The organism is Citrobacter amalonaticus (genome assembly GCF_018252635.1).
GTDB lineage: Bacteria > Pseudomonadota > Gammaproteobacteria > Enterobacterales > Enterobacteriaceae > Citrobacter_A > Citrobacter_A amalonaticus_E.
This window is the reverse complement of the sequence record NZ_JAGTXM010000003.1, coordinates 1-57,671: the sequence shown is the minus strand read 5'-3', so window position 1 is coordinate 57,671 and position 57,671 is coordinate 1. Positions and strand designations below refer to the sequence as shown.

The following is a 57,671-nucleotide window of genomic DNA, read 5'->3' as shown; positions in this document are numbered from 1 at the left end:
ATGTCGGTCAGCAAAAACGAAATGGTTAAGCTGCTGGAAGCCACTCAGTACCGTCAGGTCAGCAAGATGACACGTCCTGGCGAATTTACCGTTCAGGCCAACAGTATTGAGATGATCCGCCGTCCGTTTGATTTCCCGGACAGCAAAGAGGGTCAGGTGCGCGCACGTTTGACGTTCGATGGCGGCCGCCTGGATACCATTGTCAACATGGACAACAACCGCCAGTTCGGTTTCTTCCGTCTTGATCCGCGTTTGATCACCATGCTGTCGTCGCCAAACGGCGAACAGCGTCTGTTTGTTCCGCGCAGTGGTTTCCCGGATCTGCTGGTGGATACGCTGCTGGCGACCGAAGACCGTCATTTCTATGAACATGACGGGGTGAGTCTGTACTCCATCGGTCGCGCGGTGCTGGCGAACCTGACCGCCGGACGCACGGTACAGGGGGCAAGTACCCTGACGCAACAGCTGGTGAAAAACCTGTTCCTCTCCAGCGAGCGTTCGTACTGGCGTAAGGCTAACGAAGCCTATATGGCGCTGCTGATGGATGCACGCTACAGCAAAGATCGCATTCTTGAGCTGTATATGAACGAGGTGTATCTCGGTCAGAGCGGTGATAACGAAATCCGCGGCTTCCCGTTGGCGAGTCTGTACTACTTTGGCCGCCCGGTAGAAGAACTGAGCCTTGACCAGCAGGCGCTGCTGGTGGGGATGGTGAAAGGGGCTTCGATCTACAACCCGTGGCGCAACCCGAAACTGGCGCTTGAGCGTCGTAACCTGGTGCTGCGTCTGTTGCAACAACAACAGGTGATCGATCAGGAACTGTACGACATGCTGAGCGCACGTCCGTTAGGCGTACAGCCGCGCGGTGGGGTGATCTCTCCACAGCCCGCGTTTATGCAGATGGTGCGTCAGGAGTTGCAGGCGAAGCTGGGTGATAAAGTTAAAGATCTCTCCGGCGTGAAGATCTTCACCACCTTTGACTCTGTTGCCCAGGATGCCGCCGAGAAAGCCGCCGTTGACGGCATTCCGGAACTGAAGAAACAGCGCAAGCTGAGCGATCTGGAAACGGCGATTGTGGTGGTTGACCGCTTCAGTGGTGAAGTCCGCGCCATGGTCGGCGGCGCTGAGCCGCAGTTCGCTGGCTATAACCGCGCGATGCAGGCGCGTCGTTCGATTGGTTCACTGGCCAAACCGGCGACCTATCTGACCGCGCTGAGCCAGCCGAAAATCTATCGCCTGAACACCTGGATCGCCGATGCGCCGATTGCGCTGCGTCAGCCAAACGGGCAGGTGTGGTCGCCGCAGAACGATGACCGTCGCTACAGCGAAAGCGGAAAAGTGATGCTGGTCGATGCGTTGACGCGTTCTATGAACGTACCGACGGTCAATCTGGGGATGGCACTCGGCCTGCCGGCTGTTACCGACACCTGGCTGAAGCTGGGCGTACCGAAAGAGCAGTTGCATCCGGTTCCGGCTATGCTGCTGGGGGCGCTGAACCTGACGCCGATCGAAGTGGCACAGGCGTTCCAGACGATCGCCAGCGGCGGTAACCGTGCACCGCTTTCCGCGCTGCGTTCGGTTATTGCCGAAGATGGCACCGTGCTGTACCAGAGCTTCCCGCAGGCGGAACGAGCCGTTCCGGCTCAGGCTGCCTATATGACGCTGTGGACGATGCAGCAGGTTGTGCAGCGCGGCACCGGTCGTCAGTTGGGCGCGAAGTACCCGAATCTGCATCTGGCGGGTAAAACCGGGACCACGAACAACAACGTCGATACCTGGTTTGCCGGTATTGACGGCAGCCAGGTGACCATCACCTGGGTGGGTCGCGATAACAACCAGCCGACGAAGCTGTACGGTGCGAGTGGGGCGATGTCGATTTATCAGCGTTATCTGGCAAACCAGACGCCGACGCCGCTCACGCTGACGCCGCCGGAAGATATTGCGGAGATGGGCGTTGACTATGACGGCAACTTTGTCTGCAGTGGCGGTATGCGCACGTTGCCAGTCTGGACCTCCGATCCCGACTCGCTCTGCCAGCAGGGTGAAATGATGCAGCAGCCGACCGGGAACCCGTTCGATCAATCTTCTCAGCCACAGCAACCGCAGCAACAGCCGCCGAAGGAAGAGAAGAAAGACAGCGATGGCGTGGCGGGATGGATTAAGGATATGTTTGGCGGTAACTAACCGCCGTGCCGGATGGCACTTCGCTTATCCGGCCTACTGGGCTCATACAAGTATTGGGTTGGTAGGCCGGATAAGGCGTTTTCGCCGCCATCCGGTAATGACTTCGCAGAAACATTTCAGGCTACTTTCTTAACCCTTTCTTTTCATCTGGATATTTCTTAACCCCTTAGTTTTGGTGGGGACGCGTATCGCTTGCTATCGCGGCCGCGTTTCGAATATTATTCTGCCGTCATAATAATAATTCTCGTTTACGTTATCATTCACTTTCCATCAGAGATATACCAATGGCGCGTCAAAAAACTGCTCAGCCAAAACACTCGCTGCGTAAAATCGCAGTCGTAGTAGCCACAGCGGTTAGCGGCATGTCTGTCTATGCACAGGCGGCGGTTGAACCGAAAAAAGAAGACACTATCACCGTCACCGCTGCTCCTGCTCCGCAGGAAAGTGCGTGGGGGCCGGCTGCAACGATCGCGGCACGCCAGTCTGCCACCGCGACCAAAACAGATACCCCAATTCAAAAGGTTCCCCAGTCAATCTCTGTGGTGACGGCCGAAGAGATGGCGCTGCACCAGCCGAAATCCGTGAAAGAGGCGCTTAGCTACACCCCCGGCGTTGCCGTGGGAACGCGTGGCGCATCGAACACCTATGACTACCTGATCATTCGCGGTTTCGCTGCCGACGGCCAAAGTCAGAATAACTATCTGAATGGCCTGAAGATGCAGGGGAACTTTTACAACGATGCGGTGATTGACCCTTATATGCTGGAACGCGCGGAAGTGATGCGTGGGCCGGTTTCTGTTCTGTACGGTAAGAGCAACCCCGGCGGTTTGTTGAACATGGTCAGTAAGCGTCCAACCACAGAACCGCTGAAAGAAGTGCAGTTTAAAATGGGCACTGACAGCCTGTTTCAGACCGGTTTTGACTTCAGCGATGCGCTGGATGATGACGGCGTTTACTCTTATCGTTTAACGGGCCTGGCTCGTTCGGCGAATGCGCAGCAGCAAGGGGCGGAAGAACAGCGTTATGCCATCGCGCCGTCCTTTAGCTGGCGTCCGGATGACAAGACCAACTTCACGTTCCTGTCTTACTTCCAGAACGAACCCGAGACCGGTTATTACGGTTGGCTGCCGAAAGAGGGGACTGTCAGCACACTGCCGAACGGTAAGCGTCTGTCGACCGACTTCAACGAAGGCGCGAACAACAATACATACTCTCGTAATGAGAAGATGGTCGGTTACAGCTTCGACCACGAATTCAACGATACTTTTACCGTGCGTCAGAACCTGCGTTACGCGGAAAACAAAGTGTCGCAGAACAGCGTCTACGGTTACGGCATGTGCTCCGATCCGCTCTATTCGAGCAATCCGGGCAGCAGTCCTTGCGCTGGCGTGCCGCAGTCGCAATGGGGCCATACGCTGACCCGTCAGTACGTGATTGATAATGAAAAACTGCAGAACTTCTCGGTCGATACGCAACTGCAAAGCAAATTTGCGACCGGTTCGATGGATCATACCCTGCTGACCGGCGTTGACTTTATGCGTATGCGTAACGACATCGATTCCTGGTTTGGCTATGCCGGCTCTGTCGCGCCATCCGACATCTACAATCTTGACCGCAGCGACTTTGATTTCGGTTCACACCCTGAGCCGTCGGGCGCATATCAGGTGCTGAACAAACAGAAGCAAACGGGTCTGTATGTGCAGGATCAGATGCAATGGGACAAGGTGCTGGTGACGCTGGGCGGTCGTTACGACTGGGCGAAGCAGGACTCGCTGAACCGCGTTTCAGGTGTTCAGGACACGCGTGATGATAACGAGTTTACCTGGCGTGGCGGCGTCAACTATCTGTTCGATAACGGAGTAACACCGTATTTCAGCTACAGCGAGTCGTTTGAACCGGCTTCGCAAACGGGCGCAAGTGGGAATATCTTTGCTCCATCCAAAGGCAAGCAGTACGAAGCGGGCGTGAAATATGTCCCGAACGATCGTCCGATCGTGATCACCGGTGCGGTCTACCAGTTGACCAAAACCAACAACCTGATGGCGGATCCTAACGGTTCCTTCTTCTCGGTTGAAGGCGGTGAAATTCGTTCACGCGGCGTTGAAGTTGAAGCGAAAGCGGCGCTGTCTGCCAGCGTTAACGTGGTCGGTTCCTACACTTATACGGATGCAGAATACACCACCGACACCAACTACAAAGGCAACACCCCGGCACAGGTGCCAAAACACATGGCATCACTGTGGGGCGATTACACGATGTTTGACGGCCCGCTCTCCGGTCTGACCCTGGGTACCGGCGTTCGCTATACCAGCTCCAGCTATGGCGATCCGGCGAACTCCTTTAAAGTCGGCAGCTATACCCTGGTGGATGCGCTGGTTCGCTACGATCTGGCACGCCTTGGCATGGCGGGTTCCAACGTCGCGCTGCACGTCAACAACCTGTTCGACCGCGAATACGTCGCCAGCTGCTTTAACACCTATGGCTGCTTCTGGGGCGCGGAACGTCAGGTCGTTGCTACCGCAACCTTCCGTTTCTAATTTTTCTTTGGGCACGCATCGCGTGCCCGCTTTACAAGTTGGCCGCTATGCAGGAACAGACTCATCATCCCGATACCACGTTTGCACTGCGTGATGTCTCCTTTCGCGTGCCTGGTCGCACGCTTCTGCATCCTCTGTCGTTAACCTTTCCCGTCGGTAAAGTGACTGGTCTTATCGGCCACAACGGTTCAGGCAAATCCACGTTGTTGAAAATGTTGGGTCGCCATCAGCCGCCGTCAGAAGGGGAAATTCTGCTCGATGCTCAACCGCTAAACACCTGGAACAGCAAAGCGTTTGCCCGTAAGGTGGCGTATTTACCACAGCAGTTGCCGCAGGCAGAAGGGATGACCGTACGTGAACTGGTGGCGATTGGCCGCTATCCGTGGCACGGAGCGCTGGGTCGTTTTGGCATTGCGGACAGAGAAAAAGTAGAAGAGGCGATCGCGCTGGTCGGGCTAAAACCACTGGCACATCGTCTGGTCGACAGCCTTTCCGGCGGTGAGCGTCAGCGCGCGTGGATAGCGATGCTGGTGGCGCAGGACAGCCGTTGTCTGCTGCTGGACGAACCTACCTCGGCGCTGGATATTGCCCATCAGGTTGATGTGCTGGCACTGGTTCATCGTCTCAGCCAGGAGCGTGGCCTGACGGTGATTGCCGTGCTGCATGATATCAACATGGCTGCCCGCTACTGTGACTACTTAGTGGCACTGCGCGGCGGTGAAATGATTGCTCAGGGTACGCCCGCCGACCTGATGCGAAGCGAAACGCTGGAACGAATTTATGGCATTCCGATGGGGATCCTGCCGCATCCGGCAGGCGCTGCACCCGTGAGTTTTGTGTATTGATGAGCGGCTTACACCACATAACGCGTCGTCGTTTATTAACGGCGATAGCACTTTCCCCGTTGCTCTGGAAGATGAAACCGGCGCGCGCGGCCTCGGTCGATCCGCATCGCATCGTGGCGCTGGAGTGGCTGCCGGTCGAGTTGTTGCTGGCGCTTGGCGTAACGCCCTATGGTGTGGCAGATATTCCAAACTATCGCATGTGGGTGAATGAGCCACCGCTGCCTGCGTCAGTGATTGATGTCGGATTACGCACCGAGCCGAATCTTGAACTGCTGACCGAAATGAAACCTTCATATATGTTCTGGTCGACAGGTTACGGTCCTTCTCCCGAGACGCTGGCGCGAATTGCGCCCGGACGCGGCTTCAACTTCAGCGATGGTAAACGCCCCTTAGCGGTGGCGCGTCGCTCTCTGATCGACATGGCGCAGATGCTGGATCTGGAGCCTGAAGCTGAGCGACATCTGGCGGAATACGATCAGTTTATCGCCAGCCGGAAACCGCGCTTTGTGCAACGTGGGGCACGGCCTCTTCTGCTGATCACCCTCCTCGATCCTCGCCATATGCTGGTTTTCGGCCCGAACTGCCTGTTTCAGGAAGTGCTGGAGGCGTACGGCATTCACAATGCCTGGCAGGGCGAAACTAACTTCTGGGGCAGTACGGTGGTGGGGATCGATCGCCTTGCGGCCTACAAAGATGCCGATGTGCTCTGCTTTGATCATGGTAATAACAAAGAGATGGCTACGCTGATGGCAACGCCGCTCTGGCAGGCGATGCCGTTTGTGCGCCAGGGGCGTTTCCAGCGCGTACCGCCCGTGTGGTTTTATGGCGCCACACTGTCGACCATGAACTTCGTACGCATTCTGGATAATGCGCTGGGGGGCAAAGCGTGAGTCAACGTATTGCACGCTTCCCGGCGTTATTGCTGGCGCTGTTGTTTATCGTCGCCGTAGGGTTAACCTGGACGAATTTCTCCGTTGCGCTGCCGCATGTTCAGTGGCAGCAGGCGCTATGGTCACCCAATGTCGACGTCATCGAGCAGATGATTTTTCATTACAGCCTTCTTCCTCGTCTGGTCATCTCTTTGCTGGTTGGGGCCGGGCTGGGGCTGGTTGGTGTACTCTTTCAGCAGGTATTGCGTAACCCGCTGGCGGAACCGACCACGCTGGGCGTGGCGACCGGTGCACAGTTAGGGATGACGGTCACGACGCTGTGGGCGGTTCCTGGCGTACTGGCAGGGCAGTTTGCCGCCCTGGCCGGGGCCTGTATTGTCGGGGCGCTGGTGTTTGGCGTCGCCTGGGGGAAACGACTTTCTCCCGTCACGCTGATCCTCGCCGGTCTGGTGGTCAGTCTGTACTGCGGAGCCATCAACCAACTGTTAGTTATCTTCCACCACGACCAGTTGCAAAGCATGTTCCTGTGGAGTACCGGAACGCTGACGCAAACTGACTGGGGCGGTGTGCAGCGTCTGTGGCCGCAACTGCTGGGCGGCGTGATGCTTACTCTGTTGTTGTTGCGCCCGCTAACTCTGATGGGGCTGGATGATGGCGTGGCGCGCAACCTGGGGCTGGCGCTGTCGCTGGCTCGCCTGGCGGCGCTGACGCTGGCGATAGTGCTCAGCGCGCTGTTGGTCAATGCGGTGGGGATTATCGGTTTTATCGGCCTCTTTGCGCCGCTGCTGGCGAAAATGCTGGGCGCGCGTCGTCTGCTGGCGCGTCTGATGCTGGCTCCGCTGATCGGGGCGCTGATTCTGTGGCTGTCCGATCAGGTTATTCTCTGGCTGACTCGCATATGGATGGAAGTGTCCACCGGTTCCGTAACGGCGCTGATCGGCGCACCGCTGCTGCTGTGGCTGTTGCCGCGCCTGCGAAGCATGAGCGCGCCGGATATGAACGTCAGCGATCGGGTGGCGACGGAACGCCAGCATGTGTTGGGTTATGCGCTGATCGGCGGCGTGCTGTTGTTGATCGGGGCATATATCGCGTTGTCGCTGGGGCGCGACGCGCAGGGCTGGAGCTGGGCCAGCGGCGTGCAACTGGACGAACTGATGCCCTGGCGCTGGCCGCGCATTCTGGCGGCGACGATCGCCGGGGTGATGCTGGCCGTGGCGGGGTGTATTATCCAGCGGCTAACCGGGAATCCGATGGCGAGTCCTGAGGTGCTGGGGATCAGCTCCGGTGCGGCGTTCGGTGTTGTGCTGATGCTGTTTCTGGTGCCGGGCAATGCGTTTGGCTGGCTGCTGCCTGCGGGGAGTCTCGGCGCTGCCGCCACGCTGTTAATCATTATGATCGCCGCTGGCCGGGGAGGATTCTCCCCCCACCGTATGCTGCTGGCCGGGATGGCGCTCAGCACGGCCTTCACCATGCTGTTGATGATGCTACAGGCAAGCGGCGATCCGCGTATGGCCGGGGTACTGACCTGGATCTCCGGTTCGACCTATAACGCAACGGGCGAGCAGGTGCTGAATACCGGGGGGGTGATGGTGATTCTGCTGGCGATCACGCCGCTGTGCCGTCGCTGGTTGACGATTTTGCCGCTGGGCGGTGATACCGCCCGCGCAGTCGGTATCGCGCTGACGCCGTCGCGGGTTGGCCTGCTGCTGCTGGCCGCCAGTCTGACCGCTGCCGCCACAATGACAATCGGCCCGCTGAGTTTTGTCGGGCTGATGGCGCCGCATATCGCACGAATGTTAGGTTTTCGTCGAACGATGCCGCATATTGTGATGTCGGCGCTGGCGGGGGGCTTATTGCTGATCTTTGCTGACTGGTGTGGACGGATGCTGCTGTTTCCATATCAGATCCCGGCGGGGATACTCTCGACGTTTATCGGTGCGCCGTACTTTATTTATCTGCTGCGCAAGCAGAGTCGTTGATTCGGACGTTTTTCGCGTAGGCCGGATAAGACGCTTCGCGTCGCCATCCGCTAATAAAAAAGCCGGGTGGCGGCTTCGCCTTCCCCGGCCTACGGTTTAAACGTACTCTGTTACAGCTTCGCAAACACCCGACGCGCCGCGTCAATGGTGTTATTGATATCGTCCATGCTGTGCGCCACGGACATAAAGCCCGCTTCAAATGCAGACGGGGCAAGGTAAATCCCCTCGTCCAGCATCATGTGGAAAAAGCGCTTAAAGCGTTCCACATCACAGGCCATCACGTCCTGATAGCAGGTGACGGTTTTCGCCTTGGTGAAGAAAATCCCGAACATGCCGCCCACGTGGTTAACGACCAGCGGGATCCCGGTTTCCTGTGCCGCTTCCAGCAGACCTTCCGCCAGGCGCGTCGTCAGTTCATCCAGTGTTTCGTGGATACCCGGCTGCGCCACTTCGGTCAGGCAGGCAAAACCGGCTGCCATTGCAATCGGGTTACCGGACAGGGTTCCCGCCTGATAAACCGGACCCGTTGGCGCCAGCGCGTCCATCACGTCACGACGACCACCAAACGCGCCGACAGGCATACCGCCGCCGATGATTTTGCCCAGACAGGTCAGATCCGGTACCACATTGTAGTAATCCTGTGCGCCAGCAAGCGCCACGCGGAAGCCGGTCATCACTTCGTCGATAATCAGCAGCGCGCCGAACTCATCGCACAGCGCGCGCAGACCCGGCAGGAATTCCGGCAGCGGCGGGATGCAGTTCATATTACCTGCCACCGGCTCAACGATGATACAGGCGATCTCCTGCGGGAACTGCTCGAACGCGGCACGCACCGAGTTGAGATCGTTATAGGTACAGGTCAGGGTGTGTTTTGCGAAATCAGCCGGCACGCCCGGAGAGTTCGGCTGGCCCAGGGTCAGCGCGCCAGAACCGGCTTTTACCAACAGACAGTCCGCGTGGCCGTGGTAGCAGCCTTCAAATTTGATGATCTTATCGCGGCCGGTGAAACCACGCGCCAGACGTATGGCACTCATGGTCGCTTCGGTACCGGAGTTGACCATTCGCACCATGTCCATCGTCGGTACCAGTTCGGTCACAAGCTCCGCCATTTTAACTTCCATCTCGGTCGGCGCGCCGAAGCTCAGGCCACACTCAGCCGCTTCGATCACCGCGTTGCGGATCGCCGGATGGTTGTGTCCCAGTACCATCGGTCCCCAGGAGCCGACGTAATCGATATAGGCTTTGCCATCGACATCGTACAGATACGCGCCGTCAGCTTTTTCGATAAACAGCGGCGTACCACCCACGCCAGTAAAGGCGCGAACAGGGGAGTTAACGCCGCCGGGGATTAGCTCGCGTGCTGCGCTGTAGAGGTTTTCAGACTTACTCATGGATGGAGTCCTGGTTCGTAGAAAAAATGAATGCCCGCTATTCTAGTTATTCAGAGAAGGTTATGAAAGTTTTGCGCATTTGAAACATGACGATTTGCAGGGGATTTTCGGGGAAGAGGCGAGTACAATGCCGCCTCTGCATTTGTATTACCAATTAATGATCATCTGATGAAGACAGAAACTCCCTCTTTTGAAGCACAGCAAATTGTGCGCTTACGGCGCAGGGACCAAATCCGTCGACTGCTGGAGCGGGATAAAACGCCGCTGGCGATCTTAATGATGGCGGCAGTGGTGGGGACCCTTACCGGTCTGGCGGGCGTGGCGTTCGAAAAAGCGGTGGGCTGGGTGCAAAAGCTGCGTATCAGTGCGTTGGTGAATGTGGCTGACCATCCGCTTCTGCTCTGGCCGCTGGCGTTCATCCTCTCTGCATTACTGGCGATGGTCGGTTATTTTCTGGTGCGTAAATTTGCGCCGGAAGCCGGCGGGTCGGGGATCCCGGAGATCGAAGGGGCGCTGGAAGAACTTCGCCCCGTTCGCTGGTGGCGTGTATTGCCGGTCAAGTTTATCGGCGGGATGGGCACGCTGGGCGCGGGAATGGTGCTGGGACGTGAAGGGCCGACGGTACAAATTGGCGGTAACATTGGCCGCATGGTGCTGGATATTTTCCGCATGCGTAGCGCCGAGGCGCGCCATACCCTGTTAGCCACCGGGGCTGCGGCAGGGCTTTCCGCCGCCTTCAACGCTCCGCTGGCGGGCATTCTGTTTATCATCGAGGAGATGCGCCCTCAGTTTCGCTATAACCTTATCTCAATTAAAGCCGTCTTTACCGGCGTGATCATGTCGAGCATCGTTTTCCGCATTTTTAACGGTGAATCGCCGATCATTGAGGTGGGAAAACTGGCCAATGCGCCGGTCAATACGCTGTGGCTGTATCTGGTGCTCGGGATGATTTTTGGCTGTGTAGGGCCGGTTTTCAATAAACTGGTGCTGCGTACTCAGGATATGTTCCAGCGTTTTCACCATGGAAACATCACTAAATGGGTGCTGATGGGCGGGGCGATTGGCGGCCTGTGTGGCATTCTTGGGCTGATTGAACCCGCGGCGGCTGGCGGCGGTTTTAACCTTATCCCGATTGCGGCAGCAGGGAATTTTAGCGTCGGGCTGCTGTTGTTTATTTTTATCGCACGAGTCATCACCACGCTGCTTTGTTTCTCTTCTGGTGCGCCCGGCGGGATCTTTGCACCGATGCTGGCGTTGGGGACATTGTTGGGCACCGCATTTGGCATGGCGGCAGCAGCAGGTTTTCCGCATTACCAGCTTGAGGCCGGAACGTTCGCCATCGCCGGAATGGGAGCGCTGCTGGCAGCTTCCGTGCGGGCACCATTGACCGGGATTGTGCTGGTACTGGAGATGACCGATAACTATCAGCTCATTTTGCCAATGATTATTACCTGTCTTGGCGCAACACTATTGGCCCAATTCCTGGGCGGAAAACCGCTATACTCCACTATCCTTGCCCGCACGCTGGCGAAGCAGGAAGCGGAGCAGGCGGCAAAAAGTCAGACGAGCGCCGCTGGCGAGAATACTTGAATGAAATACCAGGGTATTAGATAATGGCATTAATATTGGGTCAGAATTTGCCCAATTGCCGATGTCGTTTGGAGCAAAAATATGAGTGATGACGTAGCGCTGCCACTGCAATTTACTGAAGCAGCAGCCAATAAAGTAAAAAGCCTGATCGCTGACGAAGAAAACCCGAACCTGAAGCTGCGTGTCTATATCACCGGTGGGGGATGCAGCGGTTTCCAGTATGGTTTTACCTTTGATGACCAGGTCAACGAAGGCGATATGACCATTGAGAAACAGGGCGTTGGCCTGGTGGTTGACCCTATGAGCCTGCAGTATCTGGTCGGCGGTTCCGTTGACTACACCGAAGGTCTGGAAGGTTCCCGCTTCGTAGTCACCAACCCGAATGCGAAAAGCACCTGCGGGTGTGGTTCTTCTTTCAGCATCTGATTGTTATCTGTCATGCCGGATGGCGACATAAATGCCTTATCCGGCCTACGGCGTTGTTCTGTTGTAGGCCCGATAAGCGTAGCGCCATCTGGCAAAGTCAAGTCACCGCCCATTCTCATCCAGCGCAAACGTCGGCAGCTTCAAATGCCAGCGGATCGCCGCGAGGCGAATGACCAGCGTCACAACCATCCCCAACATACTGGCCGCTTCTAACGGCATCAAGAAGGTGTAATGTGCGGTTGCATGAACGATCCCGCCGATAATACAGGCCGTAGCGTAGATTTCCGTACGCAGGATCATCGGGATTTCTCGCGCCAGCACATCGCGAATAATACCGCCGCCCACGCCAGTGATGACGCCCATACAGATAGCCACCAGTGGCCCCGTTCCTGCGATAAACGCTTTGTTGACGCCGATCCCCACAAACACAGCCAGGCCGACGGCGTCCAGTACCGGCAGCATCCATTTGGGTAAGCGTCTGGGCTGGCGAACCAACAGGATCGTCAACATGCTGGTGACCATCGCCACCACCAGATCGGTAGGATCTTTTACCCAGAAAACAGGACCGTTATCTAATGCCATATCGCGGATCGTCCCGCCGCCCACGGCAGTAACCACGCCGAGCACCAGCACACCAAACGGGTCCATGCGAAGTTTTCCGGCCAGCAACACGCCAGAGATAGCAAATACCGCTGTACCTACAATATCCAGCCAATAGACGAGCATTCTTAAATCCTCACAACAAACCGGGTGGGGCAGACGCTAATTCACCTGGGAAAGCGCATTACAGAGTTGTTTCGCGGCGAGGATAATACGCGGGCTTGCGCGTTCAAACCAGTCACTGGTGAGGGGAATTACCGGAATTTGTAGCTGATCGCCCCAGTATTGCTTGATTTTGAGAATTTCACTCACATCTCCGGCGACAACGATCGCTTGCGGTGCGCGCGCCAGCACCTGTTCGCGACTGACCTGCGGCCAGGGAACCCGACTGCCAGCAAAGATGTTTTCTCCACCGCAGAGCTCAATAACTTCGTTTTGAATCGACCCTTTTCCGCTGGTAAAGGGCGGATTAATGCCAAACTGCAAAAACACGCGTTTTTTCGCTTTGCCTGCATACTGAGATTTTAGCTGCGAATAGTCGTCCAGCAAGGTTTGCGCCGCGTGCTTTGCCATTTCGGGATGTGGGCTAAAGGCAGCCAGTTTCTGCAACGTGTCGGCTATCTGCTCGATGGTGACGGCATCGATCCACATGACCTTTATACCCAACGATGTGAGTTGGTTCACCTGCCTTTCGGCATTGCCGCCGCGCCAGGCGAGGACCAGATCCGGCTTTAGCGCCACAATCCGTTCCAGATTCATCCCTTGCCAGGTCGAGACCTGTTCAATGCGTTGCGCCTGCGGCGGATAGTCTGAATAGCTGCTGACGCCAACGGGGGTGATCCCGGCGGCAAAGGCGAGTTCCGTGTTAGCAGGTGAGAGTGAAATGACGCGAGGTGCGGCATGCAGCCACAGCGGAAGGGCTAACAGCAGGGCGGCAAGCGCCCTGGAGAGGGATTTAACCATGCGCCAGTTTCTGTACCAGCGATTCAACCATCAGCGTGGATTGTTTCGCGGCAACGGCCAGGAACTCATCAAAGCTAAGATGGGACTGCTGATCGGCGACATCAGAGATTGCACGGACCACCACAAACGGCACCTTGAAGTTATGGCAAACGTGGGCAATCGCGGTGGCTTCCATTTCAACGGCAATCGCCTGTGGGAAGTTATGCTGGATTTTTGCCAGTCCCACGGAACCGTTGATAAACGCATCGCCGCTGACGATCAGACCGCGTACCGCGTTCAGGTTCAGCTTCGCGATGCAGGATTCCGCTGCGGCAATCAGTTTTTCGTCGGCTTTAAAACCGGCCGGGCAGCCCGGCAGTTGGCCGAACTCATAACCAAATGCGGTGACGTCAGCGTCGTGATAGCGCGCTTCATCAGAAACCACAATATCGCCCACTTTCAGCGTCGGTGCGAGACCACCCGCAGAACCGGTGTTAATAACAACGTCCGGCTTGCAGTGTTCGAGCAGCAGCGTAGCGCCCAGCGCCGCCGCCACTTTACCAATACCGGATTTCAGCAGCGCAACGTCGGTTCCGTTAAGCTGACCGGTGTAAATTTCACAACCGCCCAGGGTGAGAGTGTGACGGTTTTCGATTTTGTCACGCAGCAGCGTAACCTCTTCTTCCATTGCACCAATGATGCCGATTTTCATAGATTTACTCGCGCCAGGTGAGATTTAAAGGCATAGTCTATCATGCGCTTAAGGTGAAGTGCATTCTCACGCGGGAGAGGACATGTCACAGATTGATTTCCGGAAAAAAATAAACTGGCACCGTCGTTTTCGTTCGCCTCAAGGGGTAAAAACCGAGCATGAGATCCTGCGTATTTTTGAAAGCGACCGCGGGCGCATCATTAACTCTCCGGCGATCCGTCGCCTGCAGCAAAAAACCCAGGTGTTTCCCCTTGAGCGTAATGCCGCCGTGCGTACGCGTCTGACCCATTCTATGGAAGTGCAGCAAGTTGGACGCTATATCGCCAAAGAGATCTTAAGCCGCCTCAAAGAACAGAAACTGCTGGAACAATACGGCCTTGATGAGTTAACGGGACCGTTTGAGAGCATCGTCGAAATGTCCTGCCTGATGCATGACATTGGCAACCCACCGTTTGGTCATTTTGGCGAGGCGGCGATCAACGACTGGTTTCGCCAGCGCTTACATCCGGCTGATGCTGAAAGCCAACCCTTAACGGAAGATCGCTGCATCGTGGCGACGTTGCGCCTGCGCGAAGGCGAAGAATCGCTGAACGATATCCGCCGTAAGGTGCGCCAGGATCTGTGTCATTTCGAAGGGAATGCCCAGGGGATTCGGCTGGTACATACCTTGATGCGGATGAATCTGACATGGGCCCAGGTCGGCGGGATCTTAAAATATACCCGCCCGGCGTGGTGGCGGGGAGAAACGCCTGCGACGCACAACTATTTAATGAAAAAACCAGGCTATTACCTGTCTGAAGAACCGTATATTGCGAGGTTACGTAAAGAACTCGATCTCGCCCTTTACAGTCGTTTTCCGTTAACGTGGATAATGGAAGCCGCCGACGATATCTCTTATTGCGTTGCCGATCTGGAAGACGCGGTAGAGAAAAGAATCTTCAGCGTTGATCAGCTCTATCATCATTTACATGAGGCCTGGGGGGAGCATGAGAAAGGTTCGCTCTTTGCGCAGGTTGTCGAAAATGCCTGGGATAAATCACGTGCGAATTATCTGAGTCGCAGTACTGAAGATCAATTTTTCATGTATTTGCGGGTCAATACGCTTAATAAACTGGTGCCCTACGCCGCACAACGTTTTATTGATAACCTGGATCAAATCTTTGACGGGCGATTTAATCAGGCGCTTCTGGAAGACGGCAGCAGCTTTAGCCGCCTGCTGAAGATTTATAAAAATGTTGCTATGAAACATGTCTTTAGCCACCCCGATGTAGAGCAGCTCGAATTACAGGGCTATCGGGTGATCAGCGGCTTACTCGATATCTACCGTCCTTTATTAAGCCTGCCGCTTGCTGATTTCGGTGAGCTGGTGGAAAAAGAGCGGTTGCAGCGTTTTCCAATTGAATCGCGCTTATTTCAGAAGCTGTCAACGCGTCACCGGCTGGCCTACGTGGAGGCCGTGGGTAAATTAACGTCAGATTCACCTGAGTATCCTGTGCTGGAATATTATTACCGTTGCCGGTTGATTCAGGATTATATCAGCGGCATGACCGATCTCTACGCCTGGGATGAATATCGTCGCCTGATGGCGGTTGAACAATAAGCTGAGTTTTGTAAAGACGAACAATAAATTTTTACCTTTTCCATAAACTTCTGCCCGGAACTTAGCGCTATAAAATGAATCTGACGTACACAGCAATTTTGCGTTATCTGTTAATTGAGATTGAGACACATGAAAAAAACCACATTAGCAATGAGTGCACTGGCTCTGAGTTTAGGTTTGGCGTTATCCCCGCTTTCTGCAACGGCGGCTGAAACTGCATCAGCGACAACCGCACAGCAGATGCCAAGTCTGGCACCGATGCTCGAAAAAGTGATGCCATCGGTGGTCAGCATTAACGTGGAAGGTAGCACAACCGTCAATACGCCGCGGATGCCGCGGAATTTCCAGCAGTTCTTTGGTGATGATTCCCCGTTCTGCCAGGAAGGGTCACCGTTCCAGAGCTCGCCATTCTGTCAGGGCGGCGCGCAGGGCGGTAACGGCGGCCAGCAGCAGAAGTTCATGGCGTTGGGTTCCGGTGTCATCATTGATGCTGCGAAAGGCTATGTCGTCACCAATAACCATGTGGTGGATAACGCCACGGTGATTAAGGTTCAACTGAGCGATGGCCGCAAATTCGACGCTAAGATTGTCGGCAAAGACCCGCGTTCGGATATTGCGCTGATCCAGATTCAGGATCCGAAAAACCTGACGGCGATTAAGCTGGCTGACTCCGACACGCTGCGCGTGGGGGATTACACCGTTGCCATCGGTAACCCGTTCGGTCTGGGCGAGACCGTCACTTCCGGTATCGTCTCGGCACTGGGCCGTAGCGGCCTGAATGCGCAGAACTATGAAAACTTCATCCAGACCGATGCGGCGATTAACCGGGGTAACTCCGGCGGCGCGTTGGTTAACCTGAACGGTGAACTGATCGGTATTAACACAGCGATCCTCGCGCCGGACGGCGGCAACATCGGTATCGGTTTTGCGATCCCGAGCAATATGGTGAAAAACCTGACTTCCCAGATGGTGGAATTCGGCCAGGTGAAACGCGGTGAGCTGGGGATCATGGGTACTGAACTGAGCTCTGAGCTGGCGAAAGCGATGAAAGTCGACGCGCAACGCGGCGCGTTTGTCAGCCAGGTCATGCCGAACTCGTCCGCTTCGAAGGCCGGAATTAAAGCCGGAGATGTGATCACGTCGCTGAACGGTAAGCCGATCAGCAGCTTCGCCGCACTGCGTGCGCAGGTTGGCACCATGCCGGTGGGCAGCAAAATTACCCTGGGCCTGTTGCGCGACGGTAAGCCGGTTACCGTGAATCTGGAACTGCAGCAGAGCAGCCAGACTCAGGTGGACTCCAGCTCTATTTTCAGCGGTATTGAAGGGGCTGAAATGAGTAACAAAGGTCAGGATAAAGGCGTCGTGGTGAACAACGTGAAAGCGAACACCCCGGCGGCGCAGATTGGCCTCAAGAAAGGGGATGTAATCGTTGGCGCAAACCAGCAGCCGGTGAAAAACATCGCTGAACTGCGTAAAATCCTCGACAGCAAACCGTCTGTCCTGGCGCTGAACATTCAGCGTGGCGACAGCAATATCTACCTGTTGATGCAGTAATCCCTCCCAATACCCCTTCCTGTGACAGGAAGGGGTTTCTTTTTGTGATATTTCCCACAACTCCATACTTCTTCCCTTTGCTTTGTGCATATGCACAATGTCAGCGTTTACTCTCTTCTTTATGCTGGAGCTCTGCTCACAGGAGGGCTTTATGGCTGGTTGGCATCTTGATACCAAAATGGCGCAGGATATCGTGGCACGCACGATGCGCATTATTGATACCAATATCAACGTGATGGATGCCCGTGGGCGGATCATCGGCAGCGGCGATCGCGAGCGTATTGGGGAATTGCACGAAGGCGCGCTGTTAGTCCTCTCTCAGGGCCGCGTGGTGGATATCGATGACGCCGTTGCGCGTCATCTGCACGGCGTTCGTCAGGGGATCAACCTGCCGCTGCGCCTGGAAGGCGAAGTTGTGGGCGTGATCGGCCTGACCGGCGAACCGGAACATCTGCGCAAATATGGCGAACTGGTGTGCATGACGGCGGAGATGATGCTGGAGCAGTCGCGCCTGATGCATCTGCTGGCACAGGACAGTCGTCTGCGGGAAGAGCTGGTGATGAACCTGATTCAGGCAGAAGAGAACACGCCGGCATTGACCGAATGGGCGCAACGTTTAGGCATCGACCTCAACCAGCCGCGCGTGGTGGCGGTAGTCGAAGTGGACAGCGGACAACTCGGCGTGGACAGCGCCATGGCGGAGTTGCAGCAGTTACAGAACGCGCTGACCACACCAGAGCGTAACAACCTCATTGCCATCGTTTCGCTGACCGAAATGGTGGTGCTTAAGCCCGCGCTCAATTCGTTTGGTCGCTGGGATGCCGAAGATCATCGCAAGCGCGTTGAGCAGCTTATTGCGCGCATGAAAGAGAACGGGCAGCTCCGTTTTCGCGTCGCGCTGGGCAACTATTTTACCGGGCCCGGCAGTATCGCCCGTTCATACCGCACGGCGCGCACCACGATGATGGTGGGTAAACAGCGGATGCCGGAAAGTCGCAGCTATTTTTATCAGGATCTGATGCTGCCCGTGTTGCTCGACAGTCTGCGCGGCGGCTGGCAGGCCAATGAGCTGGCCCGCCCGCTGGTGCGGCTGAAGGCGATGGACAATAACGGTTTGCTGCGTCGCACGCTGGCTGCGTGGTTTCGCCACAACGTGCAGCCGCTGGCGACCTCGAAGGCGCTGTTTATTCATCGCAATACGCTGGAGTACCGACTGAATCGCATTGCGGAATTGACCGGGCTGGATTTGGGGAATTTCGATGACAGGCTGTTGCTGTATGTGGCGTTGCAACTGGACGAGCAACGATAGTGCTGAAGGGGGATGTAGGCCTGACAAGCGTCGCGCCATCAGGCAAAAAAATGCCGGGTGACGGCTTTGCCTTACCCGGCCTGTGAGTGATGCGACACGATGTTATTTACGCGTCAGTTTTTCCAGATCGGCTTCGATTTCAGTGATCTTATTCGCCACTACGCTTTCCAGATGACGTAAGTCATCAAGGATCTTACGTTTCAGATCCACTTCAGTGCGATCGCGCTGGCAGATCTGATCGAGCTCGTCGATCACATAGCGCAGGTTGGGACTGATCTCCTGCACCTCTTTGTATCCCTGACCCACCCCATCGGCGACCACGGTTTTGCGCTGGCGGGGGTATTTAAACTTCACGCTTTTGGCAAAAAACTCACCTTTATCCTTCTGGAAATAGATTTTCAGGATATCGTTGTTGGCTTCTTGCCGCAGGCTGTAACGATCGATTTCTTCAGGATTAGTAATGCCCAGACTTTTCAGATTGTCATACATAGCGGTACCCTTAAGCTCACTATAACTATTGAATAATTAACGAAAAGCCCTGTTTCTGCCACTCGCAGATGTAAAAAAAGCGGGCTTAGCCCGCTTTTTCAAATCGCCGTTAGTCGATGGTACGCAATAACTCGTTGATGCCGACCTTGCCGCGGGTTTTGGCGTCGACCTTTTTCACAATCACCGCGCAGTACAGACTGTACTTGCCATCTTTCGACGGCAGGTTGCCGGATACGACAACGGAGCCTGCCGGAACGCGGCCATAATGGACCTCACCGGTTTCACGGTCGTAGATACGGGTGCTCTGACCAATATAAACGCCCATCGAAATCACCGAGCCTTCTTCGACAATCACGCCCTCTACGACTTCAGAACGTGCGCCGATGAAGCAGTTGTCTTCGATGATGGTCGGGTTCGCCTGCAGCGGCTCCAGTACGCCACCGATGCCGACGCCGCCGGACAGGTGAACGTTCTTACCGATCTGAGCGCAGGAGCCGACGGTAGCCCAGGTATCGACCATCGTGCCTTCATCAACGTAAGCGCCAATGTTGACATAGGACGGCATCAGCACGGTGTTACGGGCGATAAATGCACCCTGACGCACCGCTGCAGGCGGAACCACACGGAAGCCTTCTTTTTGGAAGCGCGCCTCGTCGTAGTCGGCGAATTTCATCGGCACTTTATCGAAATAGCGGCTTTCCGCGCCGTCGATCACCTGGTTATCGTTGATACGGAAAGAGAGCAGAACCGCTTTCTTCAACCACTGGTGAGTCACCCACTGACCGTCTACCTTTTCTGCCACGCGCAGTACGCCGGAATCCAGCAGGGAAATCACCTGATTCACCGCTTCACGGGTCACGGTATCCACATTGGCCGGAGTGATGTCGGCACGGCGCTCAAAAGCGGTCTCAATAACGTTCTGTAACTGCTGCATTGTTAAACTCTTTCCCTATAAATAAACACACTACCCTTTATCGTTTGGATTGAGGGCCTCTGTCAACCGTTGATGCACTTCCTGCTGAAGCTCATTATTAAGCGCACGCCGGTCTGCTGTGGCGATTATGAATAAATCTTCTACTCGCTCGCCAATGGTTGTAATTCGGGCGCCATGAAGCGAAATTCCGAGATCGGCAAAAATTTGCCCGACCCGCGCCAGCAGCCCTGGCTGATCGAGTGCGATAAGCTCGAGGAATGATTTGCGGTCGGTGTGCGTGGGCAGGAACGTGACCTCGGTATCGACGGTAAAATGGCGCAATTTTGCCGGCTGTCGACGCGGCTGCGGCGGCTGCCAACTGTGCTGGGTGATCGCCTGTTCCAGCCCAAAGCGGATGGCTTCATGTCGGTCTGACGACAGCGGGCTGCCGTCCGGTTCCAGCACGATAAACGTATCCATCGCCATGCCATCTCGGGTTGTGAAGATCTGCGCATCGTGGACGCTCAGGTTACGCCGGTCCAACTCTGCGCAGACAGCGGCAAACAGATACGGGCGGTCCGGACTCCAGATGAAAATTTCCGTACCGCCGCGCGTTGCCTGCGGGCTGAGCAGAATGAGCGGTTTGCTGAGATCGTGCTGCAACAGATGACGCGCATGCCAGGCCAGTTGGTTCGGGCTGTGGCGCACGAAGTAGTTAGCGCGACAGCGCGACCAGATATGGTGCAGCGCTTCTTCATCAATATTATCCATTCGCAGCAACGCCAGCGCCTGCAACTGGTGATGACGCACGCGCTCGCGCATGTCCGGCGTGTTTTGCATCCCCCGGCGCAGCTGTTTTTCCGTGGCGAAATACAGTTCGCGCAGCAAACTTTGCTTCCAGCTGTTCCACAGCGTTTCGTTGGTGGCGCATATATCCGCCACCGTCAGGCAGACCAGGAAGCGCAGGCGATGTTCTGTCTGTACCTCTTCGGCGAACTGTTTGATCACTTCAGGATCCTGAATATCACGACGCTGTGCGGTCACCGACATCAGCAGGTGCTGGCGAACCAGCCAGGCAATCAGCTGCGTTTCGCGCGAGTTCAGACCGTGCAGTTCCGCAAACTTGAGCACGTCCTGCGCGCCCAGCACCGAGTGGTCGCCGCCGCGCCCTTTGGCGATATCATGGAACAGCGCGGCGATGAAAATCAGTTCGGGCTGCCGCAGACGCGGCCAGAGATCCACGCACAGCGGGTGGCGCTGACGGGTCTCTTCTTTGGCAAAACTTTCCAGCTTCAGCATCACGCGGATGGTGTGCTCATCTACCGTATAGGCGTGGAACAGGTCAAACTGCATCTGGCCGACAATGTGCGACCACTGCGGCATATAGGCCCCCAGTACGCTATGGCGATGCATTGGCAACAGTCCGCGGCTGACGGCGCCTGGATGGCGCAACATACTGAGAAACAGCGATCGCGCCTCCGGGATATAGCACAGTGGCTGATTCAGATGGCGACGCGCATGGCGCAGATGACGCAGGGTGGTGGAATAGATCCCGGTGATCGCACTGTTGCGCACCATGGTGTAAAACATCCGCAGGATCGCTTCCGGCTCGCGGATGAACAGATCGTCCTGACGCAGATCGATCAGCGTGCCGCGCAGTTGAAAATCGTCATCAATAGGACGCGGCTTTTCGTCGGCAGACAGCGCGAGGATCGCTTCGTCAAACAGCTGTAGCAGCATCTGGTTGAGTTCAGTGACGCGGCGGGTGACGCGGAAATAATCCTTCATCATCTGCTCAACCGGTTCGTTGCCTTCGCCGCTGTAGTTCAGGCGCTGAGCGACGCTCAGCTGACGATCGAACAGCAGGCGGTTATCGTAACGACTGACCACTAAATGCAGAGCAAAGCGAATACGCCACAGAATGTGCAGGCACTCGTTGAGTTCAGCGCGCTCTGCCTGGGTCAAAAAGCCGAAGCCGACCATCTCGTCGAGTGAGGTGGCGCCAAAATGGCGACGAGCGACCCACTGTAACGTGTGGATATCGCGCAGACCGCCGGGGCTACTTTTGATATCCGGCTCGAGGTTATAGCTGGTGCCGTGATAGCGCTGGTGACGCTGATGCTGCTCTTCCACTTTGGCGGCATAGAACTTGTCGGACGGCCAGAAGCCTTCGCTGAAGATATGTTTTTGCAGTTCCAGAAAAAGAGCAACATCGCCAATCAGCAGACGAGTTTCAATCAGATTGGTGGCAACGGTCAGGTCTGATAGCCCTTCCAGCAGGCACTCTTCCAGCGTACGCACGCTGTGCCCGACCTCCAGTTTGACGTCCCATAACAGCGTCAACAGTTCGCCGACCTTTTGCGCCTGTTCATCCGGTAATTTTTTACGACTCAGGATGAGCAGGTCAATGTCGGAAAGCGGGTGCAGTTCACCGCGTCCGTATCCGCCAACGGCGACCAGCGCCAGATCGGCAATCTGCCCAAAACCGGCGTCGATCCACAGACGTTGTAGCAACTGGTCGATAAATTCAGTACGCGCTTCAATCAGCTGTTCGGCGGAAATTCCGCTGTCGAAGGCATCGCCAAGCCACTGCTGGAAAGCATCGATGTGGGTCTTGATACCGGTGACAGTGAGGTCGCCACGAGACCAGGCCCCCGGGTTCTGCGGCTGGCCGGGAAGGGTGGGGAGAGCGGTATTTGCGTGCTGTTCAGGAAGTGTATTCATTTTGCGCCACCCATTAAAAAAGCCGGATACGGCGAAAGTGCCTTATCCGGCCTACGGAATAGTGCCATTTGTAGGCCTGATAAGCGAGAGCGCCATCAGGCAAAAAAGTTATGCGTCGTGCGTGAGTACCGCCGGGATGGTGTCATCCTTGCGTAACGTCAGGATTTCGCAGCCGTTTTCGGTCACTACAATAGTATGCTCGTATTGCGCAGACAAGCTCCGGTCTTTGGTTTTTACCGTCCAGCCGTCTTTCATGGTACGGATGCGGTAATCACCGGCATTGAGCATCGGTTCGATAGTAAAGGTCATGCCCGGTTGCAGCACTACACCGCCGTCGTCCGCATCATAGTGCAGCACCTGCGGTTCTTCGTGGAAGCCGCGACCAATACCGTGTCCGCAGTATTCACGTACCACGGAGAAACCTTCGCCTTCCGCATATTTCTGGATTGCCGCGCCGAGGGTGCGCAGACGGATGCCTGGTTTTACCATTCGTAACGCCAGATACAGGCTCTCCTGCGTGACGCGGCACAGACGCTCGCCCAGTATGGTCGGTTTGCCGACGATAAACATTTTGGAGGTATCGCCGTGGTACTCATCTTTAATGACGGTTACGTCAATATTGACGATATCGCCATCTTTCAAATGCTTGGCATCGTCCGGAATACCGTGACACACCACTTCATTAATAGAGATGCAGACGGATTTCGGATAACCGTGATAGCCGAGGCAGGCAGAGATCGCATGCTGCTCGTTAACGATATAGTCGTTACAGATACGATCCAGTTCACCCGTGCTGACACCTGGTTTGATATACGGTTCGATCATCTCCAGCACTTCCGCGGCCAGACGGCCCGCGACGCGCATCTTTTCAATTTCTTCAGGGGTCTTAATTGAGATAGCCATGAATTCTGTCCATCAGTGTCGGTAATTTCGACAATAATTGTGTAAGTGCTGCCAATGGTATCAGCCAGGGGTATACCCTGCCAAATTGAGAATCATTCTGAACTTCGCCTTTCGTGCCACAAGCGTGTTGGTTGCATTTTCCCACCCCAGTTACTTACCATGGGTAAGCGCCAGGGATTCAAAAATTTGCCGCCTTCTTGTAACACGAAATTCATTGTTCAATTCAGCATAGACCGCCAACAATTATTGGTGTCCGCGGCGTATTTGTGGTATAAAGCGCGCCGGACTTCCGATCTCATTTCGTATACACAGAATGGACGGAAGCGACAAATCTCACATTGTGTAACAACACACACGTATCGGCACATATTCCGGGGTGCCCTTTGGGGTCGGTAATATGGGATACGTGGAGGCATAACCCCAACTTTATCTATAGAGGTTTTAATCATGGCAACTGTTTCCATGCGCGACATGCTCAAGGCTGGTGTTCACTTCGGTCACCAGACCCGTTACTGGAACCCGAAAATGAAGCCGTTCATCTTCGGTGCGCGTAACAAAGTTCACATCATCAACCTTGAGAAAACCGTACCGATGTTCAACGAAGCGCTGGCTGAACTGAACAAGATTGCTTCTCGTAAAGGTAAAATCCTTTTCGTTGGTACTAAACGCGCTGCAAGCGAAGCGGTGAAAGACGCTGCTAACAGCTGCGATCAGTTCTTCGTGAACCATCGCTGGCTGGGCGGTATGCTGACTAACTGGAAAACCGTTCGTCAGTCCATCAAACGTCTGAAAGACCTGGAAACTCAGTCTCAGGACGGTACTTTCGAAAAGCTGACCAAGAAAGAAGCGCTGATGCGTACGCGTGAGCTTGAGAAACTGGAAAACAGCCTGGGCGGTATCAAAGACATGGGCGGTCTGCCGGACGCTCTGTTCGTAATCGATGCTGACCACGAGCACATTGCTATCAAAGAAGCAAACAACCTGGGTATTCCGGTATTTGCGATCGTTGATACCAACTCTGATCCGGACGGTGTTGACTTCGTTATCCCGGGTAACGACGACGCAATCCGTGCTGTTAGCCTGTACCTGGGCGCTGTCGCTGCAACCGTTCGTGAAGGCCGTTCTCAGGATCTGGCTTCCCAGGCGGAAGAAAGCTTCGTAGAAGCTGAATAATAAGGCTTGATAACTTCCCTGAGATAGTTCGAATTGCAGGAAGGCGGCAAGCTCGAGAATTCCCGGGAGCTTACATGAGTAAGTGACCGGGATGAGCGAGCGAAGACAACGCACCTGCGGCTCGGAATATGAAGGGGAAGAGCCCTTATAAACCAGGTAGTATCATGTTTGGTTAGGGGGCCTGTATATGGCCCCCTTTTTCACTTTTAAATCTGTGCGGTTTGACGCCGGGCAGATCAAATCTTCCGAGGATTTTAGAATGGCTGAAATTACCGCATCCCTGGTAAAAGAGCTGCGTGAGCGTACTGGCGCAGGCATGATGGATTGCAAAAAAGCACTGACTGAAGCTAATGGCGACATCGAGCTGGCAATCGAAAACATGCGTAAGTCCGGCGCTATCAAAGCGGCGAAAAAAGCAGGCAACGTTGCTGCTGACGGCGTAATCAAAACCAAAATCGACGGCAACATCGCTTTCATTCTGGAAGTTAACTGCCAGACTGACTTCGTGGCTAAAGACGGTGGTTTCCAGGCTTTTGCTGATAAAGTGCTGGACGCTGCGGTTGCTGGCAAAATCACTGACGTTGAAGTGCTGAAAGCGCAGTTCGAAGAAGAGCGCGTTGCGCTGGTTGCGAAAATCGGTGAGAACATCAACATCCGCCGTATCGCTTCCCTGGAAGGCGACGTTCTGGGTAGCTACCAGCACGGTGCGCGCATCGGTGTTCTGGTTGCCGCTAAAGGCGCTGACGAAGAGCTGGTTAAACAGCTGGCAATGCACGTTGCTGCAAGCAAACCTGAATTCGTTAAGCCGGAAGACGTGTCTGCTGAAGTGGTAGAAAAAGAATACCAGGTTCAGCTGGACATCGCGATGCAGTCTGGTAAGCCGAAAGAAATCGCAGAGAAAATGGTTGAAGGCCGCATGAAGAAATTCACCGGCGAAGTTTCTCTGACGGGTCAGCCTTTCGTTATGGAGCCGAGCAAGTCTGTTGGTCAGCTGCTGAAAGAACACAACGCTGACGTGACTGGCTTCATCCGCTTCGAAGTGGGTGAAGGCATCGAGAAAGTTGAGACTGACTTTGCAGCAGAAGTTGCTGCGATGTCCAAGCAGTCTTAATTGTTGAAAAGGAGCCGCCTGAGGGCGGCTTCTTTTTGTCACCCGTCACGCAAAAATCAGTATGGCGCTTATTTCGTTGTACTGAGTAGCGACATATCATTGTCGCCAGAATTTACCCCCATTTTTAATCGTTGACAGTCTCAGGAAAGAAACATGGCTACCAATGCAAAACCCGTCTATAAACGCATTCTGCTTAAGTTAAGTGGCGAAGCTCTGCAGGGTTCGGAAGGCTTCGGTATTGACGCAAGCATACTGGATCGTATGGCTCAGGAAATCAAAGAACTGGTTGAACTGGGTATTCAGGTTGGTGTGGTGATTGGTGGCGGTAACTTGTTCCGTGGTGCTGGTCTGGCGAAAGCGGGTATGAACCGCGTTGTGGGCGACCACATGGGCATGCTGGCCACCGTGATGAACGGCCTGGCAATGCGCGATGCGCTTCACCGCGCCTATGTGAACGCCCGCCTGATGTCCGCTATCCCACTGAATGGCGTATGCGACAACTACAGCTGGGCAGAGGCGATCAGCCTGCTGCGTAATAACCGCGTGGTTATCCTCTCTGCGGGTACCGGTAATCCTTTCTTCACCACTGACTCTGCGGCGTGCCTGCGTGGCATTGAAATCGAAGCCGACGTGGTGCTGAAAGCGACGAAAGTCGATGGCGTCTTTACCGCCGATCCGGCGAAAGATCCTACGGCTACCATGTACGAGCAGCTGACATACAACGAAGTGCTGGATAAAGAACTGAAAGTGATGGATCTGGCCGCGTTTACGCTGGCGCGTGATCATAAGTTGCCGATTCGTGTCTTTAACATGAACAAGCCAGGCGCACTGCGTCGCGTGGTTATGGGTGAAAAAGAAGGCACGTTAATTACGGAATAATTCCCGTAATGGCTAAATAGAGGTAAGATTCCGCGTTAATATCGCGGGCTTACCCGTAATATTTTAATCAGGGCTATACTAAGCACACCTCTACAGGTGTACTGTCTGGTCTGACTGAGACAAGTTTTCAAGGATTCGTAACGTGATTAGCGATATCAGAAAAGATGCTGAAGTACGCATGGAAAAATGCGTAGAAGCGTTCAAAAACCAAATCAGCAAAATACGCACGGGTCGTGCTTCTCCCAGCCTGCTGGATGGCATTGTCGTGGAATATTACGGCACGCCTACGCCGCTGCGTCAGCTGGCAAGCGTAACGGTAGAAGATTCCCGTACCCTGAAAATCAACGTGTTTGACCGCTCCATGAGCCCGGCCGTTGAGAAAGCGATTATGGCTTCTGACCTCGGTCTGAACCCGAGCTCAGCGGGCAGCGATATTCGCGTTCCGCTGCCTCCTCTGACGGAAGAGCGTCGTAAAGATCTGACGAAAATCGTTCGTGGCGAAGCTGAACAGGCGCGTGTTGCCGTACGTAACGTCCGCCGTGATGCGAACGACAAAGTGAAAGCACTGCTGAAAGACAAAGAGATCAGCGAAGATGACGATCGCCGTTCTCAGGACGACGTACAGAAAATGACGGATGCTGCCATCAAGAAGGTGGATGCGGCGCTGGCAGATAAAGAAGCAGAACTGATGCAGTTCTGATTCCGCTGTACGCTCAAAACGCCGCGCAGAAGATCGCTTAGGATCGGCTGGCGGCGTTTTGCTTTTTATCCTGTCTATTTTTCGGATGTTTGATGAAGCAATTAACCATTCTGGGCTCGACCGGCTCTATCGGTTGCAGCACGCTGGACGTGGTGCGCCATAACCCTGATCACTTTCGCGTTATCGCGCTAGTGGCAGGTAAAAATGTCAGCCGTATGGTGGAGCAGTGCCTGGAATTCTCCCCGCGTTATGCCGTAATGGACGATGACGCCAGCGCGCGCTTTCTCAATGACGCGCTGAAGCAGCAGGGTAGCCAGACGGAGGTTCTGAGCGGTCAACAGGCGGCGTGTGATATGGCGGCGCTTGATGAGGTCGATCAGGTTATGGCGGCCATCGTTGGCGCGGCGGGCCTGCTGCCCACGCTTGCCGCGATTCGCGCAGGAAAAACCATTCTGCTGGCAAACAAAGAATCTCTGGTGACCTGCGGACGCCTGTTCATGGACGCCGTGAAGCACAGTAAAGCCCGACTTTTACCGGTAGACAGCGAGCATAACGCGATTTTTCAGAGTATGCCCCAACCCATTCAACACAATCTGGGATACGCTGACCTGGAGCAGAATGGCGTGATGTCCGTTTTGCTTACCGGGTCTGGTGGCCCATTCCGGGAAACGCCGCTGCATGAACTGGTGTCAATGACGCCCGATCAGGCATGCCGTCATCCGAACTGGTCGATGGGACGTAAAATCTCCGTCGATTCTGCCACCATGATGAATAAAGGTCTGGAATACATTGAAGCGCGTTGGTTGTTTAACGCCAGTGCCCGCCAGATGGAAGTGCTGATTCACCCGCAGTCGGTGATTCACTCGATGGTGCGTTATCAGGACGGCAGCGTTCTGGCGCAACTGGGTGAGCCAGACATGCGTACGCCTATCGCACATACGATGGCCTGGCCGAATCGCGTCGCCTCCGGCGTTGCGCCGCTCGATTTCTGCAAACTCAGTGCGTTGACGTTCAGCGCGCCGGATTACCAACGCTATCCGTGTCTGAAGCTGGCAATGGAGGCGTTTGAGCAGGGGCAAGCTGCTACAACCGCGCTAAATGCAGCGAATGAAATTGTCGTTGCTGCATTTCTTGCTGAAGAAATACGCTTTACCGATATTGCCGATCTCAATTTAGCCGTGCTGGAGCAGATGGATCTACACGAACCGCAGAGCGTCGATGACGTACTGAGGGTCGATGCGATTGCGCGAGAAGTCGCCAGAAAACAAGTGATGCGACTCGCAAGCTGAGGATAATCCTCCTGGAGGAGATTGTGCTATTTGTTAGCGTTGTGCTTCAGTGATATAGTCTGCGCCACCTGATCGCAGGTATTTGGCTTTTTTCGGTCAGGTAAGCCGTGGTTTGACACGGCTTTTTTGTGTTAAGGCTTCAGTATTCCTGAGTACCGCTAAATCCTTTCAGGGACTATAAACGCGTTATGTTGTCTGCAACTCAACCAGTAAGCGAAAATTTGCCAGCACATGGCTGTCGTCATGTCGCGATCATAATGGATGGCAATGGTCGCTGGGCGAAAAAGCAAGGGAAGATTCGCGCATTTGGGCATAAGGCCGGAGCGAAATCCGTCCGCCGTGCCGTTTCTTTTGCTGCCAACAATGGTATTGATGCGTTAACGCTGTATGCCTTTAGTAGTGAAAACTGGAACCGACCGGCGCAGGAAGTCAGTGCGTTAATGGAGTTATTTGTGTGGGCGCTTGATAGTGAAGTGAAAAGCCTGCATCGCCATAACGTCCGCCTGCGCATTATTGGCGACACCAGTCGATTTAACTCGCGTTTGCAAGAACGTATTCGTAAGTCTGAAGCGCTTACCGCCCAGAATACCGGGTTGACGCTGAATATTGCGGCGAATTACGGCGGACGTTGGGACATTGTCCAGGGAGTCAGACAACTGGCAGAACAGGTGCAGGAAGGTTTACTGCGTCCTGATCAGATTGATGAAGACATGCTCAACCAACAAATCTGTATGCATGAGCTGGCTCCGGTGGATTTAGTAATTAGGACTGGGGGAGAGCATCGAATAAGTAACTTTTTGCTTTGGCAAATTGCCTATGCCGAACTTTACTTTACAGATGTTCTTTGGCCCGATTTCGATGAACAAGACTTTGAAGGTGCGCTGCATGCCTTTGCTAATCGAGAGCGTCGTTTCGGCGGCACCGAGCCCGGTGATGACAAAGCCTGATGGGGGTCGCTTTTGCTGAAGTATCGCCTGATTTCTGCTTTCGTTTTAATACCCGTGGTCATCGCGGCGCTGTTTTTGCTGCCGCCGGTGGGGTTCGCCATTGTGACGTTGGTTGTTTGTATGCTGGCCGCGTGGGAATGGGGACAGTTAAGCGGTTTTGCCACGCGCACACAACGCGTCTGGCTGGCGGTGCTGTGTGGGCTATTGCTCGCGCTGATGCTGTTTCTGTTGCCGGAATATCATCATAACATTCACCAGCCGTTGGTCGAAGCCTCGTTGTGGGCATCGTTGGGCTGGTGGGTCGTTGCGTTAGTGCTGGTGTTTTTTTACCCCGGCTCGGCGACGATCTGGCGTAATTCGAAGACATTACGCATAATTTTTGGCGTGCTCACGATCGTTCCCTTCTTTTGGGGAATGTTGGCGCTGCGTGCCTGGCACTACGACGAGAATCATTACAGTGGCGCAATATGGTTGCTCTATGTCATGATCCTGGTCTGGGGTGCGGATTCCGGGGCGTACATGTTTGGCAAACTGTTTGGCAAACATAAACTGGCGCCGAAAGTGTCACCAGGGAAAACCTGGCAGGGCTTTTTTGGTGGCCTTGCCACAGCGGCTGTGATCTCCTGGGGTTACGGTATGTGGGCGAATCTGGATGTTGCGCCTGTCACCTTATTAATTTGTTCTATTGTCGCTGCGCTGGCCTCCGTGCTGGGCGATCTGACCGAGAGCATGTTTAAGCGTGAAGCAGGAATTAAAGACAGCGGTCATTTGATTCCAGGACACGGTGGTATTCTGGACCGTATTGATAGCCTGACGGCGGCAGTACCGGTCTTTGCTTGTCTGTTGTTACTGGTATTCAAGACGCTTTAACGGAAGGTTTTATGCTGAGTATTCTCTGGAATCTGGCTGCATTCATTGTCGCACTGGGTGTGCTGATCACCGTGCATGAATTTGGTCATTTCTGGGTTGCCCGGCGCTGCGGTGTCCGTGTTGAGCGCTTTTCCATTGGATTTGGTAAAGCGCTCTGGCGCCGTACCGATCGGTCTGGAACCGAATATGTCATCGCCCTAATCCCACTGGGCGGCTATGTCAAAATGCTGGATGAGCGCGCTGAACCGGTGATCCCGGAGCTGCGGCACCACGCTTTCAACAATAAAACTGTCGGTCAGCGCGCAGCGATCATTGCCGCCGGTCCGGTTGCTAATTTCCTTTTTGCCATCTTCGCTTACTGGCTGGTGTTTATCATCGGTGTCCCCGGTGTTCGTCCGGTTGTTGGCGAAATAACACCCAACTCGATTGCCGCCCAGGCGCAAATTATTCCAGGCACGGAACTTAAAGCCGTTGATGGTATCGAAACCCCTGATTGGGACGCAGTGCGTTTACAGTTGGTCGCAAAAATTGGTGATGAACAGACAACACTCAGCGTGGCGCCTTTCGGCAGCAACCAGCGACAGGAAAAAACGCTGGATTTGCGGCAGTGGGCATTTGAGCCTGATAAGGAAGATCCTGTATCTTCTTTAGGGATTCGACCGCGCGGGCCACAGATTGAACCGGTGCTGTCAGAAGTTCAGGCGCAGTCCGCCGCAAGTAAGGCGGGTTTGCAAGCTGGCGACAGGATCGTTAAAGTCGATGGTCAACCGCTAACACAATGGATGACGTTTGTGACCCTGGTGCGCGATAATCCGGGTCAGCCGTTAGCGCTGGAAATTGAAAGACAGGGCAGTGCCTTGTCTTTAACATTAATTCCGGATTCGAAATCGGGTAATGGGAAGGCAGAAGGGTTTGCTGGCGTTGTGCCGAAAATCATTCCTCTGCCGGATGAGTACAAGACAGTACGCCAGTATGGGCCGTTCAGCGCCATCGCACAGGCCACGGATAAAACGTGGCAGTTGATGAAACTGACGGTCAGTATGCTGGGAAAATTGATAACCGGTGATGTGAAACTGAACAACCTCAGTGGGCCGATTTCTATCGCTCAGGGGGCTGGGATGTCAGCGGAGTTCGGGGTGATTTATTATCTGATGTTCCTTGCGCTGATTAGCGTGAACTTAGGGATAATCAACCTGTTTCCGTTGCCCGTTCTTGACGGGGGGCATCTGCTGTTCCTGGCGATTGAAAAGCTTAAGGGCGGACCGGTATCCGAGCGGGTTCAAGACTTTAGTTATCGCATTGGCTCGATATTGCTGGTGCTGTTAATGGGGCTTGCACTTTTCAATGATTTCTCTCGGTTGTAAGAGAGTTAGTTAGGAAGAACGCATAATAACGATGGCGATGAAAAAGTTGCTCATAGCGTCGCTGCTGTTTAGCAGCGCGACCGTATACGGTGCTGAAGGGTTCGTAGTGAAGGACATTCATTTCGAAGGCTTGCAGCGTGTCGCCGTTGGTGCGGCCCTCCTCAGTATGCCGGTGCGCACAGGCGACACGGTTAATGATGAAGATATCAGTAATACCATTCGCGCTCTGTTTGCCACCGGCAACTTTGAGGATGTTCGTGTCCTTCGCGATGGCGATACCCTTCTCGTTCAGGTAAAAGAACGTCCGACTATTGCCAGCATTACCTTCTCCGGTAACAAATCGGTGAAAGATGACATGCTGAAGCAAAACCTCGAAGCTTCTGGCGTGCGTGTTGGCGAATCTTTGGATCGCACCACTATTGCCGATATCGAGAAAGGTCTGGAAGACTTCTACTACAGCGTCGGTAAATACAGTGCCAGTGTGAAAGCTGTGGTCACGCCTCTGCCGCGCAACCGTGTTGACCTTAAACTGGTTTTCCAGGAAGGGGTATCGGCGAAGATCCAGCAGATCAATATCGTCGGTAATCATGCCTTCAGCACGGATGAACTGATCTCTCACTTCCAGTTGCGTGATGAAGTTCCGTGGTGGAACGTCGTCGGCGATCGCAAGTACCAGAAGCAGAAACTGGCGGGTGACCTTGAAACCCTGCGCAGCTACTATCTGGATCGCGGTTATGCGCGTTTCAACATCGACTCAACGCAGGTCAGTCTGACCCCGGATAAGAAAGGGATCTACATTACCGTGAACATCACGGAAGGCGAGCAGTATAAGCTTTCTGGCGTTCAGGTAACGGGTAACCTGGCGGGGCATTCTGCGGAGATCGAAAGCCTGACCAAAATTGAGCCGGGTGAACTCTATAACGGCACCAAAGTGACCAAAATGGAAGATGATATTAAGAAGCTTCTGGGTCGCTATGGCTACGCCTATCCGCGCGTTCAGTCTCAACCTGAAATTAACGATGCCGATAAAACGGTTAAGCTGCGCGTAAACGTGGATGCGGGTAACCGTTTCTACGTGCGTAAGATCCGTTTTGAAGGTAACGATACGTCCAAAGATGCCGTCCTGCGTCGCGAAATGCGCCAGATGGAAGGGGCATGGCTGGGCAGCGATATGGTTGATCAGGGTAAAGAGCGTCTGAACCGTCTGGGTTACTTTGAAACGGTCGACACCGACACGCAGCGTGTTCCGGGCAGCCCGGACCAGGTTGATGTGGTCTATAAGGTGAAAGAGCGTAATACCGGTAGCTTCAACTTCGGTGTTGGTTACGGTACGGAAAGCGGCGTAAGCTTCCAGGCGGGTGTTCAGCAGGATAACTGGCTGGGCACAGGTTACGCGGTAGGGATTAACGGTACCAAGAACGATTACCAGACCTACAGCGAACTGTCCGTCACCAACCCGTACTTCACCGTTGATGGTGTGAGCTTGGGTGGTCGTATTTTCTATAACGACTTCGATGCGAACGATGCGGATCTGTCTGACTATACCAACAAAAGTTACGGTACAGACGTTACGCTGGGCTTCCCAGTCAACGAATACAACACCTTGCGTGCGGGTTTAGGGTATGTGCATAACTCCCTGTCCAACATGCAGCCGCAGGTCGCGATGTGGCGTTACTTGAACTCCGTTGGTGAATACCCGGATAACTCAAATGACCGCAACTCCTACAGTGCCAACGACTTCACCTTCAACTATGGTTGGACTTACAACAAGCTTGACCGTGGCTTCTTCCCGACGGAAGGGACGCGTATCAACCTGAACGGTAAGGTGACGATCCCGGGCTCTGATAACGAGTTCTACAAAGCGACGCTGGATACCGCGACCTACGTGCCGATCGATGACGATCACAAATGGGTAGTTCTTGGTCGTACCCGTTGGGGTTACGGCGATGGATTCGGCGGCAAAGAGATGCCGTTCTATGAGAACTTCTATGCCGGTGGCTCCAGCACCGTGCGTGGCTTCCAGTCCAACACTATTGGTCCGAAAGCGGTTTATTACCCGTCCAGCAGTCGTCATGATGGTGATAACGACTACGATAACGAATGTGAGAGCACTCAGTCAGCACCGTGTAAATCGGATGACGCAGTGGGCGGTAACGCGATGGCTGTCGCCAGCCTGGAATTCATTACCCCTACGCCGTTCATTAGCGATAAGTATGCGAACTCGGTCCGTACCTCGTTCTTCTGGGATATGGGTACCGTCTGGGATACTAACTGGGATTCAAGTGCATATTCCGGTTATCCAGACTACAGTGATCCGAGTAATATCCGTATGTCTGCTGGTATCGCATTACAATGGATGTCCCCATTGGGGCCGTTGGTCTTCTCCTACGCCCAGCCGTTTAAGGATTACGATGGAGACAAAAAAGAGCAGTTCCAGTTTAACATTGGTAAAACCTGGTAATTGTTCTTCGCAAAGGAATGTAATGGTAGTGTAGCGATGACTTTAGGCGATCTTGCATGGGATCGCCTGGCCACGCAAAGAACTGTACCTTCGGGTGCAAATGGGATGGTAAGGAGTTTATTGTGAAAAAGTGGTTATTAGCGGCAGGTCTCGGTTTAGCAATGGTTACGTCTGCACAGGCTGCTGACAAAATTGCAATCGTCAACATGGGTAGCCTGTTCCAGCAGGTTGCGCAGAAGACCGGTGTTTCCAATACGTTGGAAAATGAGTTTAAAGGCCGCGCGAGCGAACTGCAGCGTATGGAATCTGACCTGCAATCTAAAATGCAGCGTCTGCAGTCCATGAAAGCGGGTAGCGATCGTACTAAGCTGGAAAAAGACGTAATGGCTCAGCGTCAAACCTTCTCTCAGAAAGCGCAGGCTTTTGAGCAGGATCGTGCGCGTCGTTCCAACGAAGAACGTGGCAAACTGGTTACGCGTATCCAGACTGCTGTGAAATCTGTTGCCAGCAGCCAGAGCATCGATCTGGTCGTTGACGCGAACACCGTTGCTTACAACAGCAGCGATGTAAAAGACATCACCGCTGACGTACTGAAACAGGTTAAATAAGTAATGCCTTCAATTCGACTGGCTGATTTAGCAGAGCAGTTGGATGCAGAATTACACGGTGATGGCGATCTCGTCATCACCGGCGTTGCGTCCATGCAATCTGCGCAAACAGGTCACATTACGTTCATGGTGAATCCGAAATACCGTGAGCACCTGGCCTTATGCCAGGCGTCTGCCGTTGTCATGACGCAAGACGATCTTCCTTTTGCTAAGAGTGCTGCGCTGGTAGTGAAGAATCCCTACCTGACGTACGCGCGAATGGCGCAAATTTTAGATACCACGCCGCAGCCGGCACAGAACATTGCACCGAGTGCAGTGGTTGATGCGACGGCAACGCTGGGTAGCAACATTTCAATTGGCGCGAATGCGGTAATTGAATCTGGCGTGGAGCTTGGCGATAACGTGGTTATCGGCGCGGGCTGCTTCGTCGGAAAAAATACGAAAATTGGGGCCGGTTCGCGCCTGTGGGCGAATGTATCGGTTTACCACGACATTCAGATCGGTGAAAATTGCCTGATTCAGTCCAGTACGGTCATAGGTGCCGACGGTTTTGGCTATGCCAACGATCGCGGTAACTGGGTGAAGATCCCGCAGTTAGGTCGCGTCATTATTGGCGATCGCGTGGAGATCGGCGCTTGTACCACCATCGACCGTGGTGCGCTGGATGATACGGTGATCGGCAATGGCGTTATCATTGATAACCAGTGTCAGATTGCACATAACGTTGTGATTGGCGACAATACCGCGGTTGCCGGGGGCGTCATCATGGCGGGCAGCCTGAAGATTGGCCGTTACTGCATGATCGGCGGTGCCAGCGTAATCAATGGGCATATGGAAATATGCGACAAGGTTACCGTCACAGGAATGGGGATGGTGATGCGTCCCATCACTGAACCTGGTGTTTATTCCTCAGGCATTCCGCTGCAACCTAACAAAGTATGGCGTAAGACAGCCGCACTGGTGATGAACATTGATGATATGAGCAAGCGCCTCAAAGCCATTGAGCGCAAGGTTAATCAACAAGACTAAACTCTCACCCGGTCACACATACTTTACGGCCTGTCGGCATTCATACGATTGCGGCAGGCCGTGTTATTATTGGCTTTTAGCATATTTGGACAGGAAGAGTATTTTGACTACTAACACTCATACTCTGCATATTGAAGAGATTTTAGAACTTCTGCCGCACCGCTTTCCGTTTTTACTGGTTGACCGCGTGCTGGACTTTGAAGAAGGTCGTTTTCTGCGCGCAGTGAAAAATGTCTCCGTTAACGAGCCGTTTTTCCAGGGGCATTTCCCGGGTAAACCGATTTTCCCAGGCGTGCTGATTCTGGAAGCCATGGCACAGGCTACCGGTATTCTTGCGTTTAAAAGCGTTGGGAAACTGGAGCCGGGAGAACTCTACTATTTCGCAGGTATTGATGAAGCACGCTTTAAGCGTCCCGTCGTGCCTGGCGATCAGATGATTATGGAAGTCACTTTCGAGAAAACGCGCCGTGGCCTGACCCGCTTTAAAGGGGTCGCGCTGGTTGACGGTAAAGTAGTTTGCGAAGCAACGATGATGTGCGCTCGTAGCCGGGAGGCCTGATACGTGATTGATAAATCCGCCTTTATTCATCCAACCGCCATTGTGGAAGAGGGTGCCTCACTTGGCGCTAACGTTCACATTGGTCCTTTTTGCCTTGTTGGACCCCATGTTGAAATTGGTGAGGGTACCGTACTGAAGTCTCACGTTGTCGTGAATGGCCATACTAAAATTGGCCGTGATAACGAGATATATCAGTTTGCCTCCATCGGTGAAGTGAACCAGGATCTGAAATATGCTGGTGAACCGACCCGTGTGGAAATTGGCGATCGTAACCGCATTCGCGAAAGCGTTACCATTCATCGTGGCACAGTGCAGGGCGGTGGATTGACGAAGGTGGGCAGCGATAACTTACTGATGATCAATGCCCATGTGGCGCATGATTGCACAATAGGGGATCGCTGTATTCTGGCAAATAACGCCACGCTTGCCGGTCACGTCTCGCTGGATGATTACGTTATCATCGGTGGCATGACCGCCGTGCACCAGTTCTGCATTATTGGTGCACACGTGATGGTCGGCGGCTGTTCTGGCGTTGCTCAGGACGTTCCGCCGTACGTTATTGCGCAGGGCAACCACGCGACGCCGTTTGGCGTCAACATCGAAGGGTTGAAGCGCCGCGGTTTTACCCGCGAAGCGATCACCGCCATCCGCAATGCTTACAAAGCGTTGTACCGCAGTGGCAAAACGCTGGAAGAAGTGAAACCGGAAATCGCCGAACTGGCGACGCAGTATCCGGAAGTACAGGCGTTCAGCGATTTCTTTGCCCGCTCAACGCGCGGTCTGATTCGTTAATGGCAGAGCAGCGCCCCTTAACGATTGCCCTGGTCGCCGGAGAAACCTCCGGCGATATTCTTGGTGCTGGCTTAATCCGGGCGCTAAAAGCGCGCGTACCTGACGCGCGTTTTGTCGGCGTCGCGGGGCCGCGCATGCAGGCCGAAGGCTGCGAAGCCTGGTATGAAATGGAAGAACTGGCGGTGATGGGGATTGTGGAAGTGCTTGGGCGCCTGCGTCGTCTGCTGCATATCCGTGCCGATCTGACCCGTCGATTCACCGAACTGCAGCCCGATGTTTTTGTCGGTATTGATGCACCCGATTTCAATATCACTCTCGAAGGGAATCTGAAAAAACAGGGTATCAAAACGATTCATTACGTCAGTCCGTCCGTCTGGGCATGGCGACAGAAACGCGTTTTCAAAATAGGCAGATCCACCAATATGGTTCTGGCTTTTCTGCCTTTCGAAAAAGCGTTTTACGACAAGTACAATGTGCCGTGCCGTTTTATCGGTCACACGATGGCGGACGCGATGCCGCTGGATCCAGATAAAAATGCGGCGCGCGATGTGCTGGGAATCCCCCATGATGCGCACTGCCTGGCGCTATTACCCGGCAGCCGTGGCGCTGAAGTGGAAATGCTTAGCGCAGACTTCCTGAAAACCGCGCAACGGTTGCGCCAGACGTATCCCGATCTTGAAGTGGTGGTGCCGCTGGTCAACGCGAAACGCCGTGAGCAGTTCGAGAAGATCAAAGCGGAAGTTGCGCCAGAACTTTCTGTTCATCTGCTGGACGGGATGGGGCGTGAAGCAATGGTTGCCAGCGATGCCGCGCTGCTGGCGTCGGGTACTGCTGCGCTTGAATGTATGCTGGCGAAATGTCCGATGGTGGTCGGATATCGCATGAAGCCCTTCACCTTCTGGCTGGCAAAACGGCTGGTAAAAACCGATTATGTCTCGCTGCCAAACCTGCTGGCGGGAAGGGAACTGGTGAAAGAGCTGTTACAGGAAGAGTGCGAGCCGCAAAAGCTGGCTGAGGCGCTTCTCCCCTTGCTGGCTAACGGTAAAACCAGCCATGCGATGCACGATACTTTCCGCGAACTGCATCAGCAGATCCGCTGTAATGCTGATGAGCAGGCAGCGGATGCGGTCCTGGAGTTAGCACGATGATTGAATTTGTTTATCCGCACACGCATTTAGTGGCGGGTGTGGATGAAGTCGGGCGCGGTCCGTTGGTCGGCGCGGTCGTCACCGCAGCCGTGATCCTCGACCCGGCGCGCCCGATAGCGGGTCTTAACGATTCCAAAAAATTATCTGAAAAGCGTCGTCTGGCGCTGTATGACGAAATCAAAGAAAAAGCGTTGAGCTGGAGCCTTGGCCGTGCAGAACCGCACGAGATCGATGCGCTGAATATTCTCCACGCCACGATGCTGGCCATGCAGCGAGCGGTGGCGGGGTTACATATTGCGCCGGAATATGTATTGATCGATGGCAATCGTTGCCCGGCATTGCCTGTGCCGTCTCTGGCGGTGGTGAAGGGCGACAGTCAGGTGGCGGAAATCAGTGCCGCGTCGATTCTTGCAAAAGTCACGCGTGACGCCGAAATGGCTGCGTTGGATAGCGTTTTCCCGCAATATGGTTTTGCCCAGCACAAAGGGTATCCAACCGCTTTCCATCTGGAAAAACTGGCTGAACATGGCGCAACGGAACATCACCGACGTAGTTTTGCTCCCGTTAAACGCGCACTGGGACTCGCGTCCTGATTCTTGTGTCGAAGGAATCTGAAGATGTCTGAACCTCGTTTCGTCCACCTGCGGGTGCACAGCGACTACTCCATGATCGATGGGCTGGCGAAAACCGGGCCGCTGGTGAAAAAGGTGGCCGCGTTAGGCATGCCTGCGCTGGCGATCACCGATTTTACGAATCTCTGTGGTCTGGTGAAGTTCTACGGAGCGGGTCATGGGGCAGGGATTAAACCCATTGTTGGCGCTGATTTCCATGTCCAGAGCGAGCTGATGGGTGATGAACTCACGCATCTGACGGTGCTCGCCGCGAATAATACCGGTTATCAAAATCTCACCCTGCTGATCTCCAAAGCTTATCAGCGTGGCTACGGCGCGGCGGGACCGATCATTGACCGTGACTGGCTGATCGAACTGAAAGAAGGGTTGATCCTGCTGTCTGGTGGGCGTATGGGTGACGTCGGGCGTAGTCTACTGCGCGGCAACAGCGCGCTGGTCGAAGAGTGTGTCGCTTTCTACGAAGAACATTTCCCGGATCGTTACTTCCTTGAGCTGATCCGGACCGGCAGACCCGATGAAGAGAATTATCTGCATGCTGCCGTTGAACTGGCGGAAGCACGCGGTTTGCCAGTGGTCGCGACCAACGACGTACGCTTTATCAATAGCGAAGACTTTGACGCGCATGAAATCCGCGTCGCTATTCACGATGGCTTCACCCTCGACGATCCCAAACGTCCGCGTAACTACTCGCCGCAGCAATATATGCGCTCGGAAGAGGAGATGTGCGAACTCTTCTCCGACATTCCGGAAGCGCTGGAAAACACCGTCGAAATAGCAAAACGCTGTAACGTCACGGTGCGTCTGGGGGAGTACTTCCTGCCGCAGTTCCCGACCGGCGATATGACCACGGAAGATTATCTGGTCAAAAAATCGAAAGAGGGGCTGGAAGAACGTCTGGCTTTCCTGTTCCCGGATGAAGCCGTACGTCAGGAAAAACGTCCGCCTTACGATGAGCGTCTGGATATCGAGTTACAGGTGATTAACCAGATGGGGTTCCCGGGCTACTTCCTCATCGTGATGGAATTTATCCAGTGGTCGAAAGATAACGGCGTACCGGTAGGTCCGGGCCGTGGGTCCGGTGCGGGATCGCTTGTGGCCTATGCGCTGAAAATTACCGATCTCGATCCGCTGGAATTTGACCTGCTGTTCGAACGTTTCCTCAACCCGGAACGTGTCTCCATGCCTGACTTCGACGTTGACTTCTGTATGGAGAAACGCGACCAGGTCATTGAGCATGTGGCGGATATGTACGGCCGTGATGCGGTATCGCAGATCATTACCTTTGGTACGATGGCGGCGAAAGCGGTTATTCGCGACGTGGGGCGTGTGCTGGGCCATCCGTATGGCTTTGTCGATCGTATTTCGAAACTGGTCCCGCCCGACCCGGGGATGACGCTGGCGAAAGCTTTCGAGGCCGAACCACAACTGCCTGAGATTTACGAGGCGGATGAGGAAGTTAAAGCGCTGATCGACATGGCGCGTAAGCTGGAAGGCGTGACCCGTAACGCTGGTAAACACGCCGGTGGTGTGGTTATCGCCCCGACGAAAATTACCGATTTCGCGCCGCTGTACTGTGATGAACAAGGGCTGCATCCGGTTACTCAGTTTGATAAAAACGACGTCGAATATGCCGGCCTCGTGAAGTTCGACTTCCTCGGCCTGCGTACGCTCACTATCATCAACTGGGCGCTGGAAATGATTAACGCCCGTCGTGAGAAGAACGGCGAGCCGCCGCTGGATATTGCCGCTATTCCGCTTGACGACAAGAAAAGCTTCGACATGCTGCAACGCTCGGAGACCACGGCGGTCTTCCAGCTTGAATCCCGCGGCATGAAAGACCTGATTAAACGTCTGCAGCCTGACTGCTTCGAAGATATGATCGCCCTGGTGGCGCTGTTCCGACCGGGGCCGTTACAGTCCGGGATGGTAGATAACTTCATCGACCGTAAGCATGGGCGCGAAGAGATCTCCTATCCGGATGTGCAGTGGCAACATGAAAGCCTGAAACCAGTACTGGAGCCGACCTACGGCATCATTCTGTATCAGGAACAGGTCATGCAGATTGCCCAGGTGCTCTCAGGTTATACCCTTGGCGGCGCGGACATGCTGCGTCGTGCGATGGGTAAGAAAAAGCCGGAAGAGATGGCCAAACAGCGCGGCACCTTCGAAGAAGGGGCAAAAAAGAACGGCGTTGACGGCGAACTGGCGATGAAAATCTTCGACCTGGTGGAAAAATTCGCCGGCTACGGATTTAACAAATCGCACTCTGCTGCCTACGCGCTGGTCTCTTATCAAACGCTGTGGCTGAAAGCGCACTATCCTGCTGAGTTTATGGCGGCGGTAATGACTGCTGATATGGACAACACCGAGAAGGTCGTGGGGCTGGTGGACGAATGCTGGCGGATGGGGCTGAAAATTCTGCCGCCGGATATCAACTCCGGGCTTTACCATTTCCACGTCAACGATGACGGGGAGATTGTTTACGGTATCGGCGCGATTAAAGGTGTAGGCGAGGGGCCGATTGAGGCGATCATCGAGGCACGTAACAACGGCGGTTACTTCCGTGAGCTGTTCGATCTCTGTGCGCGCACTGATACTAAAAAACTGAACCGCCGCGTACTGGAAAAACTGATCATGTCCGGGGCGTTCGACAGGCTGGGGCCGCATCGCGCCGCGCTGATGAATTCGCTGGGCGATGCGCTAAAAGCCGCTGACCAGCACGCAAAAGCGGAAGCGATCGGTCAGGCGGATATGTTCGGCGTACTGGCGGAAGAGCCGGAGCAAATTGAACAGTCCTACGCCAGCTGTCAGCCATGGCCGGAGCAGGTGGTGTTAGATGGGGAACGCGAAACGTTGGGGCTGTACCTGACGGGACACCCTATCAACCAGTATTTGAAAGAAATTGAGCGCTATGTCGGAGGCTACCGGCTGAAAGACATGCATCCGACAGAACGTGGTAAAGTGACCACGGCTGCAGGGCTCGTCATTGCCGCAAGGGTTATGGTCACCAAGCGCGGCAATCGTATCGGCATCTGTACGCTGGATGACCGTTCCGGACGTCTGGAGGTAATGTTATTTACCGACGCCCTGGATAAATACCAGCAATTGCTGGAAAAAGACCGCATACTTATCGTCAGCGGACAGGTCAGCTTTGATGACTTCAGTGGGGGGCTTAAAATGACCGCCCGCGAAGTGATGGATATTGACGAAGCCCGGGAAAAATATGCTCGCGGGCTTGCTATCTCGCTGACGGACAGGCAAATTGATGACCAGCTTTTAAACCGACTCCGTCAGTCTCTGGAACCCCACCGCTCGGGGACAATTCCAGTACATCTCTACTATCAGAGGGCGGATGCACGTGCGCGGTTGCGTTTTGGCGCGACGTGGCGTGTCTCTCCGAGCGATCGTTTGCTAAACGATCTCCGTGGCCTCATTGGTTCGGAGCAGGTGGAACTGGAGTTTGACTAATACAGGAATACTATGAGTCTGAATTTCCTTGATTTTGAACAGCCGATTGCAGAGCTGGAAGCAAAAATCGATTCTCTGACTGCGGTGAGCCGTCAGGACGAGAAACTGGATATTAACATCGATGAAGAAGTGCATCGCCTGCGTGAAAAAAGCGTAGAGCTGACGCGCAAAATCTTCGCCGATCTTGGCGCATGGCAGGTTGCCCAACTGGCACGCCATCCGCAGCGTCCTTACACCCTGGATTATGTTCGCCTGGCGTTTGATGAATTTGACGAACTGGCGGGCGATCGCGCCTATGCGGACGATAAAGCGATCGTCGGCGGCATTGCGCGTCTGGACGGTCGTCCGGTGATGATCATTGGTCATCAGAAAGGCCGTGAGACCAAAGAGAAAATCCGTCGTAACTTCGGGATGCCGGCGCCAGAAGGCTATCGTAAAGCCCTGCGTCTGATGGAAATGGCCGAGCGTTTCAACATGCCGATCATTACCTTTATTGACACCCCGGGCGCCTACCCTGGCGTGGGCGCTGAAGAGCGCGGTCAGTCCGAAGCTATCGCCCGTAACCTGCGTGAGATGTCGCGCCTGAGTGTGCCGGTTATCTGCACCGTGATCGGGGAGGGGGGGTCTGGCGGCGCGCTGGCGATCGGTGTGGGTGACAAAGTGAACATGCTGCAATACAGCACCTATTCTGTTATCTCCCCGGAAGGTTGCGCCTCCATTCTGTGGAAAAGCGCGGACAAAGCCCCGCTGGCCGCAGAAGCGATGGGCATTATCGCTCCGCGTCTGAAAGAGCTGAAGCTGATTGACTCCATCATCCAGGAACCGCTGGGTGGCGCGCATCGTAACCCGGAAGCGATGGCGGCCTCGCTGAAAGCGCAACTGTTGGCCGATCTTGCCGATCTCGATGTGCTGAGCACTGAAGATTTGAAAAACCGTCGCTATCAACGCCTGATGAGCTACGGCTACGCGTAAGCGTTGACCATTCCGAAAAGGGCCACAAATTGTGGCCCTTTTTTTTACCTGTGGGTTGAACACGCTATGATTAGCGTAGGTTTTTCCAGGAGGAACGCATGAATATCATCGCCATCATGGGGCCGCACGGGGTTTTTTATAAAGACGAGCCCATCAAGGAGCTTGAGCGTGCGTTGCAATCACAGGGATTTCAGATTATCTGGCCACAGAACAGCGTCGACCTGCTGAAATTCATCGAACACAACCCGCGCATCTGCGGGGTAATTTTTGACTGGGATGAGTACAGTCTCGATCTGTGCAGCGATATTAATCAACTCAACGAGTACTTACCGCTGTATGCGTTTATCAACACACATTCGACAATGGATGTCAGCGTTCACGATATGCGCATGGCGTTATGGTTTTTTGAGTATGCGTTGGGGCAGGCAGAAGATATCGCGACGCGCATTCGCCAGTACACCGACGAGTACCTCGACAATATCACGCCGCCTTTTACCAGGGCGCTGTTCACCTATGTGAAAGAGGGGAAATACACCTTCTGTACACCGGGACACATGGCCGGAACGGCCTATCAAAAAAGTCCAGTTGGCTGCTTATTCTATGATTTTTTCGGTGGCAACACGCTGAAAGCAGATGTGTCGATTTCAGTCACCGAGCTGGGATCGTTACTCGACCACACCGGACCGCATCTGGAGGCCGAAGAGTATATCGCGCGAACCTTCGGCGCAGAGCAGAGCTATATGGTGACTAACGGCACCTCCACCTCAAACAAAATTGTGGGGATGTATGCCGCGCCGACCGGCAGTACACTGTTGATTGACCGCAACTGCCACAAGTCGCTGGCGCATTTGTTAATGATGAGCGACGTCGTTCCGATCTGGCTGAAACCGACACGTAATGCGCTCGGCATTCTGGGCGGCATTCCTAAGCGCGAATTCACGCGTGAGAGTATTGCGTGCAAGGTTGCCGCCACGGCGCAGGCGCAGTGGCCGGTTCATGCCGTGATCACCAACTCAACCTATGATGGTCTGTTGTATAACACCAACTGGATCAAGCAGACGCTGGACGTTCCTTCAATCCACTTCGATTCCGCCTGGGTGCCCTATACCCACTTTCATCCCATTTATCAGGGTAAGAGCGGGATGAGCGGTGAACGGGTACCTGGCAAGGTGATCTTCGAAACGCAATCCACCCATAAAATGCTGGCGGCATTATCGCAGGCGTCGCTTATTCATATTAAAGGGGACTATGACGAAGAAACCTTTAACGAAGCCTTTATGATGCACACCTCCACCTCACCGAGCTATCCCATTGTCGCCTCCATCGAGACGGCGGCGGCGATGCTGCGGGGAAATTCCGGCAGGCGTTTGATCAACCGCTCAGTGGAACGCGCACTGCATTTTCGCAAAGAGGTACAGCGGTTGCGTGAGGAGTCTGACGGTTGGTTCTTTGATATCTGGCAGCCAGAAGAGGTTGATGAAGCGGAATGCTGGCCGGTGGCGCCAGGTGAAGACTGGCACGGATTTACCGATGCCGACCACGACCATATGTTCCTCGACCCGGTAAAAGTGACTATCCTGACTCCCGGTATGGATGAGCAGGGGAAGATGAGTGACGAAGGGATCCCCGCCGCGCTGGTGGCAAAATTCCTCGATGAGCGCGGCGTAGTGGTGGAGAAAACCGGCCCGTACAACCTGCTGTTTCTCTTTAGTATAGGGATTGATAAAACCCGGGCGATGGGGCTGTTGCGTGGCCTGACCGAATTTAAACGCTCTTACGATCTCAATTTGCGCGTGAAGAATATGCTGCCGGATCTGTATGCGGAAGATCCTGATTTTTATCGCAACATGCGTATCCAGGATCTGGCGCAAGGGATCCATAAGCTCATCCGTCAGCACGATCTTTCCGGCCTGATGCTGCGTGCGTTTGATACGCTGCCGGAAATGATCATGACGCCGCATCAGGCCTGGCAACGGCAGATCAAAGGCGAAGTCGAAACCGTGGCACTCGATCAACTGGTGGGACGCGTGTCGGTGAATATGATCCTGCCGTATCCCCCCGGCGTTCCGCTGCTGATGCCAGGGGAAATGATCACCGAGCAGAGCCGCGCAGTGCTCGATTTCCTGTTGATGCTCTGTTCCGTTGGCCACCACTATCCAGGCTTTGAAACGGATATTCACGGGGCGAAGCAGGACGACGATGGCGTATACCACGTACGAGTCTTAAAAACAGCATGACGACTTGCCTTCAGCGCCCTCTGGCGGGTAACGTGCTGATGATAAATAAAGGAGATGAAGACACTATGCTGGGATTAAAACAGGTTCACCACATTGCGATCATTGCGACAGACTATGCCGCGAGTAAGTCCTTCTATTGCGATATTCTGGGGTTCACGCTGATGAGCGAAGCCTATCGCGCAGAACGAGATTCCTGGAAGGGCGATCTGGCGTTGAACGGGCAGTATGTGATTGAACTTTTTTCTTTCCCTTTTCCACCGGCGCGTCCTGGTCACCCGGAAGCCTGCGGTCTGCGCCATCTGGCGTTCAGCGTGGATGACCTGGATAACGCGGTGGCGCATCTGGAGGCGAATCACGTAAATTGCGAAGCTATCCGCATTGATCCCTTTACCAACAAGCGCTTCACCTTTTTTAAAGACCCGGATGGCTTGCCGCTGGAGTTGTATGAACAGTAGGGCTTGTTATTGTCTCGATTGCCCGGTAACGTGCCGGGCAATGACACTGTAAATAACCGCTATGACCTCACTCACGTTGAACACCTCGCTTATCACCTCTCGACAGATATTGATCGCTTTTAGCGGTGGTCTGGACTCTACCGTGCTCCTGCACCAGCTGGTGCAATGGCGGGCACAGCAACCGACTCTCTCTCTTCGTGCGATTCACATCCATCATGGGCTAAGCCCCCATGCCGATGAGTGGGCGGCGCATTGTGAAGCTGTCTGTACGCAATGGCAGGTGCCGCTGGTGGTGGAACGGGTAACGCTGGCGGACGCGGGGCTGGGAATTGAAGCGCACGCCCGCCAGGCGCGGTATCAGGCGTTCGCCGACGCGTTGTTGCCCGGCGAGGTGCTGGTGACGGCCCAGCATCTTGACGATCAGTGTGAAACCTTTTTGTTGGCGCTCAAACGCGGCAGCGGACCGGCGGGACTTTCGGCAATGGGGGAGCGTTCTGCGTTTGCCGGCACGCAGCTCATTCGTCCGCTGCTGACGCAAAGTCGTGCAGCGCTGGAACAATGGGCAAGGCGATATCAGCTTTGCTGGATTGAAGATGAAAGCAATCAGGATGACGCCTACGATCGCAACTTCTTGCGTTTGCAGGTTCTGCCGCTCCTGCAACAGCGCTGGCCACATTTTGCCGATGCTACGGCGCGTAGCGCCGCGCTGTGCGCCGAGCAGGAGCACCTGCTGGATGAACTGCTTGCTGATGAGTTATCAGATTACACTACGGTAGAGGGCACGCTGGCGCTGACCCCGCTTATGACGATGAGTCGTGTCCGGCGTGCAGCGCTACTTCGTCGCTGGTTGGCTGCACAACATGCGCCGATGCCTTCACGCGACGCGCTGGAACGTCTCTGGCAAGAGGTGGCGCTGGCGCGTGAAGATGCTTCACCGTGCCTGCGTTTCGGCGACTATGAAGTGCGGCGTTATCAGGGGCAATTGTGGTGGATTAAATCGGTTGCCGGGCAAAGTGAAACGGTAATGGTATGGACCGACTGGCAAGCGCCGCTATCCCTGCCAGCCGGATGTGGGGTGTTGCGACTCATTGCCGGTGGTGAGTTGCGAAAACCGCGTGCTGACGAGGCTGTTAGCATACGTTTTAAAGCGCCAGGCGTGCTGCATATTGTAGGTCGCAACGGTGGGCGGAAGCTGAAGAAAATATGGCAGGAGTTGGGCGTCCCGCCCTGGCGACGCGATACCACGCCACTGCTGTTTTACGGCGATACGCTCATTGCCGCTGCGGGTGTTTTTGTTACGCATGAAGGACTGGCTGAAGGCGAGGAAGGCATGAGTCTGATTTTGCATGCCTGATGGGGCTACGCTTATCAGGCCTGGATTTGTTATGGAGAATAGGCCGGATAAGGTGCTTGCACCGCCATCCGGCAAAACTCATTCAGGATTCGCTAACCACCACGGTACCGATTTCCGGATGACTGAAGCTGACAATTTTATCGAGACGAAGCTCGCGCGTTTCACCCGCAACCTCGGTGATCAGATATTCCACGTTTTTTCGCGAAATCAGATCGTTGGCTTTCGCCTGCAAAACTTCGCCATCTTTCAGTTCCAGCGTCAGTAATAAATGATGCTGGCAGGCGAGCTCGAGGTTGTCGTAGTCATCACAATTGATGGGTTGGTATGTATCATTCATTGACATAATCGCTCACCAGTAAGTTCGCCGCAGCCCAGGCTGCCTTTTCCCTGACCGACTCTGAAAGGGCACTGTCTGCCGCAATTTCATTAAGCACCTTCAATACGCAACCCAGCGCATCCGGGATATACCCTAAGTCTCCGCTGGCGATTTCCGCATACCGCTTGCGTATTAACTCACAATATTTTTCCACATGCCCTCCTGTCAGCATTCTGACTTAACCGTGGATGCAAGTCTAAGCCTACGAAGATAAACTCTGTTTAGCAAGGTGACTATACCACAGCCATTGACGCAATATCAGCGCCTTGATTGCTGATCCGCTGACAGCCTTTTCGCTCCATTTTCGCTACAATGGCAGCCTGATTCGAAAGGAGTTTTTTCATGGCGCTTAAAGCGACAATTTATAAAGCCGTCGTTAACGTGGCGGACCTTGACCGCAACCAGTTTCTTGACGCGGCGTTGACGCTGGCGCGTCACCCCTCTGAAACCCAGGAACGCATGATGCTGCGCCTGCTGGCGTGGATTAAATATGCGGATGAGCGTCTCCAGTTTACGCGTGGTTTAAGCGCAGAGGATGAGCCTGAAGCGTGGCTGCGTAACGATCATCTGGGGATCGACTTGTGGGTCGAACTGGGATTACCGGATGAACGTCGTATTAAGAAGGCATGTACACAGGCTGCTGACGTGGCGCTATTTGCCTATAACAGCCGGGCGGCGCAGATCTGGTGGCAGCAAAATCAGAGTAAATGCGTGCAGTTTTCAAACCTCACGGTCTGGTATCTGGATGATGAACAACTGGCCCAGCTCAGCGCCTTTGCGAACCGTACCATGACGCTACAGGCAACGATTCAGGATGGTGCGATCTGGCTGTCTGATTCTCAGAATAATCTGGAAATTCATTTGACGCCGTGGCATCAGTCTGCATGATCATCATTTCCCGTACGGTCTCGATCCCTGACGATGAGCTGGAGATCACCGCCATTCGCGCTCAGGGCGCAGGAGGGCAGCACGTCAATAAAACCTCAACGGCGATACACTTGCGTTTTGACATTCGGGCCTCCAGCCTGCCAGAGTATTATAAGGAGCGTCTGCTTGCCGCCAGCCATCATCTGATTACGGCTGATGGCGTGATGATTATTAAGGCGCAGGAGTACCGCAATCAGGAATTCAACCGGGAAGCGGCACTTGCCAGACTGGTGGCGGTAATAAAAGAACTTACTGCAGAACAAAAAAGCCGACGTGCCACCCGACCGACACGGGCATCGAAAGAACGAAGATTAAATTCGAAGGCGCAGAAATCCTCAGTAAAAGCCCTTCGCGGTAAAGTCCGTCGTGATGACTGACGGGCAGGATTAAAAGGTGATAGGGAGTCAGGGTGAAAAAAATACTACTTTCAGCGATGGCGGCGTTTACGCTTTTCGCATTGATTGGCTGTAATAACCGTTCAGAGGTTGATGTGATCCAGCCGACTCAGGTGGCAGAATTAAAACCGATGCAGCAAAGCTGGCGGGGCATTCTGCCTTGCGCCGACTGCGAGGGAATTGAGACCTCACTGTTTCTGGAGAAAGATGGCACATGGGTAATGAACGAACGCTATCAGGGTGTGCGTGAAGAGCCATCTTCTTTTGCTTCCTACGGCACCTGGGCGCGGACTGCAGATAAACTGGTGCTGACCGACAGTCAGGGCGAGAAATCTTACTATCGTGCGAAAGGCGACGCGCTGGAAATGCTGGATCGGGAGGGGAATCCTATCGAGTCTCAGCTCAACTATACCCTTGCACCAGTGAAATCGAGCTTACCGGTAACGCCGATGGCGATGCGTGGTATGTATTTCTATATGGCGGATGCGGCGACGTTTACCGACTGCGCAACCGGAAAGCAGGTTTCCGTTGCCAGTAACGCTGAGCTGGAGCGCGGTTATCTTGCAGCGCGTGGCGCCAGTGAGAAACCGGTGCTGTTGTCCGTCGAAGGGCATTTCACACTGGAGGCGAATCCGGATACCCATGAGCCGGTGAAAACGCTAATGGCTGACAAAGACATTAAATTTATCCCGGGTAAAAGCTGCACCGACTGAGTGATGGCTGAGCGAAAGCTGTCCGGGGGACCGGACAGTTTTCGTCTTACCCGCTGTTTTACGCTTGTGTGTCGCGCTTAACGCGTCAGTCCGACAAAACGTCCCGTCTTGATATAAATCCCCAACTTCAAATGGCCGACATAGCGTAGCTGGGTTTCTGGCTTAAAGGCGGCAACGTCGCCTTCCCGCATGTGCATCAGGTCGGCAGGACTGATCCAGCCCGACTGTGCCAGAGTGAGTGGACGCCCCGCTTTGGTAAACGCATCAGTGACGAATTCAGAGCAAAACCACGCCGTTTTCTCTTCCTCGCGGGCATCACTCAACTGCGCTTTCGCCAGTCCGCTGACGCACTGTTGCCGGAAATCCGCAGAGAAGGGGTTCAGCGAACACATCTGGCGGGTCACCATAAACGGAATGAATTCCACGATACCGCGATAGTTGTAGCCGCTGTTTTTGATTTTATGGGCGAAGGTTTTGATCTCTGCGGCTTGTTGCGGGGTCAGTTCAGGAACTCTCAGGGCAAAAAGCTTATCGCTATGCTTCATCGCCTGTTCGAGTGAAACGATTTGCACGCCAGCTCCGGTGGCTTCTGCGACTTCATTACCGCCCAGATAGACGGCAACGTGGCTTACGGAAGCGTTGCTGAACGCGCGGATGCCTAATGAGGTCACCCCAAGGCTGGAGGAGAACAAGAGATCGCCAGGCTTAAGGTCGGCATCGGTAATTTCGACGAGTACTTTATTCGTAAATGAGCTCTGGCGCTGGAATGTAACCGCCCATTTTTTGGATTGTGCATCAATGGCGGCGGCGGATTTATTCGGCGGGCTGACGTCAACGGTACAGGCCGAAAGCAAAAGAAGGCAAGGGAGGAACAGGCGATAATACGCCGTGGGTTTCACCATTTTATACAATCCATGTAAAAAAGAGGCCCTGAAAATCAGAGCCTCTTATGATGACATCAGCCTTTAATTTGTTTAACCAGATAGTTGACGATGTCGCCGGTTTTTATCAGCTGCTTCTCGCCATTGCGACGGTATTTGTATTCAATATCGTCGTTGTCGAGGTTACGGTCGCCCAGCACAATAGTGTGTGGAATACCGATCAGTTCCATATCCGCGAACATCACACCAGGACGCTCTTTACGGTCATCCATCAGCACTTCGATGCCTTGCGCACGCAGTTCGGCATACAGTTTTTCCGCCAGTTCCTGCACACGATAGGACTTGTGCATGTTCATCGGCAGAATCGCTACCTGGAACGGTGCGATGGCGTCAGGCCAGACGATCCCGCGTTCGTCGAAATTCTGCTCAATAGCCGCTGCCACCACACGCGTGACCCCGATACCGTAACAGCCCATGGTCAGGATCTGATTGCGGCCATCTTCGCCCTGAACGGCGGCTTTCATCGCTTCGGAATACTTGGTGCCCAACTGGAAGATATGACCGACTTCGATCCCGCGTTTAATCAGCAATGTGCCTTTTCCATCCGGGCTTGGATCGCCAGCAACAACGTTACGAATGTCAGCCACTTCTGGCGTCGCAACGTCGCGGTCCCAGTTGATACCGAAGTAGTGTTTACCATCGATATTCGCGCCTGCAGCGAAATCACTCATTACCGCAACGGTACGGTCAATAATTACCGGCACCGGCAGGTTTACCGGCCCCAAAGAACCCGGGCCGGCATTCACCAGCGCGCGGATCTCTTCTTCGCTCGCGAACGTCAATGGGCTGGCAACCTGCGGCAGTTTTTCCGCTTTAACTTCGTTAAGCTCGTGATCGCCGCGAACCAGCAGGGCGATTAGCGGAGACTTGCTGTCTTCCACGGCTTTCACCAGCAGCGTTTTGACGGTTTTCTCGATCGGCAGATTGAACTGTTCGACCAGCTCGGCGATGGTTTTTGCGTTTGGCGTATCAACCAGCGTCATTTCTTGCGTTGCCGCAGCGCGTGGCGTTTTTGGCGCAACGGCTTCAGCAAATTCAATGTTGGCCGCGTAGTCAGAGGAATCAGAGAAGATCACATCGTCTTCGCCGCTCTGCGCCAGGACCTGGAATTCGTGCGAGGCGCTGCCGCCGATAGAACCGGTGTCAGCCTGTACTGCGCGGAAATCCAGCCCCATGCGGCTGAAGATCTTGCTATAAGCCGCGTACATCGCGTCGTAGGTTTCCTGCAGCGATTCCTGAGAGGTATGGAAAGAGTAAGCGTCTTTCATCAGGAATTCACGGGAGCGCATCACGCCGAAACGCGGACGGACTTCGTCACGGAATTTAGTCTGGATCTGGTAGAAGTTTAGTGGCAATTGCTTGTAAGAGCTGAGCTCGTTACGAATCAGATCGGTGATCACTTCTTCGTGCGTTGGGCCGAGTACGAACGGACGCTCGCCACGGTCAACAAAACGCAGCAGCTCCGGACCATACTGTTCCCAACGACCACTCTCTTGCCACAGGTCAGCAGGCTGAACGACTGGCATAGACACCTCGATCGCACCGGCGTTGTTCATCTCTTCACGCACGATGTTCTCGACTTTTTTCAGGACGCGCACGCCGGTCGGCAGCCAGGTGTATAACCCGGAGGCCAGCTTGCGGATCATCCCGGCGCGCAGCATCAGCTGATGGCTGATCACCTCGGCGTCGGCAGGTGTCTCCTTGAGAGTGGAGAGCAGATATTGGCTAGTACGCATGTTGTTACGGTTCCAGTTGAACGATCGAACAGGCTCAATGTGAGCCTGACACAAAAAAAAGTAACTCAGTTTACCAGCGAGAAGGGGATGTCAAAAGAGAAGGGCGTGAAATTAGCGGGGTTCTAGCGCAAAGACTTCAAAACCCGTCTCGGTTATGCGCCAGCGCACGTTGAAATCATGCAGCCAGACAGCATACGTTTTGCCTGTCTCTTCCCCTTTCCGATAGGCAGGGCGCGGATCCTGCGCCAGCACATCGCGAATAAACGTTCTTAGCAGGGGATAACGTTTTTCCAGCGCGGGAAACTGTTGCTCAATCTCGTCGGTAAAACTCACCCGCATTTCAGCCTGAGGGGCCTGTTGCGCGTAGCTGGCAGTCGCATCCGGTAGCGATTCCGCGAACGGCAGATAGGGCTTAATGTCAATGACCGGCGTACCGTCGACCAGATCCAGACTACCCAGTTGCAGAATGATCTGATCTTTCTGACAGACAATGCCTTTCAGTTCAACCAGCGACATCCCCACCGGATTGGGGCGAAACGTTGAGCGCGTGGCGAATACGCCCATCCGCGCGTTACCGCCAAGCCGAGGCGGGCGCACAGTTGGGCGCCATCCCCCTTCCATCGTCTGATGGAAAACAAAGATCACCCATAAATGGCTGAATGCATCAAGACCGCGTACCGCATCGGCCTGATTATAAGGAGGCAACAGGTGCAGTTCGCCGTTAACACTGTTTACCAGCCCTGGCTGGCGGGGAACGGCGAACTTCTCTTTGTAAGGCGAGCGAATGACACCGATTTGCTCAAACTGAAAATGACTCATTTAGCCGAGATATTGAGCGCAGAACCAATGCAGACAGCCTGACGATAACAGCCCGGCGTCCCGCTGGTAACTTCACAACTATGCAGTAACACAGCATTGGCTTTCATTTTCGACGCATTAATCTGCATGCGTTTACGTGCTGTCGGGATGTTCGGCGGAGAGTCCTGGTTAGAGGCCTGGCAAGATTCACCCGTCACCTCACCGAGATCGCGGAACGGCTTGCCGACCAGATCTTCAGCATTGGTATAAATTCTGACGGGGACCGCGCGCGGCGCTTTCGGTTTTTCCGGCTCCGCTTTAGGCGGGGTTGCGGTGCTTTGAACGGGTTCAACAGGGGATCTGCTTAGCATGGAACAGCCGCTCAGCATGAGTGCCAATAAACAGATCGGTAAAGCACGCATAATATTTCCTCAATGAATGATCTAACTGTCACATATTGAATCAGGAGCTTGCATAAATGACAAGACGGGCAAACGCCCGTCCTGAATGATATTACAGATTGTGAAAAGCGCCTAAAAATTACCAGCCCTTAACAGCACCACCGTTGAAGACTTTATTGGCGGCTTCATAAACTTCGTCAGACTGATAAGCCTGGACGAATTTTTTCACGTTCTCCGCGTCTTTGTTATCTTCACGGGTCACGATCAGGTTGACGTACGGGGAATCTTTATCTTCAACGAAGATACCGTCTTTCGCCGGAGTCAGGTTGATCTGGCTGGCATAGGTAGTGTTAATCACCGCCAGGGCAATCTGCGCATCGTCAAGAGAGCGCGGCAGTTGCGGGGCTTCCAGTTCGACAATTTTCAGATTTTTCGGGTTCTCAACGATATCCAGTGAGGTCGGCAGCAGACCCACGCCATCTTTCAGTTTGATCAGACCGACCTTTTGCAGCAACAGCAGGGAACGGCCCAGGTTGGTCGGATCGTTCGGAACCGCTACCTGTGCGCCATCCTGAAGCTCATCCAGAGATTTGATTTTTTTGGAGTAGCCAGCAATCGGATAAACGAAGGTATTGCCTGCGGCAACCAGCTTATATCCACGATCTTTTATCTGCTGATCCAGATACGGTTTGTGCTGGAAGGCGTTGGCATCGATATCGCCTTTGCTTAACGCTTCGTTCGGCAGAACGTAGTCATTGAAGGTCACCAGCTCAACGTCCAGACCGTATTTTTCTTTCGCAACTTTTTGTGCGACTTCAGCCACCTGCTGTTCTGCACCGACAATCACGCCGACTTTGATGTGGTTTGGATCTTTTTCTTCCTGACCGCAACCCACGAGTGCCAGAGAACCAATCAGGGCGCCGACTGCCGCAATGGTTTTGAATTTGAACGCCATGCTTATTTCCTTAATGTGATAATTGTGTTTTGTAGAACGTTACTTGTGCGTCACAGTCCGGACGATACGATCGCCCGCGAACTGAATTAAATAAACCAGAACAACGAGTAATACCAGTACCGTATTCATAACAGTAGCATTGTATCCAATATAACCGTACTGATAGCCGATCTGTCCAAGACCGCCGGCACCCACGGCGCCGCCCATGGCGGAATAGCCGACCAGGGTAATCAAGGTAATTGTCGCGGCGTTCACCAGCCCTGGCAGGGCTTCCGGCAGCAGCACTTTGCGGACAATCTGCAACGGCGTGGCGCCCATTGCGCGCGAGGCTTCAATCAGGCCAGTCGGGATTTCCAGCAGGGCGTTTTCCACCATACGGGCGATAAACGGCGCAGCGCCAACGGTAAGCGGGACAATTGCGGCCTGCAAACCGATTGATGTCCCAACAATCACACGAGTGAACGGAATCATCCATACCAGCAGAATAATGAACGGAATCGAACGGAAGATGTTCACGACCGCAGACAGCGTGCGATAGAGCTTCGCGTTCTCAATGATTTGCCCGGGCCGCGTCACGTACAGCAGCACGCCAACAGGCAGACCAATCACAAAACCAAAGAAACCCGATACGAAGGTCATCGCCAGCGTTTCCCAGACGCCACGAACCAGCAGCCACATCATCGGCTCAGACATAACCCAGTACCTCTACTTTTACATGGTGTTCCTGCAGCCAGGCGATCGCGGCTTGCGTTTCTTCTTGTGTGCCGTGCATTTCAGTCAGCATGATGCCGAACTTCACGCCGCCGGCGTAATCCATTTGCGCGCTGATAATGTTGTTATTTACGTTAAAGCGACGTGCCGTTTCGGAAAGCAGAGGCGCATCCACCGACTGACCGGTAAACTCCATGCGCAACATTGGGACGCTGTCAGCTGTCGACTCCGCTTTGAGACGTGCCAGATAATCTTCCGGAATATCCAGGTGCAGCGTTGACTGAATAAACTTCTGTGCCAGGGGCGTTTTCGGATGAGAAAACACTTCGCTCACGGTATCTTGCTCAATCAGTTCACCGTTGCTGATAACGGCCACGCAGTCGCAGATTCGCTTAACCACGTCCATTTCGTGCGTGATCAACAGAATGGTCAGGCCAAGACGACGGTTAATGTCTTTCAGCAGTTCGAGAATCGAACGCGTCGTAGCAGGATCCAGCGCGCTGGTGGCTTCGTCGCACAGCAATACTTTCGGCTGGCTTGCCAACGCACGGGCGATGGCGACACGCTGCTTTTGGCCACCAGACAGGTTTGCGGGGTAACTGTCGTGCTTATCACCCAGGCCAACCAGATCGAGCAGTTCTGTTACGCGACGCTTAACCTCCTCTTTCGGAGTGTTGTCGAGTTCAAGCGGCAGAGCAACGTTACCAAACACGGTACGGGAAGCCAGCAGGTTAAAGTGCTGGAAAATCATGCCAATCTGACGACGCGCTTTGGTGAGCTCAGATTCAGACAGCGTTGTCAGTTCTTGTCCGCCGACCTGAACGCTCCCTTCAGTCGGACGCTCCAGCAGGTTTACACAGCGGATTAGCGTACTTTTACCCGCGCCTGAAGCGCCGATTACGCCATAAATTTGCCCGGCAGGGACATGCAGGCTAACGTTATTCAACGCCTGAATGGTATGGCTCCCCTGATGGAACACTTTGGTGATATTCGAAAGTTTAATCATTGATTATTTATTATCGTAATGAAGTTAGCCGTGGCATTTTCGTCTGCCTTATACGGTCAAAAACCGTCAACAAAATGGATGTTAAGGCATCCAGACGTCTAAATCAATCAGGGTTTCTACGATGAGCACTTTCTTGCCTGCCGAAACATGCGATACTAGCGCCACATGCCTTATTGAGGAGCTATAAAAAGGTGGCAAAGTCCGTACCCGCAATTTTTCTCGACCGTGATGGCACAATTAATGTTGATCACGGCTATGTACATGAAATCGACGAGTTCGAATTTATCGACGGCGTGATTGATGCTATGCGCGAGCTTAAAACCCTGGGCTATGCGCTGGTGGTGGTCACCAACCAGTCAGGGATTGCGCGCGGTAAATTTACCGAAGCTCAATTTGAGACATTAACAGAGTGGATGGACTGGTCACTGGCCGATCGCGATGTCGACCTTGACGGTATCTATTACTGTCCACACCACCCGCAAGGCAGTGTGGAAGAGTACCGCCAGGTGTGTGATTGCCGTAAGCCGCATCCAGGTATGCTGATCTCGGCTCGCGATTTTTTGCACATTGATATGGCGGCGTCTTATATGGTGGGCGACAAAGTAGAAGATATGCAGGCCGCTGCGGCGGCAGGGGTCGGGACAAAAGTGTTAGTGCGAACCGGAAAACCCATCACTGAAGAAGCAGAAAATGCGGCCGATTGGGTATTAAATAGCCTTGCTGATCTGCCATTGGCGATAAAAAAGCAGCAAAAATAAGCATTATGATTAAAAGGTGAGCGGTTGAGAAAAATCTGCTGATTTATGCTTGTCTTCCTGAGTCGACTCCCTATAATGCGCCTCCATCGACACGGCGGATGTGAATCACTTCACAGAAAAACGCCAGTGACGATGAAGAGAAAATTCTCCAAAAAGAGTTGACTCTGAAAGAGGAAAACGTAATATACGGGACCTCGCGACAGAGCGCTAAAGCGCGTCGCAACTGCTCTTTAACAATTTATCAGACAATCTGTGTGGGCACTCAAAGTGACATGGATTCTTAACGTCGCAAGACGAAAAATGAATACCAAGTCTCAA

52 protein-coding genes (1 of these 52 running past the window's edge) are annotated in these 57,671 nt (G+C 54.1%); 35 read left to right on the top strand and 17 right to left on the bottom strand.

The window, feature by feature from the left end:
• The 5 genes from mrcB to fhuB all read left to right on the top strand — a co-directional run.
• Nucleotides 1–2,184, top strand: partial view of a bifunctional glycosyl transferase/transpeptidase gene (gene mrcB / locus KE671_RS10035; protein WP_206162835.1) — the 3' portion only. It extends 345 nt beyond the left edge of the window; only the last 2,184 of its 2,529 coding nucleotides appear in the window; its start codon lies beyond the left edge, outside the window; it ends in the stop codon at nucleotides 2,182–2,184.
• Nucleotides 2,185–2,468: 284 nt separating this feature from the next.
• Nucleotides 2,469–4,721 (top strand): ferrichrome porin FhuA, encoded by a 2,253-nt coding sequence (gene fhuA / locus KE671_RS10030; protein ID WP_206162834.1) that lies wholly within the window; start codon nucleotides 2,469–2,471, stop codon nucleotides 4,719–4,721.
• A 47-nt stretch (nucleotides 4,722–4,768) separates the two neighbouring features.
• Nucleotides 4,769–5,566, top strand: a complete 798-nt coding sequence (gene fhuC / locus KE671_RS10025; protein WP_206162833.1) for a Fe3+-hydroxamate ABC transporter ATP-binding protein FhuC — start codon at nucleotides 4,769–4,771, stop codon at nucleotides 5,564–5,566.
• On the top strand, nucleotides 5,566–6,456 hold the full coding sequence (fhuD, locus tag KE671_RS10020; RefSeq protein WP_206162832.1) for a Fe(3+)-hydroxamate ABC transporter substrate-binding protein FhuD: 891 nt from the start codon (nucleotides 5,566–5,568) through the stop codon (nucleotides 6,454–6,456). Before fhuC ends, fhuD begins: the two co-directional genes overlap by 1 nt.
• Nucleotides 6,453–8,435, top strand: coding sequence for a Fe(3+)-hydroxamate ABC transporter permease FhuB (fhuB, locus tag KE671_RS10015; protein ID WP_206162831.1), 1,983 nt, complete (start codon nucleotides 6,453–6,455; stop codon nucleotides 8,433–8,435). The genes fhuD and fhuB overlap by 4 nt, the downstream gene beginning before the upstream one ends.
• A gap of 110 nt (nucleotides 8,436–8,545) precedes the next feature.
• On the opposite strand, the gene hemL is transcribed toward fhuB, so the two are convergent.
• Nucleotides 8,546–9,826: a glutamate-1-semialdehyde 2,1-aminomutase gene (hemL, locus tag KE671_RS10010; RefSeq protein WP_206162830.1), complete on the bottom strand. Its 1,281-nt coding sequence runs from the start codon at nucleotides 9,824–9,826 to the stop codon at nucleotides 8,546–8,548.
• Nucleotides 9,827–9,994: 168 nt separating this feature from the next.
• Between hemL and clcA the strand changes: the two genes are divergently transcribed.
• From clcA to erpA, 3 genes are read left to right on the top strand one after another with little or no spacing between them, the layout of a single operon-like run.
• Complete coding sequence (clcA, locus tag KE671_RS10005; protein ID WP_206162829.1) at nucleotides 9,995–11,416, top strand: H(+)/Cl(-) exchange transporter ClcA; 1,422 nt, start codon at nucleotides 9,995–9,997, stop codon at nucleotides 11,414–11,416.
• Nucleotides 11,417–11,444: 28 nt separating this feature from the next.
• Nucleotides 11,445–11,501: a small protein YadW gene (gene yadW, locus KE671_RS23055; RefSeq protein ID WP_368668230.1), complete on the top strand. Its 57-nt coding sequence runs from the start codon at nucleotides 11,445–11,447 to the stop codon at nucleotides 11,499–11,501.
• A complete protein-coding gene (gene erpA / locus KE671_RS10000; RefSeq protein WP_042997877.1) occupies nucleotides 11,498–11,842 on the top strand; it encodes an iron-sulfur cluster insertion protein ErpA in 345 nt (114 codons plus the stop codon). Before yadW ends, erpA begins: the two co-directional genes overlap by 4 nt.
• A gap of 102 nt (nucleotides 11,843–11,944) precedes the next feature.
• Here erpA and KE671_RS09995 read toward each other — a convergent pair whose 3' ends face one another.
• The 3 genes from KE671_RS09995 to mtnN are packed head-to-tail and all read right to left on the bottom strand — an operon-like array spanning nucleotide 11,945 to nucleotide 14,096.
• Nucleotides 11,945–12,568, bottom strand: coding sequence for a TRIC cation channel family protein (locus KE671_RS09995; protein WP_206162828.1), 624 nt, complete (start codon nucleotides 12,566–12,568; stop codon nucleotides 11,945–11,947).
• 36 nt (nucleotides 12,569–12,604) lie between these two features.
• On the bottom strand, nucleotides 12,605–13,405 hold the full coding sequence (gene btuF / locus KE671_RS09990; protein WP_206162827.1) for a vitamin B12 ABC transporter substrate-binding protein BtuF: 801 nt from the start codon (nucleotides 13,403–13,405) through the stop codon (nucleotides 12,605–12,607).
• Nucleotides 13,398–14,096 carry a 5'-methylthioadenosine/S-adenosylhomocysteine nucleosidase gene (gene mtnN, locus KE671_RS09985; protein WP_206162826.1) on the bottom strand — a complete coding sequence of 233 codons (699 nt, stop codon included), beginning with the start codon at nucleotides 14,094–14,096 and terminating at the stop codon, nucleotides 13,398–13,400. Before mtnN ends, btuF begins: the two co-directional genes overlap by 8 nt.
• A gap of 82 nt (nucleotides 14,097–14,178) precedes the next feature.
• Between mtnN and dgt the strand changes: the two genes are divergently transcribed.
• The 3 genes from dgt (at nucleotide 14,179) to cdaR (ending at nucleotide 18,559) form a co-directional block, all read left to right on the top strand.
• Nucleotides 14,179–15,696, top strand: a complete 1,518-nt coding sequence (gene dgt, locus KE671_RS09980) for a dGTPase (RefSeq protein ID WP_206162825.1) — start codon at nucleotides 14,179–14,181, stop codon at nucleotides 15,694–15,696.
• 129 nt (nucleotides 15,697–15,825) lie between these two features.
• A complete protein-coding gene (degP, locus tag KE671_RS09975; RefSeq protein ID WP_206162824.1) occupies nucleotides 15,826–17,250 on the top strand; it encodes a serine endoprotease DegP in 1,425 nt (474 codons plus the stop codon).
• 151 nt (nucleotides 17,251–17,401) lie between these two features.
• Nucleotides 17,402–18,559, top strand: coding sequence for a CdaR family transcriptional regulator (cdaR, locus tag KE671_RS09970; RefSeq protein WP_206162823.1), 1,158 nt, complete (start codon nucleotides 17,402–17,404; stop codon nucleotides 18,557–18,559).
• Nucleotides 18,560–18,661: 102 nt separating this feature from the next.
• On the opposite strand, the gene KE671_RS09965 is transcribed toward cdaR, so the two are convergent.
• From KE671_RS09965 to map, 4 genes are all read right to left on the bottom strand, one after another.
• Complete coding sequence (locus tag KE671_RS09965; RefSeq protein ID WP_042997870.1) at nucleotides 18,662–19,048, bottom strand: DUF3461 family protein; 387 nt, start codon at nucleotides 19,046–19,048, stop codon at nucleotides 18,662–18,664.
• Nucleotides 19,049–19,157: 109 nt separating this feature from the next.
• Nucleotides 19,158–19,982 carry a 2,3,4,5-tetrahydropyridine-2,6-dicarboxylate N-succinyltransferase gene (gene dapD, locus KE671_RS09960; RefSeq protein WP_206162822.1) on the bottom strand — a complete coding sequence of 275 codons (825 nt, stop codon included), beginning with the start codon at nucleotides 19,980–19,982 and terminating at the stop codon, nucleotides 19,158–19,160.
• A gap of 30 nt (nucleotides 19,983–20,012) precedes the next feature.
• Complete coding sequence (glnD, locus tag KE671_RS09955; RefSeq protein ID WP_206162821.1) at nucleotides 20,013–22,685, bottom strand: bifunctional uridylyltransferase/uridylyl-removing protein GlnD; 2,673 nt, start codon at nucleotides 22,683–22,685, stop codon at nucleotides 20,013–20,015.
• A gap of 108 nt (nucleotides 22,686–22,793) precedes the next feature.
• Nucleotides 22,794–23,588 (bottom strand): type I methionyl aminopeptidase, encoded by a 795-nt coding sequence (gene map / locus KE671_RS09950; protein ID WP_206162820.1) that lies wholly within the window; start codon nucleotides 23,586–23,588, stop codon nucleotides 22,794–22,796.
• Nucleotides 23,589–24,035: 447 nt separating this feature from the next.
• Here map and rpsB point away from each other — a divergent pair, with 447 nt between their 5' ends.
• From rpsB to tilS, 20 genes are all read left to right on the top strand, one after another.
• A complete protein-coding gene (gene rpsB, locus KE671_RS09945; RefSeq protein ID WP_012133990.1) occupies nucleotides 24,036–24,761 on the top strand; it encodes a 30S ribosomal protein S2 in 726 nt (241 codons plus the stop codon).
• A gap of 259 nt (nucleotides 24,762–25,020) precedes the next feature.
• Nucleotides 25,021–25,872, top strand: coding sequence for a translation elongation factor Ts (gene tsf / locus KE671_RS09940; protein WP_042323696.1), 852 nt, complete (start codon nucleotides 25,021–25,023; stop codon nucleotides 25,870–25,872).
• Between the two features lie 153 nt (nucleotides 25,873–26,025).
• Nucleotides 26,026–26,751 (top strand): UMP kinase, encoded by a 726-nt coding sequence (pyrH, locus tag KE671_RS09935; RefSeq protein WP_181622319.1) that lies wholly within the window; start codon nucleotides 26,026–26,028, stop codon nucleotides 26,749–26,751.
• A gap of 142 nt (nucleotides 26,752–26,893) precedes the next feature.
• Nucleotides 26,894–27,451, top strand: coding sequence for a ribosome recycling factor (gene frr / locus KE671_RS09930; RefSeq protein ID WP_042323692.1), 558 nt, complete (start codon nucleotides 26,894–26,896; stop codon nucleotides 27,449–27,451).
• A 92-nt stretch (nucleotides 27,452–27,543) separates the two neighbouring features.
• Entirely contained in the window at nucleotides 27,544–28,740 is a 1,197-nt protein-coding gene (gene ispC, locus KE671_RS09925; RefSeq protein ID WP_206162819.1) for a 1-deoxy-D-xylulose-5-phosphate reductoisomerase, read from the top strand.
• A 188-nt stretch (nucleotides 28,741–28,928) separates the two neighbouring features.
• Nucleotides 28,929–29,687 (top strand): (2E,6E)-farnesyl-diphosphate-specific ditrans,polycis-undecaprenyl-diphosphate synthase, encoded by a 759-nt coding sequence (gene ispU / locus KE671_RS09920; RefSeq protein ID WP_042997864.1) that lies wholly within the window; start codon nucleotides 28,929–28,931, stop codon nucleotides 29,685–29,687.
• A gap of 12 nt (nucleotides 29,688–29,699) precedes the next feature.
• Nucleotides 29,700–30,557 carry a phosphatidate cytidylyltransferase gene (gene cdsA / locus KE671_RS09915; protein WP_206162818.1) on the top strand — a complete coding sequence of 286 codons (858 nt, stop codon included), beginning with the start codon at nucleotides 29,700–29,702 and terminating at the stop codon, nucleotides 30,555–30,557.
• An 11-nt stretch (nucleotides 30,558–30,568) separates the two neighbouring features.
• Entirely contained in the window at nucleotides 30,569–31,921 is a 1,353-nt protein-coding gene (gene rseP, locus KE671_RS09910) for a sigma E protease regulator RseP (RefSeq protein ID WP_206162817.1), read from the top strand.
• A gap of 31 nt (nucleotides 31,922–31,952) precedes the next feature.
• Nucleotides 31,953–34,382: an outer membrane protein assembly factor BamA gene (gene bamA, locus KE671_RS09905; protein WP_206162816.1), complete on the top strand. Its 2,430-nt coding sequence runs from the start codon at nucleotides 31,953–31,955 to the stop codon at nucleotides 34,380–34,382.
• Nucleotides 34,383–34,504: 122 nt separating this feature from the next.
• A complete protein-coding gene (gene skp, locus KE671_RS09900; protein ID WP_042323679.1) occupies nucleotides 34,505–34,990 on the top strand; it encodes a molecular chaperone Skp in 486 nt (161 codons plus the stop codon).
• A gap of 3 nt (nucleotides 34,991–34,993) precedes the next feature.
• Nucleotides 34,994–36,019 (top strand): UDP-3-O-(3-hydroxymyristoyl)glucosamine N-acyltransferase, encoded by a 1,026-nt coding sequence (lpxD, locus tag KE671_RS09895; protein WP_206162815.1) that lies wholly within the window; start codon nucleotides 34,994–34,996, stop codon nucleotides 36,017–36,019.
• 103 nt (nucleotides 36,020–36,122) lie between these two features.
• Nucleotides 36,123–36,578 carry a 3-hydroxyacyl-ACP dehydratase FabZ gene (gene fabZ, locus KE671_RS09890; protein WP_003018528.1) on the top strand — a complete coding sequence of 152 codons (456 nt, stop codon included), beginning with the start codon at nucleotides 36,123–36,125 and terminating at the stop codon, nucleotides 36,576–36,578.
• A gap of 3 nt (nucleotides 36,579–36,581) precedes the next feature.
• A complete protein-coding gene (gene lpxA, locus KE671_RS09885) occupies nucleotides 36,582–37,370 on the top strand; it encodes an acyl-ACP--UDP-N-acetylglucosamine O-acyltransferase (RefSeq protein ID WP_206162814.1) in 789 nt (262 codons plus the stop codon).
• Nucleotides 37,370–38,518, top strand: a complete 1,149-nt coding sequence (gene lpxB, locus KE671_RS09880; RefSeq protein ID WP_206162813.1) for a lipid-A-disaccharide synthase — start codon at nucleotides 37,370–37,372, stop codon at nucleotides 38,516–38,518. The genes lpxA and lpxB overlap by 1 nt, the downstream gene beginning before the upstream one ends.
• Nucleotides 38,515–39,111: a ribonuclease HII gene (gene rnhB / locus KE671_RS09875; protein ID WP_206162812.1), complete on the top strand. Its 597-nt coding sequence runs from the start codon at nucleotides 38,515–38,517 to the stop codon at nucleotides 39,109–39,111. The genes lpxB and rnhB overlap by 4 nt, the downstream gene beginning before the upstream one ends.
• Nucleotides 39,112–39,135: 24 nt before the next feature.
• The gene (gene dnaE, locus KE671_RS09870; protein WP_206162811.1) at nucleotides 39,136–42,618 is read left to right on the top strand and encodes a DNA polymerase III subunit alpha; all 3,483 of its coding nucleotides are present in this window, start codon (nucleotides 39,136–39,138) and stop codon (nucleotides 42,616–42,618) included.
• Nucleotides 42,619–42,630: 12 nt separating this feature from the next.
• Nucleotides 42,631–43,590 (top strand): acetyl-CoA carboxylase carboxyl transferase subunit alpha, encoded by a 960-nt coding sequence (gene accA, locus KE671_RS09865; protein WP_206162810.1) that lies wholly within the window; start codon nucleotides 42,631–42,633, stop codon nucleotides 43,588–43,590.
• A 98-nt stretch (nucleotides 43,591–43,688) separates the two neighbouring features.
• The gene (ldcC, locus tag KE671_RS09860) at nucleotides 43,689–45,827 is read left to right on the top strand and encodes a lysine decarboxylase LdcC (RefSeq protein WP_206162809.1); all 2,139 of its coding nucleotides are present in this window, start codon (nucleotides 43,689–43,691) and stop codon (nucleotides 45,825–45,827) included.
• A gap of 65 nt (nucleotides 45,828–45,892) precedes the next feature.
• On the top strand, nucleotides 45,893–46,282 hold the full coding sequence (locus KE671_RS09855) for a VOC family protein (RefSeq protein ID WP_206162808.1): 390 nt from the start codon (nucleotides 45,893–45,895) through the stop codon (nucleotides 46,280–46,282).
• A gap of 61 nt (nucleotides 46,283–46,343) precedes the next feature.
• The gene (gene tilS / locus KE671_RS09850; protein ID WP_206162807.1) at nucleotides 46,344–47,636 is read left to right on the top strand and encodes a tRNA lysidine(34) synthetase TilS; all 1,293 of its coding nucleotides are present in this window, start codon (nucleotides 46,344–46,346) and stop codon (nucleotides 47,634–47,636) included.
• 82 nt (nucleotides 47,637–47,718) lie between these two features.
• Here the strand turns inward: tilS and rof are convergent, their stop codons facing one another.
• Together rof and KE671_RS09840 are read right to left on the bottom strand one after the other, a co-directional pair.
• Nucleotides 47,719–47,979, bottom strand: coding sequence for a Rho-binding antiterminator (gene rof / locus KE671_RS09845; protein ID WP_206162806.1), 261 nt, complete (start codon nucleotides 47,977–47,979; stop codon nucleotides 47,719–47,721).
• Nucleotides 47,966–48,166: a YaeP family protein gene (locus KE671_RS09840; protein WP_206162805.1), complete on the bottom strand. Its 201-nt coding sequence runs from the start codon at nucleotides 48,164–48,166 to the stop codon at nucleotides 47,966–47,968. The genes rof and KE671_RS09840 overlap by 14 nt, the downstream gene beginning before the upstream one ends.
• A 188-nt stretch (nucleotides 48,167–48,354) precedes the next feature.
• Between KE671_RS09840 and KE671_RS09835 the strand changes: the two genes are divergently transcribed.
• From KE671_RS09835 to nlpE, 3 genes are read left to right on the top strand one after another with little or no spacing between them, the layout of a single operon-like run.
• Nucleotides 48,355–48,900, top strand: coding sequence for a YaeQ family protein (locus KE671_RS09835; protein WP_206162804.1), 546 nt, complete (start codon nucleotides 48,355–48,357; stop codon nucleotides 48,898–48,900).
• The gene (arfB, locus tag KE671_RS09830; RefSeq protein WP_206162803.1) at nucleotides 48,897–49,316 is read left to right on the top strand and encodes an alternative ribosome rescue aminoacyl-tRNA hydrolase ArfB; all 420 of its coding nucleotides are present in this window, start codon (nucleotides 48,897–48,899) and stop codon (nucleotides 49,314–49,316) included. The genes KE671_RS09835 and arfB overlap by 4 nt, the downstream gene beginning before the upstream one ends.
• 32 nt (nucleotides 49,317–49,348) lie before the next feature.
• Complete coding sequence (gene nlpE, locus KE671_RS09825) at nucleotides 49,349–50,047, top strand: envelope stress response activation lipoprotein NlpE (RefSeq protein WP_206162802.1); 699 nt, start codon at nucleotides 49,349–49,351, stop codon at nucleotides 50,045–50,047.
• Nucleotides 50,048–50,124: 77 nt separating this feature from the next.
• Here nlpE and KE671_RS09820 read toward each other — a convergent pair whose 3' ends face one another.
• The 7 genes from KE671_RS09820 to metN all read right to left on the bottom strand — a co-directional run bounded on the left by KE671_RS09820 (nucleotide 50,125) and on the right by metN (nucleotide 56,595).
• The gene (locus KE671_RS09820) at nucleotides 50,125–50,949 is read right to left on the bottom strand and encodes a YaeF family permuted papain-like enzyme (RefSeq protein ID WP_206162801.1); all 825 of its coding nucleotides are present in this window, start codon (nucleotides 50,947–50,949) and stop codon (nucleotides 50,125–50,127) included.
• A gap of 56 nt (nucleotides 50,950–51,005) precedes the next feature.
• On the bottom strand, nucleotides 51,006–52,724 hold the full coding sequence (gene proS, locus KE671_RS09815) for a proline--tRNA ligase (protein ID WP_206162800.1): 1,719 nt from the start codon (nucleotides 52,722–52,724) through the stop codon (nucleotides 51,006–51,008).
• Nucleotides 52,725–52,835: 111 nt separating this feature from the next.
• Nucleotides 52,836–53,543 (bottom strand): tRNA (N6-threonylcarbamoyladenosine(37)-N6)-methyltransferase TrmO, encoded by a 708-nt coding sequence (gene tsaA / locus KE671_RS09810; RefSeq protein WP_206162799.1) that lies wholly within the window; start codon nucleotides 53,541–53,543, stop codon nucleotides 52,836–52,838.
• The gene (rcsF, locus tag KE671_RS09805) at nucleotides 53,540–53,944 is read right to left on the bottom strand and encodes an Rcs stress response system protein RcsF (protein WP_042323642.1); all 405 of its coding nucleotides are present in this window, start codon (nucleotides 53,942–53,944) and stop codon (nucleotides 53,540–53,542) included. The genes tsaA and rcsF overlap by 4 nt, the downstream gene beginning before the upstream one ends.
• Before the next feature lie 118 nt (nucleotides 53,945–54,062).
• Nucleotides 54,063–54,878, bottom strand: coding sequence for a MetQ/NlpA family lipoprotein (metQ, locus tag KE671_RS09800; protein ID WP_206162798.1), 816 nt, complete (start codon nucleotides 54,876–54,878; stop codon nucleotides 54,063–54,065).
• Nucleotides 54,879–54,917: 39 nt separating this feature from the next.
• Complete coding sequence (locus tag KE671_RS09795) at nucleotides 54,918–55,571, bottom strand: methionine ABC transporter permease MetI (protein ID WP_042323638.1); 654 nt, start codon at nucleotides 55,569–55,571, stop codon at nucleotides 54,918–54,920.
• The gene (gene metN / locus KE671_RS09790; RefSeq protein WP_206162797.1) at nucleotides 55,564–56,595 is read right to left on the bottom strand and encodes a methionine ABC transporter ATP-binding protein MetN; all 1,032 of its coding nucleotides are present in this window, start codon (nucleotides 56,593–56,595) and stop codon (nucleotides 55,564–55,566) included. Before metN ends, KE671_RS09795 begins: the two co-directional genes overlap by 8 nt.
• Nucleotides 56,596–56,786: 191 nt before the next feature.
• Between metN and gmhB the strand changes: the two genes are divergently transcribed.
• Entirely contained in the window at nucleotides 56,787–57,353 is a 567-nt protein-coding gene (gene gmhB, locus KE671_RS09785) for a D-glycero-beta-D-manno-heptose 1,7-bisphosphate 7-phosphatase (RefSeq protein WP_206162796.1), read from the top strand.
• Nucleotides 57,354–57,671: the final 318 nt, after the last annotated feature.

Bases quoted from the DNA above. Each gene is read 5' to 3' on its own strand.
- fhuA (WP_206162834.1), top strand. From the start codon at position 2,469: ATGGCGCGTCAAAAAACTGCTCAGCCAAAACACTCGCTGCGTAAAATC.
- fhuC (WP_206162833.1), top strand. From the start codon at position 4,769: ATGCAGGAACAGACTCATCATCCCGATACCACGTTTGCACTGCGTGAT.
- fhuD (WP_206162832.1), top strand. From the start codon at position 5,566: ATGAGCGGCTTACACCACATAACGCGTCGTCGTTTATTAACGGCGATA.
- hemL (WP_206162830.1), bottom strand. From the start codon at position 9,826: ATGAGTAAGTCTGAAAACCTCTACAGCGCAGCACGCGAGCTAATCCCC.
- clcA (WP_206162829.1), top strand. From the start codon at position 9,995: ATGAAGACAGAAACTCCCTCTTTTGAAGCACAGCAAATTGTGCGCTTA.
- erpA (WP_042997877.1), top strand. From the start codon at position 11,498: ATGAGTGATGACGTAGCGCTGCCACTGCAATTTACTGAAGCAGCAGCC.
- KE671_RS09995 (WP_206162828.1), bottom strand. From the start codon at position 12,568: ATGCTCGTCTATTGGCTGGATATTGTAGGTACAGCGGTATTTGCTATC.
- btuF (WP_206162827.1), bottom strand. From the start codon at position 13,405: ATGGTTAAATCCCTCTCCAGGGCGCTTGCCGCCCTGCTGTTAGCCCTT.
- mtnN (WP_206162826.1), bottom strand. From the start codon at position 14,096: ATGAAAATCGGCATCATTGGTGCAATGGAAGAAGAGGTTACGCTGCTG.
- dgt (WP_206162825.1), top strand. From the start codon at position 14,179: ATGTCACAGATTGATTTCCGGAAAAAAATAAACTGGCACCGTCGTTTT.
- degP (WP_206162824.1), top strand. From the start codon at position 15,826: ATGAAAAAAACCACATTAGCAATGAGTGCACTGGCTCTGAGTTTAGGT.
- cdaR (WP_206162823.1), top strand. From the start codon at position 17,402: ATGGCTGGTTGGCATCTTGATACCAAAATGGCGCAGGATATCGTGGCA.
- KE671_RS09965 (WP_042997870.1), bottom strand. From the start codon at position 19,048: ATGTATGACAATCTGAAAAGTCTGGGCATTACTAATCCTGAAGAAATC.
- dapD (WP_206162822.1), bottom strand. From the start codon at position 19,982: ATGCAGCAGTTACAGAACGTTATTGAGACCGCTTTTGAGCGCCGTGCC.
- glnD (WP_206162821.1), bottom strand. From the start codon at position 22,685: ATGAATACACTTCCTGAACAGCACGCAAATACCGCTCTCCCCACCCTT.
- map (WP_206162820.1), bottom strand. From the start codon at position 23,588: ATGGCTATCTCAATTAAGACCCCTGAAGAAATTGAAAAGATGCGCGTC.
- rpsB (WP_012133990.1), top strand. From the start codon at position 24,036: ATGGCAACTGTTTCCATGCGCGACATGCTCAAGGCTGGTGTTCACTTC.
- tsf (WP_042323696.1), top strand. From the start codon at position 25,021: ATGGCTGAAATTACCGCATCCCTGGTAAAAGAGCTGCGTGAGCGTACT.
- pyrH (WP_181622319.1), top strand. From the start codon at position 26,026: ATGGCTACCAATGCAAAACCCGTCTATAAACGCATTCTGCTTAAGTTA.
- ispC (WP_206162819.1), top strand. From the start codon at position 27,544: ATGAAGCAATTAACCATTCTGGGCTCGACCGGCTCTATCGGTTGCAGC.
- ispU (WP_042997864.1), top strand. From the start codon at position 28,929: ATGTTGTCTGCAACTCAACCAGTAAGCGAAAATTTGCCAGCACATGGC.
- rseP (WP_206162817.1), top strand. From the start codon at position 30,569: ATGCTGAGTATTCTCTGGAATCTGGCTGCATTCATTGTCGCACTGGGT.
- bamA (WP_206162816.1), top strand. From the start codon at position 31,953: ATGGCGATGAAAAAGTTGCTCATAGCGTCGCTGCTGTTTAGCAGCGCG.
- lpxD (WP_206162815.1), top strand. From the start codon at position 34,994: ATGCCTTCAATTCGACTGGCTGATTTAGCAGAGCAGTTGGATGCAGAA.
- lpxB (WP_206162813.1), top strand. From the start codon at position 37,370: ATGGCAGAGCAGCGCCCCTTAACGATTGCCCTGGTCGCCGGAGAAACC.
- rnhB (WP_206162812.1), top strand. From the start codon at position 38,515: ATGATTGAATTTGTTTATCCGCACACGCATTTAGTGGCGGGTGTGGAT.
- dnaE (WP_206162811.1), top strand. From the start codon at position 39,136: ATGTCTGAACCTCGTTTCGTCCACCTGCGGGTGCACAGCGACTACTCC.
- accA (WP_206162810.1), top strand. From the start codon at position 42,631: ATGAGTCTGAATTTCCTTGATTTTGAACAGCCGATTGCAGAGCTGGAA.
- ldcC (WP_206162809.1), top strand. From the start codon at position 43,689: ATGAATATCATCGCCATCATGGGGCCGCACGGGGTTTTTTATAAAGAC.
- KE671_RS09855 (WP_206162808.1), top strand. From the start codon at position 45,893: ATGCTGGGATTAAAACAGGTTCACCACATTGCGATCATTGCGACAGAC.
- tilS (WP_206162807.1), top strand. From the start codon at position 46,344: ATGACCTCACTCACGTTGAACACCTCGCTTATCACCTCTCGACAGATA.
- rof (WP_206162806.1), bottom strand. From the start codon at position 47,979: ATGTCAATGAATGATACATACCAACCCATCAATTGTGATGACTACGAC.
- KE671_RS09835 (WP_206162804.1), top strand. From the start codon at position 48,355: ATGGCGCTTAAAGCGACAATTTATAAAGCCGTCGTTAACGTGGCGGAC.
- arfB (WP_206162803.1), top strand. From the start codon at position 48,897: ATGATCATCATTTCCCGTACGGTCTCGATCCCTGACGATGAGCTGGAG.
- KE671_RS09820 (WP_206162801.1), bottom strand. From the start codon at position 50,949: ATGGTGAAACCCACGGCGTATTATCGCCTGTTCCTCCCTTGCCTTCTT.
- proS (WP_206162800.1), bottom strand. From the start codon at position 52,724: ATGCGTACTAGCCAATATCTGCTCTCCACTCTCAAGGAGACACCTGCC.
- tsaA (WP_206162799.1), bottom strand. From the start codon at position 53,543: ATGAGTCATTTTCAGTTTGAGCAAATCGGTGTCATTCGCTCGCCTTAC.
- rcsF (WP_042323642.1), bottom strand. From the start codon at position 53,944: ATGCGTGCTTTACCGATCTGTTTATTGGCACTCATGCTGAGCGGCTGT.
- metQ (WP_206162798.1), bottom strand. From the start codon at position 54,878: ATGGCGTTCAAATTCAAAACCATTGCGGCAGTCGGCGCCCTGATTGGT.
- KE671_RS09795 (WP_042323638.1), bottom strand. From the start codon at position 55,571: ATGTCTGAGCCGATGATGTGGCTGCTGGTTCGTGGCGTCTGGGAAACG.
- metN (WP_206162797.1), bottom strand. From the start codon at position 56,595: ATGATTAAACTTTCGAATATCACCAAAGTGTTCCATCAGGGGAGCCAT.